We start from the raw sequence: 57671 nt of genomic DNA, 5'->3' as shown, positions 1-57671 counted from the left end.
CCTTTAATAAGATAAACATTGCCTAAAAAAATAAGTGCGTAGGAGGCGGACAGCACCCACGATTTTTTGCGATTTTCTTCTGTATAAATATCGTAAAGCAGCGTTAGTATGTATAGAGGGAAGATCAAGTTTATATGACCTATGTAATGTAAGAAGCCAATGATCAGTAGTCGAAGCCATGGCATTCCTGCATGTTTGAATGGAATACGGAAGCTTATCAAGTACAGTAAAACGAGAAGGATTTGTAAAGGAGTGTTAATGGAAGTGTGGAGAACTGTCGTATATAGCATAAAAACAAATGCGTAAGCAAAAAGAATCCAATTGATTATCAAAGTATCATCTCCTGCAAATTACGATGTCCAGAATAACCACTCTTGTGACATGTTCTCTGTCTCTTACCCAAATCCTGCTTTCAGGCAAAAAGAATAGGAAATAAACACGGATTTTCGCGAAAAAAGAACCTTCAGGAGGTTGAATTCCTAAGGTTCCATGATGATAATTATTCTGGAAGATCAATAATTTCGTGCTGGGCGGCAAACCGCATATGGCCTGTTTTGCCAATGAAATCGCTCATATTGTCGGCATAATGCATGAGATAGATCCGCTGCTGAATATGTTCAGGTAACGTAAGCAATTCGTCAAGTGTAGCATGGATGAACCCTTGGCCGCTTAATTGACAATCATGAAAGATCGTATGACAGTTTCTTTTGGCGGCAACTTCGTGTATGAGCAGCTCTTCACTGAAGCGGACATCCGCACTATAGAAGATTCGGTCGTTAATAAACAGCGAGTAGCTGGGCTTACTGGAAATATGAAGTGTGGGCACAAGTTCAATGGTTAAACCAGGGCCTATGACAACAGGCACTTGTTCCTCAATCACAATGACGTCAAAATAATCCTCGAGGGAATGATAGCCGTCTTCCGGATTATACATGCCGCCTTTCAAAGTGTTTTCCCATAACGTATCTGCAATTGCTTGAGTCAGGTAGAGCTTTGTTTTTTTCTGATTGCTTTCATATAATAAGCGGAAAGCCATTTCTTCCAATCCGCCAACGTGATCGGCATGAATGTGTGAAATCACGATGCCATCGATTTGATCGGGCTGTAGCTGTATGTCGTAAAGCGATTTTGGCGTTGTTGAGCCACAGTCGATGAGTAGATTTCTTTCGTTTGAACGGATTAATGCGCTTGTATTATAAAATGTTTTGGCAAAAGCACTGCCGGTTCCCAACATTTGAATTTGCAAACTCATTCAGCCGCCCCCATTTTTCGACAAAAAACATCTTTTTCTAATGTAGCATGGGAGGTTGTACGATTTCAACCATAATATGTATGGCGTATAAGCTTAAAGTACGATGTATACATAAGTTTATTTCATTTAAGGTGATGATATTGGGATGATTTGGTATTTAATTGGAGCGCTGATCGTGACGATTGGCTTGATTTTGGTGGGTATTTCTACCTATGTCGGTTGGCAGTTAACACATCCGAAACGAAAAATCGTCGATGAGTTCCCTGAGCAATACGGCTTGCAGAAGCAGGATATTGTTTTTCCGAGCCAATCGCAGGACGTTGCATTGGATGGATGGTTTTTCAAATCGCCTTTCGCACCCCAAGGAGAGTTGGCAACGACAGTCATTATGTCACATGGATATGCGGGTACACGACTGGAAAAGGGGCTGCCGGCGCTTGCTTTAACGAAGGCGATCGTTGATGACGGCTATCATGTGCTTATGTTTGATTTTCGCAATTCGGGCAATTCGGAAGGCAGCTTGACGACTGTCGGATATTTGGAGAAGCAAGATGTGTTGGGGGCTATTCAGTGGGTGCAGGAGCATGTCCCGAGTAAAATTTGCTTGCTGGGCTTCTCGATGGGAGGAAGCACGTCACTTTTAGCTGCAGCGGAAGAATCCTCCGTTGCGGGGGTGATTACAGATAGTGCTTTTAGCCAGCTAAGCCCATACTTGCGAGATAACTTGCCGGTGTGGTCGAAGCTGCCAAGGTTTCCGTTCACGCCTTTGATTTTGGGCATTTTGCCAAGGCTGATAGGGATTAATCCCCGGCATGTAGATGCGCTTGCGGCAGTTGATCGCATTTATCCGAGACCGATTCTTTTTATACACAGCAAAGATGACGATGCGATTCCATGGTCCAATAGTGAAGGGATGTGGCGTCGGCATCCAGACGTTTTTGAGCTTTGGCTCACACAAAAAGCGGGGCATGTCGGGTCTTATAACATGCAGCCGGAGGCGTACAACCAACGCGTTCTATCATTTTTATCAAAATTATAAAATCATCGCAACTCTTTTTAACCTTCGGAGTATAAAGATGCAGACATAAAGTTTACTAACGAGAGCTGGAGGTTATTCAAAATGAAAGTTGTTCAGCGGATATTTACGTTGATGCTGGTGTTTTTTGTTCTAAGTACGGCTGCAGTGGTGGCCTCGTCGATATGGGGGGATTATAAGGGATTTAACATTGCCCGACTGGTCGTCAACGATACGACATCGGAGTTCGGGGATTCGGATGTTCCGCCTCTTATTGTTGATGGCAGCACCGTTTTACCTTTACGTGCGGTTAGCGATGCCTTGCAAGCGCTGGTGAAATGGGATAACACCAATAAGACGGCCTATTTGTACAAACCGAACGTGCACTTGTTCTTTACAACGGAAGTGCGGAAAGACTCGGCCATCGTTCCATTCGGCGTCGTTGAACGCGGGAAGCAAGCGGATTTTATTGTGTTTGCACAAGTGGATAATTTGAAAACAAGCATTAGTTCTGTCAAAGTTTCCATTGTATCGCCAAGCGGCAAAAGTGTGGTTACACCTGTAGTGAAAGCCATCACGGACTCCAAAGAGTCTTTCTGGCTGAAGGTGCCTTTGTATGGTGTTTCATTTGACGAAGCAGGCACTTATGTTGTTAAATTTGCGATGCAAGCTACAGGCTCTAGCGATTATTCCGTCGTATCCGAGAAGCAAATCCAATCCGAATAGGATAAGCTCGCAAGAAAGTGGTTTGACCTCTGAATATGAAAATGTTAGGATAATGACGTAACTAATTATTCGACGAAATGAGGTTCTGCCTGTGAGCGATGAGAAGCACGATCATGTACACGGCCCGGACTGTGACCACGATCACGAGCATGGGGAAGATGTTTTTATCGTAACGGACGAGAACGGTGAAGAGCATGAGATGGTCATGGTGTATACCTTCCAATCTCAAGAGCAAGCTTATGCGGTATTGCTTGATCGCAATGATCCTGAAGCGGACGGCGTTATTTTCCGTGTTGAGGAAGATGGCGACGATGCATTCCTAGTCAACATTGAGGATGAAGAAGAATGGGAACGCGTAGTGACCATTTACAATGAGATTGTAGCTCAAGAAGGCGAAGAATAAGAGCTATACATAAGAAAGGGCTGTCCAGTCAGTAGGCGATCTACTGAAGGGCAGCCCTTTCACTATTTATTATGAAACGGGGCTGTCCTAATGGTTTGAATCAACCATTTGGGACAGCCCCGTTCGTGTAAAATGTTATTTTCTAGGATTGAAATACATGATTCTGCCATTAAATAGATGAAGTTCAGCTTTCAACAGTTTACCAAGGTATTTGCAGAACTCATTGCCTTTGCTCTTATCGCCATGAGTGGCGTCGTCAGGCAAAACAACTTGAACATAATGCCGGTATTCCTCTTGAACCTTCTCGCTGCCGACACCAATCACGATATATTTGTATAAAGGATTGATACCTTTCAGATAGAACCATTTGCCTTCGCCTTCCGGCTTCGTCTCAATGGTATAAGGGAATCCGGCCTCGTCATATTCCCAGCCAAGCTGCTTGGCTGTCAGACTGAGCTGCTCACGGTAATGCAAAAGCCTGTCCTTGAGTTCATCCAAGGTGAGTGCGGGTACTTGGGAGCCTGTTACGAATTTAATATAAGCGCTTTGAGCCATTCCTTGTTCACCTCATTCGCTAAACATCACCAACATCATAGCATCATGTAAACGGTTTTACAATAACTACCTATCAGTTAAAGACTTAGAATATCGCTTGTGTCTCAACGATAACTTTGACGTTTTGAACGCTGCGGTCCTCAGGGCCTTTGACAGGAAGTCCAACCTCAACATGCTCGACGATGTAATCAATAAGCTCTTGCGTGATGACCTCACCTGGAAGCAAAATCGGAATCCCTGGTGGATAAACGTAGATGAACTCAGCGATGATCCGGTCGGCGGAATCTTTGAACGGCAAAATTTCGGTCTCTCCATAGAAAGCATCTCGCGGTGTCAACGTTAATTGAGGAATAGCAGGAACTTTAATGACAACCTCTTTAACTTCAACAACATCGTCATTCATATGCGAGAGTTTGCGCAGAGCTTCTAGTAGAGTCTCAATGTTCTCAGGCGTATCCCCCGGCGTAATGAGGCAGAGTATGTTGTACATATCGCTCATTTCGACTTCGATATTATAGTGCTCGCGCAGCCAGTTCTCGACTTCGAAGCCCGTGACGCCGAGTTTTCGCACGTGGACACATATTTTCGTCGGATCATAAGTGAATGTCGCTTCTTCGCCTAGAATTTCTTCCCCAAAACAGTAGAGGTTCTCAATTTCATTGATTTGTTTTCTTGCATACTGAGCAAGGGCAATTGTACGTTCCGCCATTTCATACCCGTTCAAGGCCAAGTGCCTGCGGGCTGTATCCAGCGAAGCTAATAAGATATAGGACGTAGAAGTCGTCGTAAGCATAGAGATAATCGTTTGAATCCGCTTCGGATTTACGCGATTTCCTTTTACGTTCAAGACGGAGCTTTGTGTCATGGAACCGCCAAGCTTATGAACGCTAGTCGCGGCCATATCAGCGCCTGCTTCCATAGCGGACATCGGCAGTTTGTCATGGAAGTGAATGAGCACGCCATGCGCTTCATCAACAAGGACCGGCATGTTATAGCTGTGTACGAGATCAACGATCTCTTTTAAATTCGTGCATACGCCATAGTAAGTCGGGTTGATGACCAAGACGGCTTTGGCATCGGGATGCTTCTCGAGCGCTCTGCGGACAGAACGAGTCGGAATACCGTGGTCGATTCCTAAGTTCTTGTCACGAGCTGGTTGGATAAACACCGGCTTAGCGCCTACGAAAATAATCGCGGCAAGTACGGATTTATGTACGTTTCGCGGAACGATAATTTTATCACCTTCGGAGCAGACGGTCATAATCATCGTCATGATGGCTCCGCTTGTTCCTTGTACGGAGAAAAACGTATGGTCGGCGCCATAGGCGTCCGCAGCCAGCTTCTGGGCTTCCTCAATGACACCCATCGGTTGATGGAGATCATCCAGCGGTGCTATATTGATGAGGTCGATGGACAGGGCGTTGTCTCCAATAAAGGAACGAAACTCCGGGTCCATGCCGACTCCTTTTTTGTGGCCAGGAATGTGAAATTGAATCGGATTTCTTTCAGCATGCTTGAGCAATGCATTGAACAGGGGGGTACGGGTATGATCCACCTGATTATCGCTTCCCTTCTATCGTGGATTGCTTGTCGAAAGTTGCAACAAACAAAATGAGTATATCAAACTAGAGATTTCATGCAAGCTAATTTTTTGAAAATAGTTTGTGCAAATTGGGGAAAAACTAACAACACTTGTTAAAATACGGCCAAATAAGGAGAAATCGCATGATTTTGAGGCAAAAATGGCGAAAAAACCAGCTGTTTTCCCCATTTGTGATCGAATTGTTAATTATTATGTTTATCGTCGAATTTGTGAAGGGTGCACTGCTCATTACCATATTGCCGGTATATATGAAAACAGGGCTTGGCGCATCCGCGTTTATTATCGGGTGGACGCTTGCGGCGCAATATATCGGTGATAATGTGCTGCGCACGCCCGTTGGCTGGATCATTGATAAGCTCGGTTACCGTACAACCATGCTCACAGGTGTGCTCTTGACCTTTATATCCGTAATCCTGATGGCGACAACGTCCCAATATATATGGATGATAGTCGGCTGTGCGCTGCTTGGCTTTGGTACAGCCCCGCTGTGGCCCTGTGTAATTACAGGTACGACAGAAGTGGCGGGAGAGGATGGCAAAGCGACGATTATGAGCGTCGTTTACATGGCATGGCTGTCAGGTGTCGGACTGGGGCCGGTGGCGATCAACTTCTTTGTAGGCGAAAATCACTACAGCACAGCATTCCGTTTATTAATTGCCTGCATGACGGTTGTAGTGCTGGTAGCGCTGATGCTGCCTAGGAAGAGTTCAACTACGGATGTGGGGACGGAAAAGGTCTTTACCCACGCTAAAATACAGAAAGCACCGCTTGCTCAGCGAATTTCAATCTATCTGAGTGAAGTAAAGCGATCGCTGTCTGTTAGTCCGCTGATGTTTCCCGCGATGTTCGCACAGACGTTTGCTCTTGGCATATTGACACCGATTTTGACCCTGTATGCCAAAGAGGTGTTAAAGCTTTCCTCCTTCGCATACAGCATGTTTTTGATTGCCGGAGGAGCCGTCACGGTCATTTGTTTAGTTCCGATGGGGAAATGGGTGGATCGCCGAGGCATACGTCCGTTTTTGATAGCGGGTTTTACGATAAGCGCAGCAGCGCTGCTGCTGTTTACATATGCCAAGTCTATGACCATACTGTATGTATTGGTAGCCCTGCTTGGAATCGGCTATGCGTTTATCATACCTTCCTGGAATGCATTGATTGCTTCAGCGATACCACCTGAGAAAAGAGGGGCGGTATGGGGGTTTTTCCTGACGATTGAAGGACTGGGTATGATCGTCGGCCCGATTGTTTCCGGCAAGCTTTGGGATGTATATGGCTATCATGCGCCTTTTTTGATGAGCGGTTCAGTCCTTGTACTGTTACTTGTTCTTCAAATGTTCATTTCCATCCCCAAAAAAGGTATGGTACGATAAGGAAAAATGTTTGGTTTGGAGGCTCATAAGCATCATGAATAAACAGATTGGAATCATCATGTTGTTGTTGATGACCATTTTCGTAGGGTTTGGCATTATCATTCCCATCCTGCCGGAAGTTGTCAAAGGAGCCGGCTCTGAGTATCATAACGCGTTATTGCTATCGGTCTACTCTGCGGCTTCCTTTCTGATGTCTCCAATATGGGGCGCGGTGTCGGACCGTATTGGACGCAGACCTATCATCTTGATTGGCTTGCTGGGTTTTAGTATCAGCTTTTTGATTTTCGGATTTGCAAATGGGCATCTGTGGGTCATGTACGTGTCACGTATCTTGGGGGGCTTATTCTCAGGTGCTGCCACAGCATGTGCTGTCGCTTACGTGGCGGACATTACAACGGCCGAGAATCGGACGAAAGGCATGGGCATGGTGGGCATGTCGATCGGCTTAGGTTTTATCTTCGGGCCGGCGCTAGGAGGTATTCTAAGCCGCTGGGGGACTTATGTGCCTTTCTTCGCAGCTTCCATCTTGGCGTTCGCCTCGTTTCTATTTGCTTTTGCGATCCTTTCGGAATCGCTGCCGGCAAATAAGCGCTCTTCGGTGAAGGAGAAAGCACCATCCCGATGGACTGCATTCTCCGGAGCGTCCAAGTATCTGTATGTGTTATCCTTTTTCGTCTCGTTTACACTAGCCGGCTTAGAAGCAACACTTCAGTATTATCAAATGGACAAGATCGGGGCAACGCCATTTGATATCGGCATGATGTTCCTTGCCAGCGGCATCGTCGGCGCGTTGATTCAAGGCGGCGTCGTTCGCCGCTTGGTCAAGCAGGGTGCCGAGCAGAAGGTGATCGGCATCGGCTTATTGCTCTCAGCAGCTGGCTTTTTCCTGCTGCTGTACTCCAGCAGCGTAGTCACCGCTGCAATTTACTTGTCCGTATTCGGCGCGGGGAACGCGCTGATACGGCCTTGTGTAACGTCGCTGATTACGCAGCGCACGAAAGTCGGTCAAGGCGTCGCGACGGGCCTCAGCTCCTCCATGGACAGCCTGGGCCGCATTGCCGGCCCGCTGCTTGGCGGAGCGGTGTTCGCCATCGCGCATTCCTTGCCGTTTATTATCGGCGGCGTGCTTTGTTTGGCGGCGATTCTGCTGCTGCAGCGCTTCGTGCTGGTTGACCGCCAGACGCGCGTCCAACAGCAAACGGCTTAGAGTAAATGAAAAGCTGTACACTAGCCTATCTCGGTAGAGATGGCGGGTGTACAGCTTTTTTTGATGCATGAGGGGCGTCAGCACCGCATTTCAGGGGCAAGACGCCCCCAATCGAACGCAGGGACACAGACATCATACCCAAGCTGAAAAAGCCTGAGAAGAACGCTTGGGGGGGCGATAAAGAGTCCTTGGTTGAATGGATCTGGATAAAAAAAGACTGCCCCAACGCCATCAAAGATGACAGAGAGCAGTCTTTTTTATGTGACTATTCCTTAGCTTTCTTCTCTTTCTTGTGATCAACCCATTTCTCAATGGAAGGGGTTAGTTGATCTTTAATGGACGCGACGAGCTTGTCCTTGGAAATGCCTTTCGACTGAGCGATTTCGGCGAGCGACTTGCCGGAGCGGAGCTGGGCGTGCAGTTCATCTTTGCTCAGTCCGAGCGTTTTGGCGAGCTTTTCCGTGTCAGGCTTCAGTCCGAAGCGGTGCCACTTGCTTCTGCCATGGCTGTCCAGCAGGTTCTTCTCGTTGAGGATGAACTTCAGATGCTCGCCAAGTTTTTGCTTCATGTGCTCGCCTTGGTCGGCTGTCAGCTTGCCATCCTTCACGGCCACTTCGATCTTCCCGGTACGGAGCTGCTCGAGTTTGGCCGTTAGGTCGGCTTCGCTGATTCCTTTGTCGGCGGCTGCCTCCACGATGCTTTTGCCGCTCTTGAGCGACTTCACGAGCACTTCTTTGTCAACGCCTATGACATGGGCGGCTTCTTCGATAATCGGCCATTTGCGGCTATGCCGCCCGTGCCCTTTCTCATCAGCTTGCTGCGAAGAGACGATCTCCTGCTGATTCTCGGAAGGAGCTTGCGCCGAAGCTGAAAGTGATGGGAGCATAGCTGCTCCCAAGACGAACGAGAGGGCCATCGTGCTCACCAGAAGCTTTTTTCTATAATGCTGACTCATGTGTGTACGCCTCCTTTCCCAAATAATAGGAATTACAGAACATAGTCTGTGCAGGAGGGATTAATTTTAGTTTAAAATAACCTTAGTTTTACATAAAAATTCCAAGATTCGAGTTATTTCGCGTCGACTGCCAGTTGATACAAGGGAACCAGCTTTTCAAACGTGTCTTTAATCAGGGATTCAAGTTCGTCAGGTTTGGTCAGCACAGGATCTTGGAAATGAAGGTTTTTGCCGATCAGCAGCTCAACTTTTTTGACATCGCGGAAACGGATCAAAGCATCATTCCAAGCATCGCGGTCCAGGTCAGCAAGCGTGGTGACATCCTTTTTCATATGATCGAAGGACAGGACGAAATCGGCGGGAATTTCTTTTTGAATGCGATCGATCTGATTCATATACGTGGTAGCGATGTTGCTTTTATTAGGCAGCTCATAGATGAGTGCCAGCCAGATAAACACACGGTCATCGAACAGGCCAACCTGGAAATGAGGGACTTGCTTATAGCCTCTTTTGTTTGGGCAGATCGCCATCCAGGTGTCCACCGGCGGATTAATTTTGCGTCTTAAATGCTTGGCAATATGTAAGAACATTTCGGTTCCGGCCAAAAGCGAGAGATCCTGTGCCAAAGAATCGCCTAACGCTTTGAATTTAGGTTGAATGCGCTCGCGAATGGCTTCCATTCGTCCATCTAGACCTTCTATAGCAAACGTATCAAAATCATGTTGTGTAAATCCAGTAAAGCTCATCGTCAGATGCCTCATTTCACTTACGTTTTTCAATTATTTTAAAATAAATGAGTGCGCTCTGCAATGTTTTACGAGTTTCGTAGAATGCAAGTAGGAAAAAGGTCCCAATTTGTCTAAAAAAGCAGGAAAATATAGGAGTTTGCCGAAATATGTGGAATAATCTATGGCTAAAGACAGGAGAATTCGGATATGAGAATGAAGAAATGGTCTGCGATTGCGCTTTTGGGCTCTTTGATGGGAACATGCTTTACGGCAGGCGTCTATGCGCAAGATGTGCTGCAACGTGTTGACGCGTATTTAAGAAATGATTTCAAGATCGTAGTGAATGGGCAGCAGGTGACGCTTATGAACCCGCCGTTAATTTATAACAATAGCAGCTACTTGCCAGTGAAAGAGTTGGGAAATTATTTGGGGGCAGTCGTTAATTGGCAGGAGAGTTCCAAAACGATTTATATTAACCCGCGTATCAATCAAGGACAACCCACAGAGGGAAATAATATCAATTACACAGAGATAGTGTTCCAATACCCTTATGTGCAGTACTTTGATTATCGAGGTGCCACTTATCCAATCCTCACGAACACGACTGAGTTGACGTACTATCGATTAAAGGATGTGGAACGAATGGGTGTTCCTACAGCCGGCTTGCGCAAAGCGAAGGAGAAATATTCGGAAGAGATCTATGTCGGAGAGGATGAATTGAAGAAGGTTTGGGGAAGCGAGCCTCCGCAATCATCGTATATGTATAATGAAGGTGTTACGGTCACAGGCGAGAATGACCCTATTAAAATTAAAGCACTCAAAGACTATGTAGAGAGCTTCCGATATTATGAAATCGATAAGATACCGTACATGTCAAGCCCGATTATTATTGATGCACTGCCTGAACCCAATACATACAGCTATTTACTTGTCGAGAACGGTCATTACTTCCGCACAACACTCAGGCTGACTCAGAGCAATAATACGAACCCTAACAATCAGCCTGAATATGTGGTGGGGAGTTCCTCCAAAGAGAATATCGAGGTCGTTAAAGTAAATAAATAGCTGCTCTAGCTGATGACTCCGGATTGTTTTTTTAAATAGAAGATAGCAATTTGCGTGCGATCGCGGAGATTCAGCTTGCTGAGAATTTCAGTGATATAATTTTTGACCGTACCTTCGCTCAGGAACAGCTCCTGGGCGATTTCTTTGTTCGATAAGCCTTCCGATATTTTCTCAACCACAGCTTGTTCACTGGCCGTTAGTCCGTATTCCCGGAGCATGGCAGGTAGAGGTGCGCTTGGTGTGGGAGCAGGGCTGATGAAGGTAGCTAATTTCTTGGCAATGTCAGGATGGATAAGCAAATTGCCTTGCTCAACCGTTTTAATTCCTTGAACGATACGGTCCGGAGAAATGTTCTTCAACAAATAGCCGCTAGCCCCATTGCGAAGCGCCTGAACGATAAATTCATCGTCGTCAAATGTTGTTAGAATCAGAATGGAAATCGCGGGATATGCTTGCTTAATTTTCAACGTTCCTTCCACGCCATCGCAGATGGGCATTCTAATATCCATAAGGACTACATCGACCTGAACACCGCTCTGAATAAAAGCCAATGCTTCATCGCCATGGTTGCACGTACCGACAACCGTAATGTCTGGGTCAAGTCCAATAATCAATTGCAAGCTTTCTCGAATAAACGGATCATCGTCAGTAATAAGAACATGTATCATCGTTGTTTCAATCCTTTCTTTCTTCGTTTGCATTAGTTCGTTTAACGAAATGTGGGCAAGACGGTTGTCACAGTAAAAACGGAGTCCATGGCGACATAAAGCTGACCTCCAATAAGCTTGCTGCGCTCTTCCATACCTGTCATTCCAAGCCCTTTCACGGTTTGAACGGCAGGGAGTCGCCCGTTATTCGAAACGCTCATTGTAATTTGCTTGGTTTCATAAATTAATTGAATCTGAACGGAAGTTGCTCCGCCATGGCGAATTGCATTCGTGATGGCTTCTTGGGCATTGCGGTATAAAATGAAGGCGAGGCTTGGATACAGGACATAAGGCATTCCCTGAATATCAACTTCAATAGCGATACTTTTGTCCTTGGTCAATCCTTCAATAAGCCGATTAAGTGTGAACGACTGCATGGAGTCGTCATCCGGTTTCAGCTTGCGCACCGTTGATCGAAGCAGTTCCATACTTTCAGTCAACTGGTCCCTGACGGAAGTTAACATCTCCATGCCTTTGTCCATTTGGGTTGGCAAAATCCGCAGGCCGGCTTCCATCATCATTTTGAGACGAATTAATTGATGCCCCAAATCATCGTGAATATCTCGGGAAATCCGGTTCCGTTCATCCAGTTGGGCTATATTTTCAACCTGTTTGGCATAGTCCAATAACTGCATGCGTGCTTCATCCAGCTCATAATGCTGCCGCCGCAGCTGATCATAGAGCAGTTCGATATCCACTTTGTTTTGTTCCACCTGGTTCATATGCAGCAATAGGAGCGCCAGGATAAAAAAGAGAAGATTGGCCAGCACATAAGAACTGCTCGATTGGCCTTGTAAACTCAGATTTAAAGCGATCAATTGAACACCTAAGAAAGAAATTCGGAGATGACGATGAAAGGAATGAAGATAAGTCAGCATTGTGGAGTAAAAAATCATGAATAATAAGCCGTCAAACGTATAGCTTAGCCATCCGCTGAATGCGATTTCGATCAGAAGCATCCACACAGCTCTCTTGAAAATCGTTCTTCGCAGCTCGGCGACCCAGAAGAATAGAAGAATAAAGAACACATACGTGCCGTTAGACGCGTAGCTTTCGAGATACATGGAGGCAATCGCTGGAATGAGAATGAGTGTGTAGCGGGTAATAAGCAATAAAGGTAACAAGCGATTCCCTTCCTTTGTAAGCGTGTAGGAAAATTATAGCATAATTGACATGTGAGTCTACAGGTTTTATGGCGTGCTTATGACTTTTGTCACCTTGTTAAATGACTTAATCTACCTGTAGATGCCATTTCCATGAGGTACAATAAGTGTAATTCAAGCCGTCGAGAAAAGGGAGAGGATCCTATGAGTTTTATTCAAATTAAAAATGTTGTAAAAAAATACAGCCAGCAAATATCCGTTGATCATTTGAATTTATCCATTCAGGAAGGCGAAATTTTCGGTCTGCTGGGGCCGAATGGAGCCGGGAAAAGCACGACGATCAAAATGCTGAGCGGCTTGCTCAAAATAGATGGGGGAGAAATGATTGTAGACGGCTTGTCCGTTGCCAAGGACCCGTTGGAGGTCAAACGCCTTATCGGTCTTGTTCCGCAGGAGCTTGCCATTTTCGAAAGTTTAAGCGCCAGGGAAAATGTTACGTTTTTCGCGAGACTTTATGGCTTAAGGGGCGCCCTCTTGCAGAGCCGTGTGAAAGAAGCACTTGAATTCGTTGGGTTATCGGATCGGGCTAACGATAAGCCGAACGCTTTTTCAGGCGGAATGAAGAGGAGATTAAATATTGCTTGCGCCATTATGCATCATCCTAAGCTGATTATTATGGATGAGCCGACCGTCGGCATCGATCCCCAATCGCGGAATCACATTCTGGAGTCGGTCAAAACCTTGAACCGCATGGGCTCTACGATTATTTACACATCGCATTACATGGAAGAAGTAGCTGCGATTTCGACGCGTGTCGGCATCATGGATCACGGACATCTGATCGCTTGCGGTACGCAAGAGGAGCTTCGTGGCAAAGTCGCGCAGGATAACAAGGTTGTGCTGCAGGTGGCGCATTTATCCGAAGAGGCGGTTAAGGAGCTGCGGGACCATCCCAAAATCAAGCAAGTCAACGCTCAGGAGCAAGCGCTTGAACTGCTGGTCGGTTCGTCGCAAGCCTATTTGCAAGATATTTTGTTCATTTTATCCAAACATAACGTCAAAATTCAATCGCTCGTGCAGGTAGAACCGGATCTTGAAGCATTATTCCTGTCGTTGACCGGCAGAACTTTACGGGATTAGGGGGAGAGCGCGATGCCGTTATGGATTATTGCAAAATATGAAGTTTTGCGAATGTTTCGCATGCGTTATGTCATGGCCATCCAGTTTGTTATGCCGCTTTTGCTCATATTCATCTTGGGTTCAGCGCTTTCAGGAGCGTTCAAAGTGGAGGACCGGACCATCAAACCGGTGAAAGTGGACGTTGTGCAGGGAGATTCAGGTGCCTTGAAATCAAGTATGGAAGGCTTTCTGCATTCTCCCGACCTCGGGAATTTGATTCAAACTTCAACAGTTCAGACACGCGACCAAGCTGTCAAAAGGCTTAAATCAGGCGTCTCTGAATTTGCGCTAATCATCCCTGATGATTTCAGTGCCCGTGTAATGGCGGGGAAGGAAGCCGAATGGGAAATGATTTATGGTAACAATTACGAGCAAAATTTGACCGCCGAAATGGTGCTTCGTTCCTTCTTGGATAACGTAAACCAAAGACAGGCAATCGCGATCGCGACTGGTTCTGAAGCAGCAGCTTCTACACAGAATCAGGGTTCGTCTGAGCATGTTGCTGCCCCGGCAGCTAGCCATGTCAAGCTAGGCAATCTTGCAACAAATAATTCCCAGTATTCTGCTATGCAATATTATGCGGCATCGATGCTGGTCATGTTTTTGTTATACTCCGGCCTTTCTACAGCGATGACACTGCAAGGCGAAAAGGATAAACATACACTATCTCGCCTTAATGCCATGCCAATTCATGAATCTACAATTTTACTTGGCAAGGTGCTCGGAAATGCCTTTATTGCGATTTGTCAGGCGGCGGTCATCGTTGGCACAACCGTTATTGTTTATCATGTCGATTGGGGAAAATCGTATGGGTTATTGGCGCTAATCTGTTTTTTCGTCGTCATAGCGTCCATGAGTCTCGCGGTATTAACAGCTCTCATTGTGAAATCGTCCAAGGGAATCTCAACCATTTTTCAGGTGGTTGTGTTGACGATGTCATTTCTAAGCGGGGGCTTTACACCTTTACCGGATGGATTTCTGCGGCAAATTGGTGATTTCACTCTGAATTACTGGGCGATGCAAAGCATGTATCGCATTATGCTAGGCAGTGAAGCCTCTGTTTTAGCTCATCATTTACTTGTCTTGGGCTGCATTAGCGGTGGATTACTGCTTGTTTCCTTCATCGTCTACCGAAAGGCGGGATACCATGAATAGTTTGTTTATCGCCTATAATATGCTTCGTCGCACGATTTTACAAAAAAGAGGTTTTCTGATGTATCTGCTCATTCCGGCGGGCGTAGTTTCCTTGATCATCGGTGTGATGGGACAGCAGCAGGAGCATCGGGTTGATATCGCTTATATCAATATGGATCGCGGGCCGCTCGGCGCCCATTTGGTGCAAGAGTTGAGTGGACTACCAGATTACCGGCTGAGGGAACAAGTTTCCGATGCGGACTTGAAGGAAGCGGTGACGAAGCAAAGTGTCGGTGGCGCGTTCGTCATTCCGGAGGGATTCAGTGAGACGTTGTTAAAGGGCTCCGCACTGCAAGTAGAGATGTATCAATTAAGTGTAAGTGAAGCGACGGTTACGTTGAAAATAACGCTGGATAGCATCCTTACCGGCTATCAAGGAACTGTTGATGCCCTGCTCGAGCAAGGACTTCAGGAGAAATCACTTCAGGATGCCGTAGATAAGACATTGATCCAGCTGGAAAAGCACCAAGTTAAGGCGCGTGTCACGGATCTGAACTTGTATGTTAATCCAAATATGCATCTTGTCATTGGCTTTATGCTGATGTTCATGATGGGGGTTATCAATAACACGATTTCCGTTATTATGGAGGACCGGAGAATGCGGACCATGGCAAGAACCTTCACGGCTCCAGTTCGCTCCATAGAAATTATGCTAGGCAATTTTATCGGCAGCTTTTTTGTAGGAACCTTGCAAGTGCTAGTGATTTTGATTATTACACGGTATGTGGCTTTGTATGATTATGGACTGCCGTTCTTCTCACAATTTGTTATGTTGGAGTTTTTCTTATTAGCAAGTATGGGCATTGCCAGCGCAGTTGCAGGTTTGGTGAAAAATGCCTCCAATATGGGCATGATCAACTCTTTAATCGTTACGCCCACTTGCATGCTAGGTGGCTGTTTTTGGCCGGTTTCACTGATGCCGGATTGGATGCAGAAAATTGCTGATTTCGTTCCCCAGAAATGGGTGATTGAAGCCATTCAGCTTATGGCTGCGGGGCAATCTTTGTCCCAGATGTGGATGCACATGGGGGTGCTGACCTTATTTGCTCTGATTCTTCTTGGTGTCGGCACTGTAATTCTGAGACCCGAGGATGCGGAAGTAGGATAATTTGCTCTCTAGCGGAAATATGAATAAAGGGCTGCTGGCGAAATGCCAGTCAGCCCTTTCGTATTTGAAGTGGATTAGATAACGAATGCACTAGAAATAATAACTAACAAAATAAAGAGAACCAAAATTGCTGCGGCAGAATTGTAACCACCAAAACCAGCTTCATAACCCATTCAAAATCACCCTTTCGTTGATTAATTCTGTGCGTTTGTCTTACAGGGATAGCATATGGTGATCTCTCTAGGAGTGAATGGGCGAATGGACCTGTAGGGGGATGATTGTGCTCCTGTACCTATCCATCGATAAATGTAAAGAAAATGTGTTACAATGGAGCGATAGATTCATCTTATTGGACAAGGTTCAATTCGAGATAATGAGTGATACGAAGGAGAGAGCGGGAATGGCCGTTACGGCGAACGAGGTTGCAGAATGGATGCTTGAACAGCTGAAATCCGCAGGGATTTTGCATCAGAAAGAAGCTGTTGACTATATTATTCGCCATTATGGAGAATCCTTTATTTATGTCAACGAGAATGGCAATCAAGCGATTTCCAAAGAAGTCAAAAAAATATTCAAGAAACTTCATGGCGGCAGAGCAGCTTGGGAGCGCGATGGATTTTTCTGGGGATGGCATTAAATCGGGCCACTCTGCATAACAAAACCAGCCTTCCATTTTTTGCTAGGCTGGCGCCGCGGTCATACAGGCATCGGCTTTTTTTGTACGTTTTTCCTTAAAAAAATGTCAATAATCCAAGTTGCTAAAACATAGAATTCATAATAAGATAAGGATAAGAAGATAAGTTGTCTGAATATTTAAATAAAATCAAACGCACCAATTATGGAGGGGATTGCCGTGAGTAAGAGTCATGAAGTGGAGTACTGCAACCTAGAGTTACGATTTGATCGCCGGCTAATCCGGAACTTCATTAAAGCACTCATTCAAGAAGGTTATTCTCTGTATTGGAACGAAAGTGAGCTGCAGTTCATCATTTCCATTCGTACAGGACGCAAGCTGATTAAGCTGAAGTTTGAACGAATTGGTGAAAAGTATAAAATCGTGGGTAATTATTCGTTCAAAGACGAGAAGCTCGCGGAAATGATGGAAAAATTGATTGGAGACACACGCGGTCATGCCGTAGTCAAAAGATTTAAGGATCGGCAAATTCTCATTGAGAATATTATGTTCGGGGAAATCATTCGCATGGTTGAAATTAGCGGCATCGAACATAAAGTGCTGTATCAGAAGGAGCCAGCCGTGACAGTAGAAGAAGTCATGCAAGCGCTGCGATCCAAGCGTACTGATGAGCGAATCCCTATTTTGCGCATGGAGCTCGATTATGAACTGGCCACCTTGCATGATGCGATCGCATCCGGGGATGCCAAAGCGATTATGGAGAGTAAAACCAAATTGCTTGAAATGCGTCAAGAAATGCTTTTATTGGAGATGTGAGAATGAATAGTGGATTTGAATAAGAAGAGAGCCTGTATTTATACATACGGACTCTCTTTTGTGTTTCTTAGGGTTTCTGAAAAAGAAGAAGCGTATTTACTAGGATTTTTGCTTAAACTAGGGGTATACCGCTCCCAGGAAAGGGAGCTTTTTTATTGAAAAGACTATTGTTAACGTGTGCATGAATGTGATATGCTTCTGATAGAGGTGAAGGAATGAGCGTAACGATTAAGGATATTGCCAAGCTTGCGGGTGTGTCCCATACGACGGTTTCCAGAGCGCTTAATAATAGTCCGCTTATTCAAGAGGAAACGAAAGAACGTATTCGCCTCATAGCCGAGCAACTGGATTATACGCCCAATTACAGTGCAAAGAGCTTAGTACTCGATCGATCGTATAATTTGGGGCTGTTCTTTACCACACTGAGTAAAGGAACTTCAGCAGGTTTTTTCTATGAAGCCATCCGCGGCGTCAATTCGGTCATTCAGGACCGATACCAACTGATTGTTAAGGGGATTGATGATTATTCGAGCTTTCAATCCATTACCCGCAAGAGCTTTGACGGAATTATCATTGTTTCTCAAAGCGATGACGATCAGGCCATTATTGAACATATCGTAAGTAAAGGCATCCCGCTCGTCGTTCTTAATCGGCCAGTCTCCACAGCCGGCGTGTTGAATATTCTGTCTGACGAAGAGCAGGGCGCTTTCCTGGCTTGTTCCTATTTGATCGAGCAAGGCCACACGCGCATTGCATTGATTGAGGGGCGCAAAGGATTTAAATCCGCCCAAAATCGGAAGGACGGCTTCGAACGGGCCATGAAGCATTATGGCATTAAGGTACCGCCGATTTACAGAATTCCTGGCTTGTATGATCTCGAAAGCGGTCATAAAGCTATGCAGCAATTTCTTGCCTTGGAAGAGCGGCCTACTGCCGTTTTTAGCTGCAATGATGAGATGGCGCTAGGTGCAATGAAAGCGATATCGGAAGCCGGCATGCAGGTACCGACGGACATTTCCGTTGTTGGATTCGATGATACGGTGTTTGCAGCTTATGTAACGCCCGCCTTGACAACCGTCCGCAGACCGATTGAACAAATTAGTAAAGAAGGCGCTGTACGGCTCCTTGGCAATATTGAGAATAAGCAGCACGAAACGGAGCAGGTGCTTTTGAAGACAGAGCTCGTCGTGCGGGAGTCCGTAAAGAAGCTGTCAACATAAAGAAAGAGGGAATAATCGATGAGCATTTTGAGAGAGCTGTTAAATGATATTCCGATCCCGCAAGTGGTTAAGATTCGTCAGAAGTTCGACCGTACGATTCTGGAAAATCCAGAGCAAGAGCTTGCCGATAAGCTTGCGAGCAGCGGCGTTATGGAGACCATTCTTCCAGGTCAGCAAGTTGCTGTTGCCGTAGGGAGCAGAGGGATTGCGAACATCGCCGGATTTACCAAAACGACGATTGATGCCATTAAGGCCAAAGGCGCGTTCCCGTTCATCGTGCCTTGCATGGGCAGCCATGGCGGTGCAACGGCAGAAGGACAAACGGAAGTGCTCCTTCACTTTGGGATCACGGAAGCGACAATGGGCGCTCCGATTCGTTCCTCTATGGAAGTTGTGAAAATTGACGAGCTTCCTAACGGTTTGCCGGTTTATGTGGACCGCATCGCCTCAGAAGCGGATGCTATCGTTGTCATTAACCGCGTGAAGCCGCATACGGCGTTCCGCGGACGTATTGAGAGCGGCATCATGAAGATGATCGCGATCGGGTTAGGGAAGCAAAAAGGGGCAGAAGCTTGCCACCAGCTGGGCTTTAAGTATATGGCGGAGAATGTGCCGGCCATGGCGAATCTGATGATTCAGAAGCTGCCGATCGTGTTCGGTGTAGCCCTCGTCGAGAATGCCTACGATGAGACTTGCCGGGTAGAAGTTCTTCCTGCAGCCGAGATTGAAGAGCGCGAAGAGCAGCTGCTGATTGAAGCGAAAGCACGGCTTCCGAAGATTTTATTCGATGAAATTGACGTGTTGGTCATTGATTATATCGGTAAAAATATTAGCGGCGACGGCATGGATCCGAACGTAACCGGCCGTTACCCGACGCCTTATGCCCACGGTGGCCCGGACGTTGCCAAAATGGTTGTTTTGGATTTGACACCAGAAACGAAAGGTAATGCAAACGGGGTAGGAACGGCTGATTTTACGACTCAACGCTTAGTTGATAAAACGAATCTGGAGTTCACATATGCTAACGGACTGACCTCCACTGTATGTGCGCCAACGAAGATCGCAACAACGCTGGAGAATGATTTCTATGCGATCAAAGCGGCTGTCAAAACTTGTAACATCCTGGACTACACAAAGTGTAAGCTGGTTCGGATTCAAGATACGCTGCACCTTGGCGAAATTGAAATCTCCGTGAATTTGCTCGACGCTGCGCGCGTGCATCCCGATATTGAGATTTTAACTGAGCCTTATGAGCTTTCATTCAACGCAGAGGGGAATATTAGCAAATGACTGACCAATTAAGTACCCTCAAGCCCTACATCATTGCGGCTGATATTGGTACGACAAGTACGAAAACGCTTGTTATTTCACGCGAGGGGAAAGTTCTGGGGTCACATTCCATTGAGTACCCCCTTTTCACCCCGACAGCTGATCGCGCCGAGCAAGACCCGGATCAAATCTTTGATGCTGTCGTGCAAGGGATAGGCGAAGTTGTTCGGAAGGTGGGCGTCAAGCAGGAGCAAGTGCTTTGCGTCTCCTTCAGTTCAGCTATGCATAGTCTCATTGCAGTTGATCAAAACACAAAACCGCTGACTGCTTGCATCACATGGGCGGACAATCGCAGTGCGATGTATGCGGCTGAATTGAAGCGCAGCGGGCTGGGGCAGCAGATATACTCGCGAACAGGCACGCCAATCCATCCGATGTCACCGCTGCTCAAGCTGATGTGGTTCCGAGATAATGAACCTGGGCTCATGAAAGAGACCTACAAGTTCATTGGTATCAAAGAATATGTCTTCGCGAAGCTTTTTGGCCGTTATGTGATTGATCATTCTCTTGCCAGTGCAACAGGCTTATTCAATCTGGAGAACTTGGATTGGGATGAAGAAGCCCTGGGACAAGCTGGCGTTACGCCAGATCAGCTCTCCGAACTAGTTCCTACAACGTATCGTGTAGAAGGCCTTAACGCTGAATACGCTTCTGCCATGGGATTGTCCCAGGACACGCCGTTTATTGTCGGAGCTTCCGACGGTGTGTTGGCCAATCTAGGCGTTGGCGCTTTTGAGCCTGGCGTTGTCGCTGTCACGATAGGCACTAGCGGCGCTGTGCGCAGCGTAGTGACCAAGCCGCAAACAGACCCGGAAGGCAAACTGTTCTGCTATGCGCTTACAGAGAAGTTCTGGGTCGTTGGCGGACCTATCAACAACGGCGGTATAGTCTTCCGCTGGGTACGAGATCAGATCGCTACCGCGGAGGCCGAAGAGGCTCGTCGTCAAGGGATCGATCCGTATGATTACTTGACCGAGCTAGCCTCCCAAGTGAAAGCGGGCTCTGACGGGCTGTTGTTCCTGCCGCTGCTTTCGGGTGAGCGCGCTCCGTACTGGAATGCGAATGCTCGCGGTGTTTACTTCGGGCTTTCCCTTAGCCATGAGAAGAAGCATATGATTCGTGCGGCTCTGGAAGGCGTCATGTTTTCCATTCAAGCTGTCGCAACGTCGCTTGAGCGAATTATGGGGCCAGCGGCAGTAATTCGAGCTTCAGGCGGTTTCGCCAGATCCGAATTTTGGCGCCAGATGATGACGGACATGCTAGGTACGTCCGTTACGGTGCCGGATTCCATCGAAAGCTCTGGCATCGGGGCAGCGCTGCTTGGTTTACTTGCAATGGGCGAGATTGATGATTTGGCTCATGCACACAATTGGATTCAGGTTGGAACGGCTCACGAGGTGAATGAAAGCAATTATCGCGTATATCAACAATTGACATCTATTTATACAAGCGTATATCATCAGTTAAAAGATCAATTCGACGCGATAACCGCCTTTCAAGGACAGCACCTTCGGAGCCCTCAATCATAAATAGCTTAAGCAAGCAAAATGCTAGAGGGGATGAAGACAAATGAATTTATTCGATCTTACAGGGAAAACAGCAGTAATTATCGGCGGTAACAGTACACTTGGAGGTTCCATGGCGATTGCTTTGGCGGGTCATGGCGCGAAAGTAGCGATTGTTGGACGCAACCAAGAGAAAAGCGATCAAGTTCGCCAGCAGATCGAAGCGATCGGCGGCGAAGCTCAAACTTTCCAAGCGGATGCAACGAAACGTGAAGATTTGGAGCTTGTGCTCAAAGAAGTTATCGCTTGGTCTGGCCGTGCTGACATTTTAATGAACTGCCCAGGGAAAAATAGTGCTACGCCTTTCTTTGACATTTCCATGGAAGAATGGGATTCTATTATGGAGGTAAACTTGAAAAGCGTCGTGCTGGCTTGCCAGGTGTTTGGGAAATATATGGTTGATCGCGGCGAAGGCGGAAGCATTATCAATATCTCGTCTGTATCTTCTGATCCGCCTCTTTCACGTGTATTCACTTACTCCGCTTCTAAAGCAGCTGTTAATAACATCACACAGAACTTGGCTCGTGAATTCGCTCCAAGCCGTGTGCGTGTGAATGCGATCATTCCTGGTTTCTTCCCAGCTGAGCAGAATCGTAAGATTTTGTCGCCTGAACGTATCGAGTCCATTATGCGTCATACGCCAATGAACCGATTCGGTGAGGCATCTGAGCTACAGGGTGCTGCTGTATTCCTTGCTTCGGAACAAGCTTCCAGCTTTGTTACGGGCTCTGTTTTAAGAGTAGACGGCGGTTTTGGCTCGATGACGATTTAAATATTTTTATATCGGAAGGGTGTATGAGAGACGTGTCTAAACAACAAATTGGTGTAGTTGGATTAGCGGTAATGGGGAAAAACTTAGCGTTAAACATCGAGAGCAGAGGTTTCACTGTATCCGTATTTAACCGTTCTGCCGAAAAAACAAAAGAGCTTCTTCAAGAAGCAGAAGGCAAACAACTCGTTGGTACATACTCTATCGAAGAATTCGTGCAATCCTTGGAAGTTCCGCGCAAAATTTTGATCATGGTCAAAGCGGGCGGACCAACAGACGATACGATTAATCAATTGCTGCCTCACCTTGAAAAAGGAGATATCTTGATCGATGGGGGCAACGCATTCTTCCCAGATACGCAGCGCCGTAACAAAGAACTTGAAGCACATGGTATTCGTTTTGTTGGTACTGGTGTTTCTGGCGGTGAAGAAGGCGCGCTTAAAGGCCCATCGATTATGCCAGGCGGTCAAGAATCCGCGTATAAATTGGTTGAGCCTATTCTTACAGCCATCTCTGCCAAAGTTGGCGATGACGCTTGCTGTACGTATATCGGACCAGACGGTGCCGGCCACTATGTAAAAATGGTGCACAACGGGATCGAGTATGGCGACATGCAGCTGATTTGTGAAGCTTACCAACTCTTGAAAGATGTTCTGAATGTAAGCACTGAAGAACTTCATGAGATCTTCACAGAGTGGAACAACGGCGAGCTTGACAGCTACCTGATCGAAATTACACGTGATATCTTCACGAAATACGACCCTGAAACCGGCAAACCGATGGTTGACGTTATCCTCGATTCCGCTGGTCAAAAAGGAACAGGAAAATGGACCAGTCAGAGTGCTCTGGATCTTGGCGTACCGCTTTCCATCATTACGGAATCCGTATTCTCCCGTTTCATCTCCGCGATGAAGGAAGAACGCGTAGCGGCTAGCAAAGTGCTCAAAGGACCTGATGCTCCAGCTTTCACAGGCGATCGTAAAGCATTTATTGAAGCTGTGCGTCAAGCTCTGTATGCAAGTAAAATTTGCTCCTATGCACAAGGCTTTGCTCAAATGAGAGCAGCTTCCGATGAATACAAATGGGATCTGAAGTATGGCAACATCGCGATGATTTTCCGCGGCGGCTGCATTATTCGCGCTAGATTCCTTCAAAATATCAAGGATGCGTACGACCGCAATCCGGAACTGAAAAACCTGCTGCTTGATTCTTACTTCACAGATGTGGTTGAGAACTATCAACAATCGTGGAGACAAGTTGTTGCAGAAGCTGTAACTCGCGGTATCGCGGTTCCTTCTTTCGCATCGGCACTTGCTTACTACGACAGCTACCGTACAGAAAGACTGCCGGCTAACCTGCTGCAAGCGCAGCGTGACTACTTCGGCGCTCACACGTTCCAACGTGTGGACAAAGAAGGTTCCTTCCACTTCAACTGGATGGAAAACTAAGAGGGCAGGGGCGCTACGCCTCTCCCTGTAAACCGTAAGCCGCTTCGCGCAGCCACATTTTCAAACGATCGGCTTCTTGATCGAAGCCGTTCCGTCTGTGAATGAGCATCAAGGAGACTTCGGCAAAATAACGGAAATTTTTTAACAATCGTGGTTGAGCAAGACCTTGCATGCGCGGGTCTTCTTCAGCCACTTTTTTCTTAATAAACTCCAAAATCCAAACAACATCCTCTTTGCACAAAACATAGCTCGGGTGTAAGATTTGCTCCAGTTTGCCTTGCGTGTGGTTGGAATAGGCAACAATTGGGTTCAAAACTTCATCTCTCCTTGTCGGCATTAGGTTTCTCTTAAAATCTTAACTGTTTGTGTTGGAATTTATTCACACTACTATATGTTTTTCAAATGGATTGTATTCATGACTATGCGGCTATGGTATGATGTTGGGAAAGTTTGTATGAACAGCATATGAGAAAAGGGGATTAACGTGACAACAAGCAATCTTGTACTTGTAGGTTTCATGGGGACAGGCAAATCAACCGTCGGAAAAAAGCTCGCTGAGCGTCTGGGATGGCAATTTCAAGACTCGGATGCTGTACTTGAAGATGAGCAGCAGACGAGCATTGGGGATTTGTTTCGTCAATATGGGGAAGCGCATTTTCGCACATTAGAGAGTAAAACGCTAGAAAGCTTATTAGCTCAAAGAGGGCAAATTGTGGCAACAGGCGGGGGCGCTGTGTTAGCAGAGGAAAATAGAGCGTGTATGCTTCGTAATGGTTTTGTCGTGGCGCTGAAAGCTTCACCAGAGACAATCATTCATCGCGTGAGCGCGGATATAAATCGTCCGCTGCTGCAGGGCAATTTGGAAGAACGTGTTCATACACTGCTTGAACAGAGAAAGTCTGCGTACGATTTCGCACATGCCATGATCGACACGACGGAACTAACGACAGACCAAATTGTTGACTTGATTATTCAGCAAGCGAATCTTTGAGAGGAGGGACAAGCTGTAAGCTTATTCCTCCCACTCCAACATACCGCCAGTCATGTTTTTAAGGCCTTTATAGCCTTGCGCTTCCAAAAAGCCAAGCGCTCGCCCGCTGCGATTGCCGCTGCGGCAAACAAGAATGACCTCATCCGCCTGCGGGATTTCGCTTAGTCGCTCCGGCAATTGGCCTAGTGGAATATGGATTGCACCGGCAATCATACCTTCCGCCACTTCTTCGTCTTCTCGAACGTCGATGATTGCCAACTTCTCGCCACGGCTTAATCTATCTTTGACGTCGGATGGTAAAATCGTATCCATCGTAGGACCTCCTTGTTTTTAAATGCGGGGGATAAACCCCATCAGAAGTAATGATAGAAACATTAAGACGAGATGTCAAACCTCGTGTCGCACAAGCTCCGGCGATAAGCCCGTAGCTGCCTTGATCCCCATGCTACATCCTCAGGGCGGGCTCGGAAATTGCGCCACACGAGAACCTTACGGACCGAGAGGCCCTTATTTGGAGAAAATAGGCCCTTTTCAAATTCTAACGGACGCTACAGCTGCTATTTTCATGATAAGCATGAAAATTGACTGTCTTTTGATTAATTAACGGCTCTGGAGTCCGTTAGGTCAGCCAAAAGGGGCTATTTATTGAAAATAACGGCACTGGGGTCCGTTAGCTCCACAAGCGCTGCGGCAATGGTGGCCCCATATACGTTTCACGTTCCGCGGGCACTGCGATGCGCTAACGCGGCGCACAAGCTCCGGCGACAAGTCCCGAGCTACATCCTAAGGGGGAAGCTCGGAAATTGCGCCGCACGAAAACCTTACGGACCGAGCGGGCCTTATTTGAAGAAAATAGGCCGTTTTCATAAGCAGCATGAAGTTTGGCCACGTGGCACATACATGTCGAGTAGGTTCCCAAGTTCTATTCCGTATGGTACACTGACAATAAATCTTTTGGCCTGTTTTTTACTGGGAATTCTGATGAAATATCCAACGTTTGATAATTGGAAACTATTGATTGGTAACGGTTTTATGAGAGCTTTCACTACAGTTATACCGGTGGAATTCTATTAACATTCATCGGATATTACATATAAACACATGCGAAGGAGATATTAACCACATGAAAGCCATTGTGAAACCTACTGCAAATCTACAAGGTGAAATTAACGCCCTTTCCTCCAAAAACTACACAACTCGTTATTTGCTAATCGGCGCACTTGCGAATGGGACAAGCACGATTTATTACCCGGCTCACAGTGAAGACAGTGATGCAATGAGACGTTGTGTACAAGATTTAGGCGCTGTCATTGAAGAAGATGATGAGAAGATTGTCATTACAGGTTTCGGCAAGAACCCTAAACACGTGTCTGAGTTAAACGTAGGAAATGCCGGTGCCGTTCTGCGGTTTTTAATGTCTACAGCAGCATTTTGCCCGGATGTAACGTTCGTGAATACGTACCCTGAATCCCTGGGCAAGCGTCCGCATGACGATTTAATCGAAACTTTGCAGCAAATGGGTGTGGAAGTACAACATTCTAACGGTCGTTTGCCGATAACAATTAAAGGGGGCAAACCCCGCGGTGGCAAACTTACGGTTTCCGGTAACGTCAGCTCGCAGTTCCTTAGCTCTCTCTTATTCATGACACCTCTGCTTGAAGAAGATAGCGAGATTGAAGTGCTTCATGATTTGAAATCCAAAATTATTGTAGGCCAAACGCTCGAAGTGCTTGAGCAAGCAGGCATTGTCGTTCATGCAAGCGAAGACTTGATGCACTACCGGATTCCTGGCAGACAATCGTACCAAGCCAAAGAGTATGTGATTCAAGGCGATTATCCGGGTTCTGCGGCCATTCTCGCAGCAGCGGCAGTGACGAACTCGGACGTACGAGTTCTTCGTTTGGAAGAAAACAGCAAGCAAGGTGAGAAAGCTTGTGTTGATGTTTTACGTGCAATGGGTGTTAATTTAACGCATGATAACGGAGTTGTACACGTTCGCGGCAATCAAAAACTGATCGCAGGGGAATTTGATGGCGATCACTTTACAGACGCAGTACTAGCTATGGTTGCGGCCGCTGTATTTGCAGAAGGTACATCGCGTTTCTACAATGTTGAAAATTTGCGTTACAAAGAGTGCGACCGAATCACCGATTACTTGAACGAGCTGCGCAAAGCAGGCGCTGATGTGGAAGAGCGTCAAAGTGAGATTATTGTCCACGGCAAGCCGGAAGGAGTTACTGGCGGTGTCGAGATCAACGCTCACTTCGATCATCGCGTCATTATGGCTTTGACCGTCGTTGGACTTCGTTCCGAGAAGGGTTTGACTATTCGTGATGCTCATCACGTGGCCAAATCGTATCCGCAATATTTTGACCATTTGCGTTCTATCGGTGCTCAGGTTGAACTTGTGAAGGAGTAACTTCATTCCAAAAACAAGGATCGGGTGAGTCAGCATGAGGATTATTTGGCAGGGGTTAAAGGTGACGTTTGGATTTTTCCTCGTTGCAGGACTTGTGTTTGCCAGCAGTGTTTTTGCTGTACTGCTGTATGCCAAAGCTACCGGGAAAGAGCCGCCATTATTTGCAGCCAATCCTGTAGTGGCCACGGTTAAGCCAAATGAGCCAGTTCAAGCAGCGGAGGTTTCTTCGCCACAACCGACAATCCAGACAAAAAAATCAGCAATGATTGATGCGCCTGTTTTTTCTCAACTGCCTGAACTGCCTGCAGGTTGTGAAATAACGAGTTTAACGATGCTTCTGCATTACTATGGAATAACCAAAAGTAAGATGGAACTTGCAGCTGAGATGCCCAAAGATAATACACCTATCAAGCTAAATGCAGATGGTTCACCTGCTTATTGGGGGAACCCGAACATAGGCTTTGTAGGTGATGTTACCCGAAAGCAAAGAGGCTTCGGCATTTACCATGCCGGTCTTTTCCCACAGCTAAAGTCCTACATTCCGGAAGCGATCGATATTACGGGTGAGTCCTTTGAGCTATTTGAACAGCAAGTGGCAAGCGGTATTCCGGTCATTACATGGACGACAATTGATTATAATCTGCCATACAAATGGGTGACATGGGACACGCCGCTTGGCCCGATTCAAACGACTTATGCGGAGCACGCTGTATTATTGGTCGGATTCGATGAGAATAATGTATACTTGAATGACCCGCTAAGCGGCAAAAAACAGCTGCAGGTAAACAAAGCTCAGTTTATTGAGAGTTGGACCGCTATGGGGAAGCAAGGCCTCACTTACTTGAAAAAATAGGAGGTACTACGCATGACTTTTGAAAATCCGTCCAGAGAGCACATTAAGGAAATTCTTGCGAATGCAGGCAATATTGCCGTCGTAGGTCTGTCCGACAAGCCTGATCGCACATCTTATATGGTAGCTGCTGCCATGCAGAGCAGGGGATACCGGATCATTCCCGTCAATCCGAATGCAACGGAAATTTTGGGTGAGAAGTGCTATGCTTCGTTATCCGACATTCCGGAGCCTGTCGATATCGTCAATGTTTTCCGCCGGGCGGATCAAGTCGTTCCCGTTGCGGAGGAAGCTGTGAAAATCAAAGCCAAAGTGTTCTGGCTGCAGCTTGAAATCGTGAATGAAGAAGCAGCCCGCATCGCAAGTGAGGGTGGCTTAGAAGTCATTATGGACCGTTGCATTAAAGTTGAGGATGCCATTCTCAATCCGCGAAACAACTAAGCTGCAACTCAAAAAACCGCTTTTCTCAGACCGTTACGGCGAGAGAGAAGCGGTTTTTTATTTACGTTAAGCCTAAGCCTAAGCTTTTAATACATCGTGATCCACATAACGCGCTCCATTCAATTCACTGATTACGTTAATGGCGACTTTGGCGCCATCTCCGGCAGTGACAATGGTATGCATGGAAACACCGGCGATGGTGCCGGCTGCCCATACACCTTTTAGGCTGGTGTTGCCTTGTGCGTCCGCATCGACAACCGTTTTGATACGAGGCTCAGTCCCTGGCTTCGTTTGAATACCGGAGGCTTCTGCGAGGTCAACGGATAAGCCTGTAGCTAAAATGACATACTTACCTTCATATGTACCGTTTTCTGTCGTTACTTGAAAGCCATCGCCAGCCTGATTCAACTGCGTAGCTTTGCCTTGCACGAATTCAGCACCGAATTTAGTAGCTTGTTTCTTCCCGATTTCGACTAAATCAGGACCAGTAATACCATCTACACCATAATGATTTTCAATCCACGCGCGTTTTGTCACGCTTTGATCACTGTCGATAACGAGCGTTGATTTGCCAGCTTTGGCTGAGAATAAGGCTGCACTTGCTCCAGCAGGTCCTGCTCCAATAATAATAATGTCATAGGCCATGTCCGTATTCCTCCTTGTAAAGAGTATGGGGTACTAAGAAATTATGGCATATTTATTTCCTAATAGTCAACTTACGTGTATAGAAAGTATGTTTTCTCATTTGAACCACTTTACATGGATCTTAAAATAAAAATAAATAAAAAACGGAGGAGCGGAGAGAATAAAAGAGGCTCCCAAAAGGTGCCCAAAAAATAGAAGTATGTAGGAGGATTTACACACATGTATAACAACTTCAACAACAACGGTATCTCATCGTTCGGTAACTCTTCGCAAGGTATGCAAGCATCCCACAGCAACCAAGCGTCACAAGGCTATCAGAGCAACACCTCTCAATATCAAGGTTACCAAAAGCAGTATCAACCTGTAGGTTATGTCCAGTCCTTTTACACGCAACCGGTATCGAGCAGCACTACTCAAAGTTTTAATCAAGGCTATAGTCAAGGCAGCAATCAAAATCAGGGCTATAATCAAGGTCAAGCTTCCACGGAATCTTTTCACATGGCGAATTATCGAGGGAACCAGCCTGGCCATGACAATTATTCGCGCAGCGAGTCATCCATGTCATCGAATTACCAACCATCAAGCTTCCAAAGCGCTTATTCTACCTACAACGGGATGAATAACCAAAGCAATGCCATCACTTCAAATCAATCTCAACCATCGACCTATTCCTACAGCCAGCCATCGATCACAAGCCACTACACAAGCTCTTCACAAATGAGTCAGCAGCCTAGTGGGCAAACCTATGTTTCGCCTAATGCTTACCATACGGCTAATTACCGTGGAAACCAGCCAGGTCATGATGCTTATTTGCGCAGTGATTCATCTAATTCTTCTGCGCAATCCTACTCCTACCAACCGAACTATGCCTTTCAACAAAGCACGCAACAAGGATATCAACAGCAGGGGCAACAAGGGCAGCAAGGACAAGCGGGATATCAAAGTTACCAACAGCAAAACACACAACCGTATATCCAAAGTTTCAGCAGTACGGGCATGGGGCAGCAGTACGGAAATAATTCTTCGTATTAATTACCGTATGCTTTCCAACATGTATAAGCGGGTCGATCCTCGACCTGCTTATTTTGTTTTGACAAACGGGCAAACAAGCTATACGATTTGATAAGAGAGGCTTATGCTTACCATGTAAGTTTTTTCGAGAACACTAGGCTTTGGCTTACGATGTTGGTTTTGTTAAAGCAAAACTTTTAGGAGGTAGCATACGTTTGAACTGGATGGGGAACTTACAACAGCTTGGCCGCTCATTAATGCTGCCCACCATTGCGCTTCCTATTGCTGCTGTGCTGCTTAGTCTGGGGAATCTACCTTGGGATGGGATTCATGCATCCGGCTTTGGGGATATGCTGCTGTTAGCAGGGAATACGGTCTTTGACTATATACCCATCATATTCGCTGTTGGCGTGGCGCTCGGTCTTACAGAAAGTGCCGGAATCGCCGGACTGTCTGCCATGCTGGGCTATTTTATGTTTACGAGGCTCATCGAACATTCACTGGGGTCCCATTTTCAATTGGGTGTACCGGGCGGGATCTTAATCGGCTTGCTTGCAGCCATTATTTATCATCGCTGCAAAGAGATTAAGCTGCCTGAATACATACAGTTTTTCGGTGGTCCCCGCATGGTGCCGCTCATCATGGGGATGTGCACGCTCATTGTATCCTATATCATGATTGTGATAGGACCGTTTTTGGAAGATGTGATGGGTAAGCTTTCGACTTGGCTGCTCGGCCTTGGCGGGTTTGGTGCATTTATTTACGGTATAGCGCATCGATTGTTAGTGCCGTCAGGTCTGCACCATATTTTGAATAACTTTTTTTGGTTTCAAGTGGGAGCTTACAAAACACCATCAGGGCAGATGGCTTACGGGGATTTGCCACGTTTTTTTGCCGGTGATCCTACGGCTGGGATGTACATGGCCGGTCTATACCCCATCATGATGTTTGCGCTTCCTGCCATTGCATTTGCCATCATTGGGGAAGCGCGTGAGGATTTGAAGCCGAAGATTAAGGCGACATTTCTGACAGCGGCGCTAGCCTCTTTTTTGACAGGTGTCACGGAGCCAATTGAGTTTGCTTTCCTGTTTGTTGCACCTTATTTGTTCATTATTCACGCTATTTTATCAGGTGTAGCCATGTGGTTGGCTTATGAGCTGCATATTCAACATGGTTTTTCCTACTCGGCAGGCGCCATAGACTACGTTATTAATTTGCATTTATCGCATAACGGTCTATTGCTAATCCCGATTGGAATCGTGTATGGACTGGTGTATTACTTCATGTTTCGCTGGGCGATCAGACGGTTCCAAATCCCGACGCCAGGCAGGGAAGAAGGTTCTTCACTTGAAGAATGGGCTGGCGATATTCCGTATCGCTCACCTTTAATTTTGCAAGCCTTGGGTGGGAAAGACAATATTAAGAAGATTGAAGCCTGCATTACCAGATTGCGCCTTACGCTTGTTAATGATCGATTGATTGACATCACGGCATTACGACATTTAGGAGCTGCAGGCGTCATCCGTCTTGGAGGAGGCAATGTTCAGGTCGTGTTCGGGACATTCTCAGAGCTAATTCGTGAAGAGATTATGAAAGTACTGCGCAAGGATATTCATGTAGTATTGTTTACCTCGCCGATGCAGGGGCGCATGATTCCTATTGAGGAAGTGCCCGACCGCATTTTCGCCTCGCGATTGGTGGGTAACGGTGTTGCGTTTATTCCTGAAAAAGGGGAGCTGGTCTCGCCTGTTGCAGGTACCATTATGCATATTTATCCGACCATGCATGCCCTGGGCATTTTGACGGATGAAGGATTAGAGGTCTTGCTGCACATTGGTATCGATACGTCTAGCTTACCAGGCAAGTGCTTTAATGCTGTGGTAAAAGAAGGCGATCGTGTAGAAGCGGGGCAATTGTTAGTTAAATTTAATTATAATAAAGTTAAAAAGTTTGCTTCATCTTTGGCGACACCGATGATTATTACAAATCCGGATCTTGTTAAGTCTTGGAGCTTTGCTCCGTTCAAATCTGTTAAAAAAGGCCAAGGTTCTGTGATGTCCGTCGTCTTAAAGCCTACTAAATCTACGGGGGGGATGAACGGATGATCAGAGGGATAGGCGCGTCTTCAGGCATAGCAATGGGTCAGGCTTTTGTCATTCCTACGTGGGAGTGGGATTTTCCTGAGAAAATGATTGATGTGACAGATTTGGCTTATGAATTTGAGCGGTTGTATGACGGCATCCGCTCTTCTAAAGATGAATTAGAGTTAATCAAGCAGGAAATTAAGGAAGTTGTCGGGCAAGATCAGGCGTACATTTTTGATGCCCACTTGGCGATTTTGGAAGATCCCATTTTTATGAATGAAATTCAGGGGATCATTGAGCTTCAGTACAAAGCCGCCGAAGTTGCGGTGAAAGAAGTAATCGATAAATTCGTCGGTATGTTCAACATGATCGATGATGAGTACATGAAGGAACGCGCGCTGGATATTAAAGATGTGGGCAACCGGCTTCTGAAGCATTTGCTTGGGGATACCAGTTCAACCGTTCCGCCTATCGATCATCCGTATATTTTGGTTGCAAAAGAGCTTACACCTTCGCAATTGGCTCATCTGGATCCGACTAAAGTGCTAGGGCTTCTAACCATTCTGGGAGGCACGCACTCGCATGTATCGATCATGGCCAGAGCCATGTCGGTTCCTTATGTTTTAGGCTTGGAAGGGAAGCTCCTGCGTCCGATTCAAAACGGCGATTTCTTGATTATTGACGGTCAAGAGGGCACCTTGTATATCAATCCGGATAAGATCACGATAGAGCGTTACCAGGCTCGCAAAAAGAATTGGCTGGAATTCAAAGAGAGTCTACAGGAAATCGCAGATGTTGCGCCTGTCACTGTGGACAATAGCTATGTGAATCTGCATGCCAACATTAACTCGGTTATGGAGATCGATCAGGTTCTACGCAACGGGGCATCTGGAGTCGGTTTGTTCCGTACGGAGTATCTATATATGGACCGCGATTCGCTGCCTGGCGAGGATGAACAGTTTGAGGTCTATCTTCACGCTGCCAAACAATTAAAAGGTCGTCCTATTGTTATCCGGACCCTGGATATTGGCGGAGACAAAAAGCTGGATTACATGCCTCTTGCCAAAGAAGATAATCCGTTCCTTGGATACAGGGCCATTCGAATCTCATTGGATCGTAAAGATCTTTTTATGACACAGTTAAAAGCTATTCTTAGAGCAAGTCATTATGGGAACGTGAAAATCATGTATCCAATGGTCACTTCGCTGGGTGAAGTGCGTCAAGCCAAAGCCCTTCTGGAGAAGGCGAAAGCTGAACTCAGTGCCCAAGGGGTTCCTTACAATGCCCAAATTGAAGTAGGATTAACCATTGAAGTACCAGCAGCGGCTCTTATTGCAGACGTCCTTGCCAGTGAAGTGAATTTTATGAGTATCGGCACCAACGATCTCGTTCAATATGTACTTGCTGTAGACAGGATGAACGAAAATATTGCGCACTTATATAATCCTTATCATCCGGCTGTTATCAGACTTCTTAAACACGTGATTGATGCTGGCAAAAGTGTTGGCATTCCTGTCGGCGTCTGCGGAGAAATGGCGGGAGACGTCCGCGCGCTTCCTATCTGGTTAGGTCTAGGCATTGAGGAACTGAGCATATCTGTGCAAACGATCTTGCAAGTCAAACACCGCTTATTGAGCAGTGACGCTAAGAAATGCAAGCAGTTGGTAAATGAAATTTTAGTTTGCAAAACCAGCGATGAAATCATAGAGCTGTTAGCACAAACCGAACAGACAGAATCCATTGTGGGAGGTACTTAGTATGGAATTGAAGGGTACGAAAGTATTGGCATTTGTTGATGAAGAGTTCGAAGATTTGGAGATGTGGTATCCCGTTTTACGTTTGCGCGAGGCGGGTGTTATCGTAGATATCGTCGGGCCAAAAGCGAAAACGGTTTATCATGGCAAATATGGCGTCCCGATCACAACGGATTTTGCCTTTGATGAAGTTCAGTCCTCGGATTATATCGGTCTTTATGTGCCAGGAGGCTGGGCTCCTGATAAATTACGCCGTTATCCGGATGTGCTCCGCCTTACACAGGAGTTTCATGCCGCGGTGAAGCCAATTGCTCAAATCTGCCATGCCGGTTGGGTACTTATTTCAGCGAAAATCGTAAATGGCTATACTATGACCTCCACGCCAGGCATTCGCGATGACCTCGAAAATGCTGGAGCTACTTGGGTCGATGAAGAAGTCGTGGTCGACCGCAATATCATCTCAGGGCGTCGCCCGCCAGATCTACCGGCATTTTCCAAGCGTTTTGTGGACGAGCTGGTGCAATTCCATAAACATCAGGAAAAGTAACTTGACACTTCCATTCGTGGCAAAAACTACTACTCTCCTTTCGGCAGGAAATCGTATAGAATCGTAGAATATCTTTATTACAAGAAATTCATGTTCATGCCGCCTGCCAGTGAAGGAGTGTTAGAATGCAAAAGTTTTGTAAGTGCGGACGCACGATGAACCTTCGTCTGCGTACGGTTATTTATCAAAGTAAAGTCGATATTGAAAATGTACCTATTTATTCATGTGAGGCTTGTGGACGCAGTGAAGTTGTTCCTCATGTTAAACCCGAGCTTACCGGTTTAATCGGCAAGCTGGGGAGTAAGCCTGAGAAGCAGCAGCTGTTTTTTCATGAGCTATCGGAAGTAGCTTTCTTACTGCTCAAGGTAACTGAGAAAGAACATATGAATGATTCCATGGAAAAGATTGTTGAAGAACGTATAAATGAGCTTCTGGACATCTTACTGCTGGCACAATCGCTTGGTGACGAGCCGTGGACCGAAGAAATTCGCAAACGGTTATCTCAAATCACACAGAGCGCAATTTCGACATAAGCAACATGCGGCCAATCCCTTATGGATTGGCTTTTGTACATATTTGTGTACCTTTTGAAAACAAAATGAAATTATTTTCAAAGTATTTTCATTTTTCATTGCAAGATGGATTAATTTGTCGTATCATAACGGTAATATACTAGGCTCGCAGAATACTTTTGAAAATGGAGAGAGTAACCGTGACCGTAACCATTTATGATGTAGCAAGAGAAGCAGGCGTATCCATGGCAACCGTTTCCCGGGTTGTAAACAACAATCCGAACGTAAAGCCGCAAACACGTAAGAAAGTTTTTGAAGCCATTGAACGACTCGGTTACCGCCCTAATGCGGTGGCAAGAGGTTTGGCAAGTAAGAAAACGACAACCGTTGGTGTCGTCATTCCCGATATTTCAAACTCAATCTTCGCAGAAGTAGCGCGCGGAATTGAAGATATTGCGAATATGTATCACTACAATATTATTTTGTGTAATGCCGACAAGAAGAAGGAAAAAGAAATTCGCGTCATCAATACACTTTTGGAAAAACAAGTCGATGGCTTGCTTTTCATGGGTGGTGTCGTGACTGAAGATCACATTCAAGCTTTCCGCACGTCTTCCGTACCTGTTGTCTTATGTGGAACGAAGGATGAGGCACAAACGATGCCTTCCGTCGATATTGACCACGAGAAAGCTGCGTTCGATGCCGTTAATGTGTTAATCGCAGCGGGACACCGCGACATTGCGATGATTTCCGGAACTTTGCAAGATCCGGCTAATGGATTCGCCCGTTATCAAGGGTACAAGAAAGCACTCGATGCAGCAGGAATTGAGCTGCGCGATGAGTATGTTCGTATCGGGAACTATCGATATGAATCCAGCGTCGACGCTGTCAAATATTTCTTGGAGCTTTCCCCACGTCCAACGGCCATTTTCTCGGCAACAGATGAGATGGCGATTGGCGCCATTCACACGATTCAAGATAGCGGACTTAAAGTACCGCAAGATATCGCTGTAATCAGTGTGGATAACATTCGCATGGCTTCCATGGTAAGACCGACGCTTACGACAGTCGCTCAACCGATGTATGATATCGGAGCGGTATCCATGCGTCTTCTGACGAAGTTGATGAACAAGGAATCAACGGATAATATGCAGGTCATTTTGCCGCATGAAGTGATTTACCGTAACTCTGTTACACAATCCTAGTGAACTTAAGCCTCTAAGTGAGCTCTTCCTTTCGAGGATGACGCCGCTTAGAGGTTTTCTCCTTTATACATAATGGAAATGAGGATCGATGATATGACATGGAATAAACTTGCACTGATCGGTGCAATGAATGAAGAAATTGAACTGCTTGTAGCGCATATGTCGGATGTGCGTGAAACCGTGAAAGCGGGAATTACCTTCAGAGAAGGGACGTATTTTGGCAAGGAAGTCGTCGTATGCCGCACTGGCGTAGGCAAGGTTAACGCTGCTGTAACCACGCAAATTTTAATCGATAAATTCGGTGTTGAAGCCATTATTTTCACAGGTGTTGCTGGCGCTTTGGATCCGGCACTGAATATCGGTGATCTTGTTGTTTCCAGCGAGTGCATGCAGCACGACATGGATGTTACACCGCTTGGTTTCGCCCGAGGCATCATTCCTTATGAAGCGAAATCTGTATTTGAAGCGGATAGCAAGCTGGTGGATTTGGCCGTTGCTTCAGGCGAGAAACTTTTTGCAGGTAAAGTAAAAAAGGGGAGAGTGCTCTCCGGTGATCAGTTCATTGCTAGCCGTGAAGTAGTAGCTGGTCTTAATACAGAGCTTGGTGGCGTTTGTGTGGAAATGGAGGGAGCATCCGTTGCGCAGGTTTGTTCCATGAATGGTATTCCATACGTCGTGCTTCGCTCGATGTCTGATAAAGCAGATGGCTCCGCTCATGTGAACTTTGCGGAATTCACGGTTCAAGCATCTGAGAATTCTTATAAAATGGTTGAGGAAATTGTGAAGCAGCTGTAAATGGGAGCATATAAAAAGAGTTAAGCATGTACAACATGCTTAACTCTTTTTTTGTAGGCCGCCTACTTCAAATACATCATCGAGAGATCCTTCGTTTGCCGGTTCTTTTCCGTAATGACCTGGCGCCTCGGAATCGGCGCCCAAGCATCCACAGGGTCCAGCCACGTATCCACGAGCTGGACCGGGCTCTTGCTCTGCCAGGCGTCCAGCCACGCCTGGGGGAGCCTCAGCTGCTGCTGCACCGCCAGCTGGGGGATAACCGCCTGCTCGCTCATCACGAGCCAGAGCAGGCTCCAAGCCCGTGGTACGACACGCCAGATGTCGTACCCGCCGCCCCCGAGCGCCACCCACCGCCCTTCGCACCATTGGTGCGCAAGGGAGTGGATCAGCTCGGGCATGGCCTTGTACACGCGCATGGAGCAATGCACATGCGCGAGCGGGTCGAAAGCATGGGCATCGCACCCATGCTGCGAGATAATGACGTCCGGCTGGAAGCGGGCGATCGTCTCGGTCAGCACCTCGCCGAAGCATTCCAGCCACGATTCATCCTCGGTGTAAGGTTCCACCGGGACGTTAATGCTTGTTCCGAACGCGTCGCCTTCTCCGCGTTCGTTCACGGCTCCTGTGCCGGGGAACAGAAATTTCCCCGTCTCATGAATGGACAACGTGCATACCTGGGGATCGGCGTAGAAGCTCCATTGCACGCCATCCCCATGATGCACGTCTGTGTCGACGTACAGCACCTTCGCGCCGTACGTCTCTTTGGCGTGCGCAATCGCCGCTGAAGCGTCGTTGTAGACGCAGAAGCCCGCGCCCTTGCTCTGCAGCGCGTGATGCAGCCCGCCGCCCAGATGCAGCGCGTGCGGGGCTTGGCCGGACATCACCAGCTCCGCTGCGGTAATGGAACCGCCAACAATTTTCGCCGTGACGTCGTGCATGCCCGGGAAAAATGGCGTGTCATCGGTATCGAGTCCGAAGCGTGCCGCTTCTTTGACCCATCGTTCCTCCGGCACGGGAGCGCTAAGCGCTTTCACAGCTTCGATGTAAGCCGGCGCATGAACCCGCAACAGCTCGCTGTCTGTAGCGAAGCGAGGCGCCCACAGCGCGTTGTCTGGGAGCGCACCGGCTTTGCGCAGCAGATCGACCGTCATCACGAGACGGTCTTGATTAAAGGGATGATCTTCATTAAATTTATAGTGAATCTCTTCGTCATCATAGATAAAGACAGGATTTGATGCCTTCTTGTTCATATCCCACATTCCCCCGAATGAGCTAACATGCTTGCTTGAAGTCCTAGAAATCCAAAAGACAGATTTACCTTTGTTTTTGACTTTAGTACATGAAACGCTGTTGAAAACGAATACGATCAAACTGTTCCACAGAAGAGATAGGCACTTGCTTGCCTATACGTACCATTAGACAGTTGGCAGGGTGCGAACAGATCTCAGGATCATCCGTAGCGAACCAGATCATATCGACGCTTTTCATCAACTTCTCCATCATTTGCCTGTACTCCCAGACGGTGAGTTTGCTATTTTCCAAGTCCCAATGCCAATAATACTCCGTGGTGAAGCATATGACATTCTCCATTTGCTCATCTTCGAAAGCAAGGCGAATCATACGTTTGCCGAGCCCCATGGTGCGATAGTCATCCGCAACTTCTATTGCACCGAGCTCTATTAGATCCTGCATATTTCCTTGTGACCACCGCTCGATTTCGTCTGGATAATGGAAGGTAACGTAACCGACAATGGTAGCGCCATCTCTGGCAATGATGATCCGGCCTTCCGGTAATCCGGCAATTTCAATTAGTGCTTCCAGTTGTTCCTTGGGTCTGCGGAAGGCATCTAATTTGCTATGCATCGTGAGATTTTGCAGGCTGTCAGCTGAAACAGGACCTTCTATCATAATTTCTGGTTGATCGGGAGCTGTTCGCAAGCGAAATGAGTGATATATTTTGGTATGCTGCATAACCTTAGCTCTCCTTTTGAAAAACAGCATGATATGAGTGATTCCTTCTCGGTTAGGTCATAGTCCCTTTATACCAAATTTTATTTGCAAATAAAAGCTGAACTTAGGCGTAGGCGAAAAATTCTCCGTGTGATATAATAGAATATGTCAAAAATCGATCACATTTTGCTCGAAAACATCAGTAAAATGAAAGCGGTTTATCTCGTGAGGAGGGTTTTACGTACATGGATCAAATGAAAGTTGAACTCGTTGAAGCGGTAGCTACTAATCCTAACATGAAAAATTATGAGGAAACACACGCCAATTTTGACTGGAAAGAGATCGAAAAGAGCTTTTCCTGGAGCGAAACAGGCAAAGTGAATATGGCTTATGAAGCTATTGACCGCCATGCTGAATCGTCAAAGAAGGATAAAGTTGCTCTCTATTACAGCGACAACCAAAGAGAAGAGGCCGTAACATTTGGACAGATGAAAGACAGATCCAATCAGTTCGGTAATGTGCTTCGTGGTCTTGGTATCGGCAAAGGTGAGCGCGTATTTATTTTCATGCCACGTACGCCTGAGCTGTACTATGCGTTGCTAGGAACGTTGAAAGTAGGGGCTGTTGTAGGGCCTTTGTTTGAAGCTTTTATGGAAACAGCGGTGAAAGATCGTCTGGAAGACAGTGAAGCTGTTGCAATTGTGACGACGCCAAGCTTGCTTTCCCGGGTTCCTTCGAGCGAACTTTCTCATCTGAAGCATATCATCGTTGTTGGTGAAAATGTGGAGCCTGCTGAAGGCCATGTTGACTTCTACAAAGAGATGGAAACGGCTTCTTCTGAGCTTGAAATCGAGTGGTTGGATCGTGAGGATGGCCTCATTATTCATTATACATCGGGTTCAACTGGCAAACCGAAAGGTGTTTTCCATGTACAGAATGCCATGATTCAACATTACTATACAGGTAAAATCGTTCTGGATCTCCAAGAAGACGACATTTACTGGTGTACAGCCGATCCAGGTTGGGTTACAGGAACTTCCTACGGCATTTTTGCTCCATGGCTGAATGGGGCTACGAATGTCATCCGTGGTGGACGCTTCAGTCCTCAGGATTGGTACAACACGCTGCAAAAATATAAAGTAACCGTTTGGTACAGCGCACCGACAGCTTTCCGTATGTTAATGGGAGCAGGCGATGATGTTGTTTCCGGATTCGATCTTTCGTCGCTTCGCCATGTGTTGAGCGTTGGTGAGCCGTTAAACCCTGAAGTTGTTCGTTGGGGACTGAAAGTGTACAACCAACGTATTCATGATACATGGTGGATGACGGAAACAGGCGGACAGCTTATTTGTAACTATCCGTCCATGACGATTAAACCTGGCTCCATGGGACGTCCGATTCCGGGCGTAGAAGCGGCTATTATCGACGATGCGGGGAACGTCTTGCCTCCGAACCGGATGGGCAACCTGGCGATCAAGACACCTTGGCCGTCCATGATGCGCAAAATTTGGAATAATCCAGCCAAATATGAAGAATACTTCCGCTTAACAGGCTGGTACGTTTCCGGTGATTCGGCTTATCAAGATGAAGAAGGGTACTTCTGGTTCCAAGGGCGCGTTGATGATGTTATCAACACAGCTGGAGAGCGGGTAGGTCCATTCGAGGTTGAAAGTAAGCTTGTTGAGCATCCTGCGGTTGCAGAAGCAGGGGTCATTGGCAAGCCTGATCCGATGCGCGGCGAAATCATTAAAGCGTTTATCGCGCTGCGTGAAGGCTTCACACCTTCCGATGAGCTGAAAGCGGACATTTCCAAATTTGTCAAAGAAGGGCTTTCCGCCCATGCTGCTCCTCGTGAAATTGAATTCAAAGACAAGCTGCCGAAGACGCGCAGCGGTAAAATTATGCGCCGTGTCCTCAAAGCTTGGGAGCTCAATCTCCCAACAGGCGACTTATCCACGATTGAAGATTAGAATGAATTGAACGACGAACAGAAAAAGAACCTAGTGATGATCATCATCACTAGGTTCTTTTTTTAGTCATTATAGGCAATGGAGGCAGATGCTTTGGACTCGCCTGAGTCACTGACAGCCGTTACTTTGTAGAAGCCATTGTAAGCTGCTGCATAATAATGAAACTCTGTTCCGCCTTCTACCGTGCCAAGTTTGGAGTAGGTGCCTTTTTCCTTGTTGCTATAGTAGACGTTATATTTTTTGACTTTTTCTTTCGCAGCATTTGCTTTCCAAGTGAGCACAATGCCTGCTCCGTCTGCTTTGGCTTTAAGTCCGGTCGGAGCGCCTGGTGAATCCTTCGTTGTCGTGTTTGGCGGTTCAGTTGCTCCAGTAGGCGGAGTGGATGCACCTGGGGCACCTGGAATCTGTGTGCCATCATCGGATGGGACAAATAGCGAATCAAGTGAGCTTCCGTCGGTATAGGCCGAACGACTTGGTGCTGATTCTTTACCAACAACATCGACAGCCGTCACATAGTAGCCCATTAGGCTTGATGCAGGGATCGTATCCACAAATTTCGAATCTGCACCGGCTAAAACAACTTTGCCGCCTAGTAGTTGGAACTTGCCGCGGTTATCCGAACGATAAATGCGATAACCGACTATATCCGGGTTCGGGCTTGGTTGGAATGTGATGGAGACCGTTTCTCCGGACTTTGTTGCTGTTATATTCGATGGAGCAGTCGGCTCTTTGCCGTCATCAACCCTTGGATCAGTTTCAGAAGGCGCATCGTCATCATAATCCGTCGGTTTGTAATTATCGATAGGCTTTCTGCTCTTCTCAGGAAGCTTGCTCATCGCGTCTTGGACTTCTTTGAGCAACTGAGAAATCGATTTCTGGCGTTTAATAACCGTTTTTTCTTGAACGAAATCGATCGGCGTTTGATCCTGCGCAATGTAGTTCAAGCCGTTATAGGAGCTGATTTTCATCCTCACCATGACATTGTCGACTTCCGTAGGCACGAATTTCTTGTTGAAAATATCGGTCACTTGAAGATTCGAGCTTGTTGTTAATTCGCTTGGCAGCTTACCGGATAAGCTGGATACAGTTGCCGATACGATACCATCAGGTTTGGCGAACGTTTTGGTAGGGAAGAGCTCCGGCTTCTGTTCGATCGTTTTATTCATGATTAAGGCCCAGACGTCTTTGGCGTGATTCGTTTGCAGCGTTTTGGAAGAGAGCTTATTGATGGGTTGATCATAGCCGATCCAAACGCCGACCGTAATATCCGGTGTAAAGCCCATGAACCATGCATCAGCATCATCTTGTGTAGAGCCTGTTTTACCTGAAATCTCAATTTTGCCGTAAGATTTATACTTTTTCATTAGATCGGTAGCGGTACCCTGGCTAATCACCGTTTTCATCATATCCGTAATCAGATACGCACTTTGTGGGGAGTAGACCTGTGTCGGCTTCTGATCATGAGAGTAAATCGTTTGACCGTTCGAATCTTTGATTTCGCGAATCATGAATGTTTCATTGTATTGTCCTTTGTTCGGGATAGAAGCGTAGGCTCCAGTCAGCTCTCTGACGGAAGTACCGCGGCTTAATCCGCCAATTACCCCGGTTTGGGCGTAATAATCTTCTTTTTGAATAGAGGTAATCCCCAGCTTTTTCGCAAAATCCCAGGCGTCGTTAATACCGACTTTATTCAAAAAGATATCAATGGCAGGGATATTGTAAGACTGGTTCAATGCTTTTCTGGCTGTCATCAACCCGTGGAACTTGTGATCCCAGTTCTCTGGCAGATGGAAACCTTTGACGCCGTCTTTGAGAATAATCGGAATGTCATCCACAATACTTGCCGGTTGAATGGCTCCTTTTTCTAAAGCCGGAATGTAGGCGGCGATGGGCTTCATCGTTGAACCAGGCTGTCTATACGCTTGTGTAGCGTGATTCAGCTGTTCGTCGAAGAAGTTCCGGCCTTCAATCATTCCCTTGATGGCGCCTGACTTGGAATCGATCATGATCGCGCCGACTTGCTCAATGCCTTTTTTCTCATCGTTTGGTGCAAAGTTCTTATCGTTGCTTGAGATTTCGTGCATGGAATCATAAATCGTTTTGTCAATCGTGGTGTAAATTTGATAACCACCGCGGAGCAGCTGAGTATGTATGCCTTTTAAAGCTTCATTATAAGCGGCTTGATTTTTGGTAGGATCAAGGTCTGGCTTTTGAATTTTCAGCAAAATCTCGGCAGCTTCCTGTTCCGTCTCAATCATCAGATACGGATAAGTCGTGTATGCTTTTTGAGCGGCAGATGGCATGGATCCTTTCAGATCAAACTTGAGAGCGGCTTGATATTGCTCGTTCGTTATTTTCTTTTCTTCGAGCATCCGTTTCAGTACAAGTTGTTGCCTGGTAACAGCCTTTTTAAAGCCATCTTCATCAAACTCCGGTTTACTTGTGAATGCCGAATACTGAGAAGGGGATTGCGGAAGTCCAGCCAGATAGGCGGCTTGGGCTACGTTAAGCTTGCTCAGATCATCAATGTCGAACAGACCTTTGGCAGCGGCTTTAATCCCGTATAGGTTGTAACCGGTTGAGCCGTTTCCGTAAGGGATTTTGTTCAGATAGGCGAGCAAAATCTCATCTTTGGACATCAGGCGTTCCATCCGCAGAGCGAGCAGCAATTCTCTTGCTTTACGGCCATCATCTCGATCCAACGTTAAAAATACCCGTCTGGCGAGCTGCTGCGTAATCGTACTTCCTCCGGTTTGGACCTCTTCATTCAACAGTTTCTGGGTCACTGCCCGGTAAAGTCCCCGGAAATCAATTCCGTGATGTTCGTTGAAGTCTTTGTCTTCAATGGAAAGGACAGCATCTAACAATACTTGCGGAATATCATCCAATTTAGCAAGACGCCTGTCTTCTTCGGTTCGCAATTGTCCAATGACCGTGTCGTCATTGAAGTAAGCAAAGCCGGTTATTGCGTTTTCCTGCATCTGCTGGCGAATTTCTTCCTCGCTGCGGACAGGATCTTTTTTGACCAGTGCACTGACATATCCAAATGCCGCGGAGCCGCCCACGATTCCTGCTAAAAAGGCAGAAATGAGCGTCCATTTTAACGTAATTCCGATTACTTTGAATGTCGTTCTTACCCAAGGGCGATTGATTTTGGCGAAAAAATTGCGCATAAGTTCCAATATCCTCCTTACATGAACCCTAATAGTATACCATAATTGCCCTCCCAGCGGTAATGATGTGTCGAAGAAAGGTGGATGCATCGTTTGACAATTGCCGGAAATCTATGATATAAATTGTATCAAATGCGTAGATAGATCAGCAGTAGGTAGCTTGTGGATGCTTTCAGAGAGCCGGTGGAGGGTGCGAACCGGTACCTGCAGGTTAGTGAATTACGGTCTGGAGCAGTGAATGGGAACTTGCAGCAACAGAAGCTGCATTAGTAGTGTTTGCCGATTAAACCCCGTTACAGGTTCTTGAGTGAAAATAGTTAGCCGTACACGGGCGTTGTTCCTATAGATGTACGTAACTGCTGTTTTAATTAGGGTGGTACCGCGAGTCAAGTCTTCTCGTCCCTTGTGGATAAGAAGGCTTTTTTGTATGCCCACATAACAAAGGAGATGGATGAACATGTCGATTTTGAAGGATTTGGAGTTTCGTGGATTGCTTCATCAAATTACAGACCGCGAGGGCTTGGACAAGAAGTTAAGCGAAGAGCGAGTCGTTTTGTATTGCGGGTTTGACCCGACAGCGGATAGCCTGCACATCGGCAGTTTGCTGCCTATTTTGACATTGCGCCGCTTTCAATTAGCGGGTCACATTCCTCTAGCACTCGTAGGCGGAGGCACTGGCTTGATTGGAGACCCTAGTGGTAAAGCGAATGAGAGAACCCTGAACGGGCCGGAAACGGTAGAAGCATGGTCTCAAAGCATTAAAGGTCAGCTATCTAGATTTTTGGACTTTTCATCGGATATCGAAAATAGCGCGGAGCTAGTCAACAACTATGATTGGCTTGGGTCCTTGAATGTGATTGAATTTTTGCGCGATGTAGGTAAAAACTTCACAGTGAACTACATGCTGGCGAAGGATTCCGTTGATTCCCGGATCACAAAAGGTATTTCTTTTACGGAATTCAGTTACATGATTCTGCAATCCTACGACTTCTTGAAACTGAACGAAACGAAAAATTGTTCCTTGCAAATCGGTGGAAGTGACCAGTGGGGCAATATCACAGCCGGTCTTGAGCTTATTGGCAAAACAACGGAGAGCAGAGCTTACGGCGTAACCTTGCCGCTTGTGACCAAAAGTGATGGACAAAAGTTCGGTAAAACAGAAGGCGGAGCGATTTGGCTGGATGCAAGCAAAACGTCCCCTTACCAGTTCTACCAGTTCTGGTTGGGTACAGCGGACAACGATGTTATTCGCTTCCTGAAGTATTTCACGTTTATCAGCCACGAGGAAATTGAGCAATTGGAAGTCGAAGTCCAAACGCAGCCTGAGAAGAGAGAAGCGCAGAAATTGCTTGCTCGTGAAGTTACGAAGCTTGTGCACGGGGGAGACGCCCTGGAGAGCGCGCTTAATATTACAGCGGCATTATTCAGTGGCAATATCCAGGATCTATCTCGTACAGAGATCGAGGAAGCCTTTAAGGATGTTCCGTCTTCGACACTAGAACAAGAGGATATGCCTTTGGTGGATCTGCTTATCGCTGTAGGGGCTGCACCGTCCAAACGCCAAGCTCGTCAAGACATTGAAAGCGGAGCTGTGACGGTTAACGGGGTCAAAATAACAGAGCTTGATGCGGTTGCCAAGGACTTGGGCAGACTCGGAGAGTCTTACATCGTTATTCGCCGCGGCAAAAAGAACTACTATCTGGCGCAGTTTAAATAAAATAAACCCCTTAGGGAATTCCCTAAGGGGTTTGCTTTTATTAACGGCTGTAGAACTCGACGATTTGTTTCTCGTCAATTTCTTGAGGAAGCTCAGCGCGCTCTGGCAAACGGGTGTATTTGCCTTCTACTGCTGCATCGTTGAACTCAAGGTAAGTTGGCAGGTGGTTACGGTTAGCAAGAGCTTCTTTCACAGCGGAAAGGCCTTTGCTTCTTTCGCGAAGGGCGATAACGTCACCAGTGGATACGATGTAAGAAGCGATATCTACTTTTTTGCCATTTACAGTTACGTGACCGTGAGAAACGAGTTGACGCGCTCCTGCACGGGAGTTGGAAAGACCAAGACGGTAAACCAAGTTGTCCAAACGGCTCTCAAGCAAGATCATGAAGTTCTCACCGGCGATACCTTTAAGTTTGGAAGCTTTGTCGAACAAGTTGCGGAATTGCTTCTCGTTCAAGCCGTACATGTGACGAAGTTTTTGTTTTTCATTTAATTGAACGCCGTAGCCGCTCATTTTTTTACGTTGTCCTGGGCCGTGTTGACCTGGAGGGAATGGGCGTTTCATGTCTTTGCCGTTACCACTTAAAGAGATACCAACGCGGCGGCTTAATTTGAACTTAGGTCCTGTATAACGTGACATTTAGGAAAAACTCCTTCTTTTTAACAAATAGTTTAGTAGATAGCATCTAGATGTCAGGGTGAAGACAAGTGCCTGGTTTTGCTTACGAATCATAATGTGATTCCCTGACAAGAGTAGTTCAGCCGCTGTCTTGGCAGGAGCAAAAGCAGTGAGGGTGATCACAAATGGCATTCACCGAAATCATGTTGTTACTCGACTTCTAATTTTATTAAAAACCGGGGCAAGTGTCAAGTCTCAATCCGTCAAAACAAATCGAAAATATCGTGCAATAACAGTCGAAAAATAGTATGATAAATGAGGTAACGTGTTAGCCTGGATCAAAAGAACTATAGTTTGTTAGTGAGGAGAGCCTATGAGTGAACCGCTTCGTAGTATGAAACAACATAGTTCGGCAGAGCACTTCGAAGAGTTTCTTCGGCAAGGACTTGTTCTTCCTAGCAACTTTTCCTATGGAGAATTCAATACGGATCAAGCGCTGCAAGATGCATTTGAGTATTGGGTTTATCAATTTGGACAAGCGATGCTACCGCATCAAACCGCATTGTTGTGCGTAAATAGAGATCTTCGTGTCATTAACGCTTGTTTAAATAACGCCCCGTTTATGGAGGAATACTCGCAGACAGGAGTGTCTTGGAACTTTGCTGAACGAGAGGAAAATCCTCTAGCCAAGTGTTTAGCCATTCCTCGATTACATGTGATGTCTGGCGAAGAACTGGATGTTTCAAGGCAGAGTTCGATGTATGCTGCCGCCATTCCGGTCTTGGACTCACAAAAACAACCCATTGCCTATCTGGGACTATTCTCCCATTTTCTTACAGAGACTAGCGGGCTAATTCAATTGCTTTACACCTTGTCGATATCCTTTCATAGCTGTGTACAAAGCATTGAGGATCGTCGCCGATATGACCATCTGTTGCTTCAAAATCAGCAAAGAGAGCTTGATTTTAAAAAGCATGACATCTTGTTTGAAGCCTCTAAAAAGCTGCATGCCAAAATTGATGTTGACTCGGTACTGACGGAGGCAATTGAATGCATGTACCGCGTGTACCCGCATATTCAAGTCGATCTGCTGCTCTCGCAAGATAACGATTCAACGAATCTGTCCGTTAAGCCCTTGAACTTTCAAAGTATTGAGAATGACATTTGTACGCGCGCCTTTATGGAAAGCACTGTGGTCTTTGAGCCGACGAAGGGCAGCGAAGGGCCAAGTACGGGGAAAGTAGCGGCGCCATTATCCGGTAAGCAGGGCGTGTATGGCGTTTTATATATGCAATTTGAGCATGATCTGATTCATGCCACCGATTTGCAATTTATTTCAATGCTCGCCGATACGGCAGGTTCGGCATTTGAGAATGCGAAGCTGTACGAGCAGTCGAATGTCATGATTAATGAGCTTCGCTTAATTAATGAAATTACCAAGCAACTTAACCAGAGCTTGCGGTTGAACGAAATTTTCAGCTCGGCTTCCAGTGAGATTTTAGGCATCTTTGGCGCCGATTTTTGCTGCATTTTGCAAACGGATCAAGATTCGGACAAATTAATTCTGCAAGCCACGAACTTGCCTGCGTTGTTCCATGAGACTTTTACGATGGACCAGGGCTTCTCCGGGCAAATTTGGAGGACGAAAGAAGCTGTTATCATTTCGGATTATCTGGCAACCCATAAGGTGAAGTCGAAATTCATGCAGGTAAGCAATGCCAGATCGCTCATCGGATCGCCTATTTTAGTGAACGGCCGTGTAGAGGGTGTCATTCTCGTGGCGCATAACAAGCCGAATTTCTTTTCCTACGATAACTACAAATTATTGCAAGTGCTTTCCGGGCATATCGGTTTAGCCATGACGAATGCCTCTTTGCATGCGGAAGTGAAACGGATGGTTATCACGGACAATCTAACCGGCCTTTATGCGCGTCACTATTTGGATGAGCAAGCGAATTTGCTGCAAAAGAAGGACTTCTGCGGTTCGCTAATCGTTGTAGATATCGATAATTTCAAACGGATTAATGATACACATGGCCATCAAATTGGCGACAAAATATTGATTCAGGTGAGTCAAATTATTAAAACCTGTATTCGCGAGAGCGACATCGCGGCCAGATGGGGCGGTGAAGAGCTCGCCGTATACTTGCCTCAAGTCGCCAAAGATCAGACGATTCGCATTGCAGAGCGCATTCGTACAAGAGTTCTTAAGGAAACCAGTCCGCAAGTGACTGTTTCCTGCGGGGTATCCGATTGGAACTGGGAAGAGGATAAAATTAGTGTTGAATCCTTGTTCTATCGGGCGGATATGGCGCTGTATCAAGCCAAAAACAGTGGGCGTAACCAAATTAAAGTCGGCTAGCTTTCCACAAAAACCACTTATCTATAGATAGGTGGTTTTTGCTTTTCATAACGTTGCAAAAAAAGGGCAGACTAGCTTCAGGCACGCATGCTTTTACCCTACTTTTCTCTTCCTGAACTAACGCTAACATGATACAATGGTTTGGTTAAGGGAAGGATGGTCGAAATTTGTCAGTGGCTAACAGAAAGCGGATACTTTCAATTCTACTTATTATCATTTTAGTCGGTTTTTTGGTTTATTTTTTCTTCTTTAACCACATAGGCATTAAACTTGCTCACAGCAATATGAGGCAGCTGTCAGATCATTTGAATGATCTTGGTTGGCCCGGCAAAATCATTGGCATGGCTTTGATATTTGCTCAAACTTTTTTTCCGTTTATTCCTTTTGTGCTGGTAGCCGGGACGAATGTTGCGCTTTTTGGGATTAAAGTAGGGTTTTTGGTCAACTATATTATGTCTTGTCTAGGAGCAATTGCCTCTTTTTATTTTGCTCGTTATTATGGACATGCCTGGGTAGAGAAGAAATTAGAACGATTTCCGCTTGTTACTCAGTTCAGCCGCCGCATGGAGCAGCGTGGATTTGTCTATGTACTTTTAGGGAGATTGATTCCGATTTTACCGTCATCGGCAATTAACTTTGCTGCAGGACTCACTCGAGTACGATTCACTCAATTTCTATGGGGCACTGTCATTGGGAAACTTCCCATCGTTTTTTTAGAATCCATGATTGCACACGATTTATTTCATTTTCACAAATATAAAGGAAGACTTCTCCTTCTGCTCGGTATCTTTGTCGTCTTAATTCTTGTTGGTAATGGTGTGAAGAAGGTGCTGGCACCCAAATCGAAATAAAATTGTTGGAGAATGCAGGAAATTTTCTAGTTGCGCTTTGTCACCTATCCAAGTTATCATATAGAAAGCAAGGCGACCAACTCATATGCAAATAAATGGAGGAATGAAATATGCCAAGTGCTAATAACGCCGCAATTGTTGAAATTTCACAAACAGCTAATAAATTTAGATCATCCATCGTTCTCCAATATGATAATAAGTATATCGATGTGAAAAGTATTTTGGGGTTGTTCACAACTCTGCTTAGCTCCAGCAAATATGATTTACACGTTCACGGTCCAGATGAGCAAGAAGCGAAAGTCGCTATGGCCGAAGTTTTCGCTAAGCATGATCTAGGGGTTAATGTTGTAGAAGACTAGATTAATGCCTGATGAAGGTACTCTCAGAATCTCTGAGGGTACCTTCTCTTGTATATTGGAGCAATTTCGCTTAATATAGATACATATAAGGACGGATGACTATGCGTATAGGGGGAAGTGGAATGTCTTCATCTGATCTGTTGTTGGACATGAATCAAAAAGCGCTTAATCTTCTTCAAGAAGATGCAGATAAAATCGAAAAGCTGATCGAAGTACAAATGGAAAATTTGACAACACGTCAATGCCCGTTGTATGAAGAGGTTCTAGATACGCAAATGTACGGTCTGTCTAGAGAAATTGATTTTGCCATCCGTGCGGGACTTATTTCCGAGATGCCAGGCAAGCAAATTCTCAGCAAGCTTGAACGTAACCTTGCTCAGCTATATGAAGCGCTGAATAACAAAAAGTAACCCATCATTCGGGTTACTTTTTTTGTTTGGCGTATGTACAGATGATACACGAACGTTAGACGAGGAAGAATACGACGCCCAGGATGATGTAGACAAAGAGCAGGAGGAGACCTTCATACCAATTGGTTGAACCATCCTGTGTGATGGATTTGGTGATGAAGACGGCGACCCCGATGGCGGCGATCTCATAGGTTGTGAAGACGATATTCATTGGCGTGCCGCTCATGAAGAAGCTGACTAACACTAGCACTGGAGCTACGAATAGCGCAATTTGCAAGGAGCTGCCGATGGCAATTTCAACGGCTGCACCCATTTTATTTTTCAGCGCCATCATGACGGCTGCGCTGTGTTCAGCTGCGTTCCCGATAATCGCTACGAGGAAGGCCCCGACAAAGAGCTCCGAGAATCCGAATTTATGGGTAACTTCCTCCAAGGTGCCAACCAGCCATTCACTCGTGAAAGCAACCATGACGGTGGATAGAACGAGGAAGAGAATCGATGTTGTTTTGGACCAAGCAGCCTCGCCGTGCTCAATGGATGCATCGGAAAGTATGCTTTTGTGGGTAACCATGGAGAACAACAGCCAGAGCAAGTAGGCGACTATGAGTAAAATCGCGACGATCATGCTCATCGTCGATGTTTCTTTAGACGTTAATCCTCCCGTAAAAATCGCAGGAATGAAAAGCGCTACGACGCCGAGAATCATCAAAGACGAGTTGTGGGAAGCCAGCTTTACGTTAAACGACTGCTCTTTGAACTTAAGTCCTCCTGCAAAAATACTAAGCCCGAGCACCAGCAGGAGATTCCCGATGATAGCCCCGGTAAGGCTGGCCTTCACGATATCGTACAAGCCGTCCTTCACAAGGAAGATGGCGATGATTAGCTCTGCTGCGTTGCCAAACGTGGCGTTAAGAAATCCGCCTACCCGTTCGCCAGCATAATGGGCCACACTTTCAGTCGCTTTGCCCAGGAATCCGGCGACAAAAATAATCGCGATACAGGCAATGACGAATTGCAGGGTTGTATCCATATGCATGTAGTGTGCAATCCCTGTCAATACAAAAGAAATGATTAAACCCGCATAAAACAATTTACCTTTCAATGTACACCCTCCGACTCTTCAAATATTGGAACTTTTTTACTTCTTTTTACTATACCCACTTTGCCTGATAAAGTAAATTCGATTTGGACATTTGCGGCAGTTCTTGCTTTCATCTATTGAACTTATTACAATAGATTTATACCAGAGTGGAGAAGTTTGGCATTCCATTCAAAGAACCCTATATTAGGAGTTGATCCATATGTCCGAAGACAATCAAACCGGTTTAATTCGTATTTCTGATGATGTAGTATCCACAATAGCAGGTCTAGCAGCTCTTGAAACGGCTGGCATAGCAGGAATGTCTGGCGGCATTTCAGAAGGCTTAGCTAAGCGCTTGAGCGGTAAAAACGTGCAACGAGGCGTATCAGTAGAGGTAGGTCAAGTGGAAGCTGCCATCGATTTACGCGTTATCGTCAATTACGGTTCCCGTATTCAGGATGTATGCAGGGATCTCCAAGAGAACGTTCGGGAAGCTGTCGAGAATATGACAGGTTTAAATGTGGTTGAAGTGAACGTTAAAGTAGAAGGCGTTGCTTTCAGAGAAGAAGAACTTGCAGACGATCCTCTTCGTGTAAAATAAAAAAAAGACCCAATCGAATTTCGTGTCGATTAGGGTCTTTTTTTGGTAGCTGGTTCTTCTTTGCGTATTTGTTCCCGAGATATGCTAAGTATAATGCCCATACTAATCAGAGAGACCATCATGGAAGATCCTCCGGCTGATATAAAGGGGAGGGTTACCCCGGTTAGGGGAATGGTTCCTGTGACGCCTCCAATATTAACAAAGGCTTGAAAGCCGAACATCACCATGATTCCTACCCCTGCAAGCATGCCGAACATATCCGGACTGCGAACAGCAATAAGGATACCCCGCCAAATGAAGAAAATGAAAATAAGAATAAATAGAGAGCTTCCTATAAATCCTAATTCCTCACCAATAATGGCAAAAATAAAATCGTTATGAGCCTCAGGCAAGTAGTGCAGCTTCTGGATGCCTTGTCCGAAGCCAGCCCCGCGCAAGCCGCCGTGTCCAAATGCGTATAAGGACTGGACAACCTGATGTCCGGCACCTTGGGGATCCGAGAATGGGTCCATAAACGAAGTTATACGGTCAATTCGATAGTTGTTGCCATCGGAGCCGCCTTTTAACATATAAAGGGCTACGCCGATTGCACCAAGGGTAAGCAAGCTTGTCCCCAGCATGAAGATGTGCTTCAAATTGGAGCCGCCAACCATAATCACGATGGCCGAGCAAACAAAAAGAATCATGCATGAACCAAGATCCGGCTGGAGCATGATCAGGAAACAGACGAATCCGACAACAATCAAGGCGGGGAGAAGCCCCTTTTTGAAATTGCGGAAATTCTCGTCCTTATTGCTAATTAACGAAGCCAAATACAGAATGACAATCAACTTGGCGAATTCTGTTGGCTGAATGCCGAATTTACCAAGCGTGTACCAACTGCTGGCTCCGTTTGCTTTGGTCGTGAAGATTACGAAGATTAGGGCAATCACGATAAAGAAGAACGCTGGGATGACAAGCTTTTTGAGCTTCGTGTAATGGAGATTCATGCAAAAGAGCATGCCGATGGTTCCAATCCCGACTGCGATTAACTGTTTTTTCGTGAATGCCCAGGGATCTCCATAATAAGCGCTTGTCATCGAGCTTGCACTGAAAACCATGGCCAGACCGAAGCATACAAGCACAAAGGTTAATAGAAGCAGCAGAAAATCCGGCGTTCCTCTTCGAGGTGGATTCATGCTGTATCCTCGCCTAGTCCGCTAATGCTTGCTTCAGCTGATCCAATTTTTGCTTGGAAAGTTTGAGCACGGATTCAGGAATTGGTGAATCGTAGTCCAAACCATGCGGGAATGTTTCTCTGCCTATGTATGCATCCTCTAAAAACAAAATGGCGTAAGGGGATTCCAGTTTGCCCGATTCTACACGTGCGTTCACGCGCAAGAAGTATACGGATTTGCTTGCTTTATCTTCCATTTTGAAATCATATGTAGCACGAGTGTATTCCCACTGCCAGCGCACGAAACCTAGCTTCGTCGTTACTTCATCCAGGTGAGCCAGATCGCTTTTTAAGCCTTTTAAGCCAGTTGCTTCAATAATCACTTATAACGCCTCCATATTGTACGTATGCATTCTTTATTCATGATAGTATGTTTCCAATGGTTCTGCAAGTCGATAGCTTTGTCTAATTTCTAATATTTGATGGCACTTTGGAGATGAAACTGGCGCATTAATTTGGTAGAATAGGTTCAATCACTTAGGCAAAATATGAAATACCTACATATAAGGATGAACGGAGGAGTTATCTATGATTGATTTTCAAGCGGACTTACAAGCCATTTATGAAGAAATGGTTGGCTGGAGGCGCTATCTGCATCAAAACCCTGAACTCTCCTTCCATGAGTACCGGACGGCTGATTTCGTAGCAACCCACCTTCGCAGTTGGGACATTGAAGTCCGTCAAGGCGTTGGCGGCAATGGCATTGTCGGGCTTCTTCGCGGCGGCGAAGACGGACCAACCGTTGCTCTGCGAGCCGATATGGATGCTCTTCCTATTCAAGATGAGAAAAACTGCACATATGCATCGCTGACCAAAGGAGTTATGCATGCATGCGGCCATGATGCCCACACATCTACTCTACTCGGGATCGCCAAGGTTGCAAGTAAACGCCGGGCTGAGCTGAAGGGCAACTTGGTTTTCCTATTCCAGCACGCTGAAGAAATCACCCCTGGCGGGGCGGATGCCATGATCCAAGATGGAGCGCTTGAAGGTGTTGATGCTGTGTTTGGCGTACATCTGTGGACACCATTCCCAGTCGGCAGTGTTTACTCCAAAGCGGGTCCATTAATGGCAGCTCCCGATGAATTTACCATCCAGATTCAAGGGAAAGGCGGCCACGGCGGCTTGCCGCACCAAACCATTGACAGCATCTATGTGGCTTCTCAATTAGTTGTGAACCTGCAATCGATTGTTAGCCGTCAAGTAGATCCGATTGAACCATGCGTTGTAAGCATCGGCTCCTTTCACGGAGGGACGAGCTTCAATGTCATTGCAGAAACAAGCGCGTTAAGCGGGACTGTCAGGACTTTTAACGCAGAGCTTAGACAAGATGTCAAGCAGCGCATCGAACGGATCGTACAGTCCACTTGTGAAATGTATGGAGCTGCTTACGAAATTGATTATAAGCTGGGCTATCCAACGGTAGTGAATGATGCGAATGAAGCTAATCGATTCTTTAAGGTAGGTGCTGCATTATTTGGGGCAGAAGCTACACAGGAATCTCCACTTATTATGGCCGGAGAAGACTTCTCTTATTATTTGCATCATCGCCCGGGCTGTTACATGTTTGTTGGGGCGGGTAATGTCGAAGCGGGGATTATCCATCCGCATCACCATCCCAAATTTGATATTGATGAGAAGTCCATGCTGAATTCGGCTAATTTGCTGCTTGGAATGGCTTTGGATTATATGGCATGAATGCCGTCTATCCTTTGGAGAATGCTATGTCTGTAAGACAACTCTAAGGGAGGGATCGTGGACATGGCTGGGAAAACAGTTCGGGATATTATGAGTAAAGATTGCGTGACAGTGACTTTGCAGGATAATGTATATGAAATTGCTTTGAAAATGAAACAACACGATATCGGATTTGTTGCCGTTGTTGACGGTAAGAAGCTCATTGGTGTTGTGACCGACCGTGATTTGGTCGTCCGCGGATATGCGGAGAAACATTCAGGTTCTACAGCCGTTGAGAAAGTAATTACGAAGGATATTGCAACGATAGATCCGAATACTTCTATTGAGGAAGCCGCCAAGATTATGGCGAAAAATCAAATCCGGCGGCTGCCGGTTGTTGAGAACGGCGAGCTCGTTGGCATCGTAGCCATCGGAGATCTGGCAGTGCGCGGCAGCTTCGAAGATGAAGCCGGCCAAGCACTCGGCAAAATCTCTTCCGACAAAACGCCGGTTGGAGCAAGATAAAGGATTAACAAGATAGAGGACTAATCTTAGTATTTTGGACCGGGCATCCGGTCCTTTTTACTTGGCGAAAGCTCGGAACTGTCAAAGTTCGCAATAAGGTAGTCAATCTGCGACAAGATGCGAACTGCTGAAATATGCTACATTGGTAACGTGTTCAATTAATTGTGAATCTGACAAGAAAAAGGTGAGTACATATGGAGAAAGTTAGAATTGGTATTATCGGTCTGGGCAACATGGGAACTGGACATGCCAAATATTTGGTGAAAAACGAAGTAAAAGGCGCTGAATTGACAGCTATATGTGAATTCAGAGCGGATCGCTTGGAATGGGCGAAAGAAAACCTAGGTCAGGACATCCAATTATTCGACAATCTTGACGCATTTCTAAACTCAGGCGCTATTGATAGCGTACTGATTGCGACTCCACACTATGATCATCCCGAAGTAGCGATAAAAGCTTTTAAAGCTGGACTTCATGTTCTGTGTGAGAAACCGGCAGGCGTATATACGAAACAAGTGCGCCAAATGAATGAAGCAGCTAAAGAGTCAGGCAAAATCTTCAGCATGATGTACAACCAACGTACAAATCCTTTATATAAAAAGCTCAAAGATCTGGTGGAATCCGGTGAACTCGGCGAAATCCGCAGAACCAACTGGATCATTACGAACTGGTACAGATCCCAAAGCTATTACGATTCAGGCGGCTGGCGTGCAACATGGGCTGGTGAAGGCGGCGGTGTTCTGATTAACCAGGATCCGCATCAGCTTGATTTGTGGCAGTGGACAATTGATATGATGCCGAAGCGTGTTCGCGCGTTCTGTTACTTCGGGAAACACCGCAATATCGAGGTAGAAGACGATGTAACAGCATTCGTTGAGTACGAGAACGGCGCGACAGGGTTGTTCGTTACGACAACAGGGGAAGCTCCGGGAACAAATCGTTTTGAAATTTCCGGCGATCGCGGCAAAATTGTTATTGAAGACGGCAAGCTGACATTCTGGCGTTTGCGCGTTTCCGAAAGAGAATTTAACGAAACATTCAAAGGCGGATTCGGTCAACCTGAATGCTGGAAAATCGATATCCCAATCGAAGGCAAAGAAACAAGCCACATGGGAATTACTCAAAACTTCGTTGATGCGATTCTTCACGGCACACCGCTTGTTGCTCCAGGGGAAGAAGGCATCAAAGGCTTAATGCTTTCCAATGCAATGCTGTTGTCCACGTGGACAGACAACTGGGTGGATCTGCCGATTGACGAAGACCTGTTCGAGCAACATTTGCAGGACAAAATCAAAAATTCCACCGTTAACAAAGAAGCTGGCTATAAGACTTTCGATGTTTCCGCTTCAAGATAAATAAGACTAACCATTTGACCCTATCGATACATGGGTAAGATCGTGGAGGAATTCGGATATGCAAAAAAGCGATGGAATGAATTATGCACCAAAAGGTAAACCGAACATCGTCGTGCAAAAAGGTGAGTTCGTCTTCGCAGCAATTGCCTTAGATCATGGTCATATCTATGGGATGTGTAATGGTTTACTGGAAGCTGGAGCAGAATTGAAATGGGTCTACGACCAAGATCCTGCGAAAGTAGCAGCTTTCATTGCGAAATACCCGCAAGCCAAAGCAGCTTCTTCGGAGCAAGAAATTTTCGATGACGCGGAAGTTAAACTGATTGCTGCGGCTGCAGTTCCATCCGAGCGTGGACCGTTAGGTATCCGGGCGATGGAGAATGGCAAAGACTACTTTACAGACAAAACGCCATTCACTTCATTGGATCAACTTGCCGCTGCCAAAGCTAAGGTAGAAGAGACTGGCCGTAAGTATGCGGTTTACTTCAGCGAACGTCTGCATGTAGAAAGCGCTGTGTTTGCCGGCCAATTGATCGAAGAAGGCGCTATTGGACGCGTTGTTCAGGTCATCGGGCTTGGGCCGCACCGATTGGGTGC

General features: G+C 46.2%; 58 protein-coding genes and 1 other annotated feature (2 of these 59 running past the window's edge). Of the genes, 39 read left to right on the top strand and 19 right to left on the bottom strand.

Annotated features, from left to right (window positions below; translation table 11 throughout):
* Both GON05_RS20835 and GON05_RS20830 read right to left on the bottom strand, forming a co-directional pair.
* A protein-coding gene (locus tag GON05_RS20835; RefSeq protein ID WP_246239273.1) for a sensor histidine kinase crosses the window boundary here: on the bottom strand, nucleotides 1–332 show its 5' portion. The gene continues 1246 nt to the left of window position 1, outside the view; 332 of the gene's 1578 nt are visible here — the first part of the coding sequence; the start codon lies at nucleotides 330–332; its stop codon lies off the left edge, out of view.
* A 167-nt stretch (nucleotides 333–499) separates the two neighbouring features.
* Nucleotides 500–1252, bottom strand: coding sequence for an MBL fold metallo-hydrolase (locus GON05_RS20830; protein ID WP_157321467.1), 753 nt, complete (start codon nucleotides 1250–1252; stop codon nucleotides 500–502).
* Nucleotides 1253–1397: 145 nt separating this feature from the next.
* On the opposite strand from GON05_RS20830, the gene GON05_RS20825 reads away from it, so the two are divergent.
* From GON05_RS20825 to GON05_RS39770, 3 genes are all read left to right on the top strand, one after another.
* Nucleotides 1398–2291, top strand: coding sequence for an alpha/beta hydrolase (locus GON05_RS20825; RefSeq protein WP_157321465.1), 894 nt, complete (start codon nucleotides 1398–1400; stop codon nucleotides 2289–2291).
* A gap of 81 nt (nucleotides 2292–2372) precedes the next feature.
* Nucleotides 2373–2993, top strand: coding sequence for a stalk domain-containing protein (locus GON05_RS20820; RefSeq protein ID WP_127452089.1), 621 nt, complete (start codon nucleotides 2373–2375; stop codon nucleotides 2991–2993).
* A 91-nt stretch (nucleotides 2994–3084) separates the two neighbouring features.
* Nucleotides 3085–3396, top strand: a complete 312-nt coding sequence (locus GON05_RS39770) for a DUF1292 domain-containing protein (protein WP_127452090.1) — start codon at nucleotides 3085–3087, stop codon at nucleotides 3394–3396.
* A 135-nt stretch (nucleotides 3397–3531) separates the two neighbouring features.
* Here GON05_RS39770 and GON05_RS20810 read toward each other — a convergent pair whose 3' ends face one another.
* Together GON05_RS20810 and GON05_RS20805 are read right to left on the bottom strand one after the other, a co-directional pair.
* Nucleotides 3532–3951, bottom strand: a complete 420-nt coding sequence (locus GON05_RS20810; RefSeq protein ID WP_157321463.1) for a DUF1885 family protein — start codon at nucleotides 3949–3951, stop codon at nucleotides 3532–3534.
* An 85-nt stretch (nucleotides 3952–4036) separates the two neighbouring features.
* Complete coding sequence (locus tag GON05_RS20805; protein WP_127452094.1) at nucleotides 4037–5506, bottom strand: aminotransferase class I/II-fold pyridoxal phosphate-dependent enzyme; 1470 nt, start codon at nucleotides 5504–5506, stop codon at nucleotides 4037–4039.
* A gap of 170 nt (nucleotides 5507–5676) precedes the next feature.
* Here GON05_RS20805 and GON05_RS20800 point away from each other — a divergent pair, with 170 nt between their 5' ends.
* Nucleotides 5677–6927 carry an MFS transporter gene (locus tag GON05_RS20800; protein WP_157321461.1) on the top strand — a complete coding sequence of 417 codons (1251 nt, stop codon included), beginning with the start codon at nucleotides 5677–5679 and terminating at the stop codon, nucleotides 6925–6927.
* A gap of 34 nt (nucleotides 6928–6961) precedes the next feature.
* On the top strand, nucleotides 6962–8134 hold the full coding sequence (locus GON05_RS20795) for an MFS transporter (RefSeq protein ID WP_157321459.1): 1173 nt from the start codon (nucleotides 6962–6964) through the stop codon (nucleotides 8132–8134).
* Nucleotides 8135–8399: 265 nt separating this feature from the next.
* Here the strand turns inward: GON05_RS20795 and GON05_RS20790 are convergent, their stop codons facing one another.
* Entirely contained in the window at nucleotides 8400–9089 is a 690-nt protein-coding gene (locus tag GON05_RS20790) for a hypothetical protein (RefSeq protein ID WP_157321457.1), read from the bottom strand.
* A gap of 113 nt (nucleotides 9090–9202) precedes the next feature.
* Nucleotides 9203–9835 carry a YktB family protein gene (locus GON05_RS20785; RefSeq protein WP_157322266.1) on the bottom strand — a complete coding sequence of 211 codons (633 nt, stop codon included), beginning with the start codon at nucleotides 9833–9835 and terminating at the stop codon, nucleotides 9203–9205.
* A gap of 189 nt (nucleotides 9836–10024) precedes the next feature.
* On the opposite strand from GON05_RS20785, the gene GON05_RS20780 reads away from it, so the two are divergent.
* Entirely contained in the window at nucleotides 10025–10882 is an 858-nt protein-coding gene (locus GON05_RS20780; protein ID WP_157321454.1) for a stalk domain-containing protein, read from the top strand.
* Between the two features lie 5 nt (nucleotides 10883–10887).
* On the opposite strand, the gene GON05_RS20775 is transcribed toward GON05_RS20780, so the two are convergent.
* Both GON05_RS20775 and GON05_RS20770 read right to left on the bottom strand, forming a co-directional pair.
* Nucleotides 10888–11550 (bottom strand): response regulator transcription factor, encoded by a 663-nt coding sequence (locus GON05_RS20775; RefSeq protein WP_157322265.1) that lies wholly within the window; start codon nucleotides 11548–11550, stop codon nucleotides 10888–10890.
* Nucleotides 11551–11591: 41 nt separating this feature from the next.
* The gene (locus tag GON05_RS20770; RefSeq protein ID WP_157321452.1) at nucleotides 11592–12713 is read right to left on the bottom strand and encodes a sensor histidine kinase; all 1122 of its coding nucleotides are present in this window, start codon (nucleotides 12711–12713) and stop codon (nucleotides 11592–11594) included.
* 183 nt (nucleotides 12714–12896) lie between these two features.
* On the opposite strand from GON05_RS20770, the gene GON05_RS20765 reads away from it, so the two are divergent.
* From GON05_RS20765 to GON05_RS20755, 3 genes are read left to right on the top strand one after another with little or no spacing between them, the layout of a single operon-like run.
* Nucleotides 12897–13832: an ABC transporter ATP-binding protein gene (locus GON05_RS20765; RefSeq protein WP_157321449.1), complete on the top strand. Its 936-nt coding sequence runs from the start codon at nucleotides 12897–12899 to the stop codon at nucleotides 13830–13832.
* Nucleotides 13833–13844: 12 nt separating this feature from the next.
* Entirely contained in the window at nucleotides 13845–15026 is a 1182-nt protein-coding gene (locus GON05_RS20760; RefSeq protein WP_157321447.1) for an ABC transporter permease, read from the top strand.
* Complete coding sequence (locus tag GON05_RS20755) at nucleotides 15019–16173, top strand: ABC transporter permease (protein WP_157321445.1); 1155 nt, start codon at nucleotides 15019–15021, stop codon at nucleotides 16171–16173. Before GON05_RS20760 ends, GON05_RS20755 begins: the two co-directional genes overlap by 8 nt.
* Nucleotides 16174–16247: 74 nt before the next feature.
* Here the strand turns inward: GON05_RS20755 and GON05_RS20750 are convergent, their stop codons facing one another.
* Complete coding sequence (locus GON05_RS20750; RefSeq protein WP_127452113.1) at nucleotides 16248–16346, bottom strand: YjcZ family sporulation protein; 99 nt, start codon at nucleotides 16344–16346, stop codon at nucleotides 16248–16250.
* A 227-nt stretch (nucleotides 16347–16573) separates the two neighbouring features.
* Between GON05_RS20750 and GON05_RS20745 the strand changes: the two genes are divergently transcribed.
* The 7 genes from GON05_RS20745 to gndA all read left to right on the top strand — a co-directional run bounded on the left by GON05_RS20745 (nucleotide 16574) and on the right by gndA (nucleotide 23954).
* Nucleotides 16574–16810: a DUF6953 family protein gene (locus GON05_RS20745; RefSeq protein WP_127452406.1), complete on the top strand. Its 237-nt coding sequence runs from the start codon at nucleotides 16574–16576 to the stop codon at nucleotides 16808–16810.
* Nucleotides 16811–17026: 216 nt separating this feature from the next.
* On the top strand, nucleotides 17027–17623 hold the full coding sequence (locus GON05_RS20740; RefSeq protein ID WP_127452115.1) for a hypothetical protein: 597 nt from the start codon (nucleotides 17027–17029) through the stop codon (nucleotides 17621–17623).
* A gap of 215 nt (nucleotides 17624–17838) precedes the next feature.
* Nucleotides 17839–18843, top strand: a complete 1005-nt coding sequence (locus GON05_RS20735) for a LacI family DNA-binding transcriptional regulator (RefSeq protein WP_157321441.1) — start codon at nucleotides 17839–17841, stop codon at nucleotides 18841–18843.
* A gap of 18 nt (nucleotides 18844–18861) precedes the next feature.
* A complete protein-coding gene (locus tag GON05_RS20730) occupies nucleotides 18862–20133 on the top strand; it encodes a nickel pincer cofactor-dependent isomerase, group 22 (protein WP_127452119.1) in 1272 nt (423 codons plus the stop codon).
* Complete coding sequence (gntK, locus tag GON05_RS20725) at nucleotides 20130–21701, top strand: gluconokinase (RefSeq protein WP_157321439.1); 1572 nt, start codon at nucleotides 20130–20132, stop codon at nucleotides 21699–21701. The genes GON05_RS20730 and gntK overlap by 4 nt, the downstream gene beginning before the upstream one ends.
* A 40-nt stretch (nucleotides 21702–21741) precedes the next feature.
* Nucleotides 21742–22509, top strand: coding sequence for an SDR family oxidoreductase (locus GON05_RS20720; RefSeq protein ID WP_157321437.1), 768 nt, complete (start codon nucleotides 21742–21744; stop codon nucleotides 22507–22509).
* A gap of 32 nt (nucleotides 22510–22541) precedes the next feature.
* On the top strand, nucleotides 22542–23954 hold the full coding sequence (gndA, locus tag GON05_RS20715; RefSeq protein WP_181646161.1) for an NADP-dependent phosphogluconate dehydrogenase: 1413 nt from the start codon (nucleotides 22542–22544) through the stop codon (nucleotides 23952–23954).
* 13 nt (nucleotides 23955–23967) lie between these two features.
* Here gndA and GON05_RS20710 read toward each other — a convergent pair whose 3' ends face one another.
* Nucleotides 23968–24267, bottom strand: coding sequence for a hypothetical protein (locus tag GON05_RS20710; protein ID WP_157321432.1), 300 nt, complete (start codon nucleotides 24265–24267; stop codon nucleotides 23968–23970).
* A gap of 171 nt (nucleotides 24268–24438) precedes the next feature.
* On the opposite strand from GON05_RS20710, the gene GON05_RS20705 reads away from it, so the two are divergent.
* On the top strand, nucleotides 24439–24945 hold the full coding sequence (locus tag GON05_RS20705) for a shikimate kinase (protein ID WP_309491759.1): 507 nt from the start codon (nucleotides 24439–24441) through the stop codon (nucleotides 24943–24945).
* A 21-nt stretch (nucleotides 24946–24966) separates the two neighbouring features.
* On the opposite strand, the gene GON05_RS20700 is transcribed toward GON05_RS20705, so the two are convergent.
* On the bottom strand, nucleotides 24967–25257 hold the full coding sequence (locus tag GON05_RS20700) for a rhodanese-like domain-containing protein (RefSeq protein ID WP_157321430.1): 291 nt from the start codon (nucleotides 25255–25257) through the stop codon (nucleotides 24967–24969).
* Between the two features lie 381 nt (nucleotides 25258–25638).
* On the opposite strand from GON05_RS20700, the gene GON05_RS40115 reads away from it, so the two are divergent.
* The 4 genes from GON05_RS40115 to GON05_RS20685 are packed head-to-tail and all read left to right on the top strand — an operon-like array spanning nucleotide 25639 to nucleotide 28655.
* The gene (locus tag GON05_RS40115; protein WP_397369249.1) at nucleotides 25639–26019 is read left to right on the top strand and encodes a fluoride efflux transporter FluC; all 381 of its coding nucleotides are present in this window, start codon (nucleotides 25639–25641) and stop codon (nucleotides 26017–26019) included.
* A 49-nt stretch (nucleotides 26020–26068) separates the two neighbouring features.
* Complete coding sequence (aroA, locus tag GON05_RS20695) at nucleotides 26069–27364, top strand: 3-phosphoshikimate 1-carboxyvinyltransferase (RefSeq protein WP_157321428.1); 1296 nt, start codon at nucleotides 26069–26071, stop codon at nucleotides 27362–27364.
* A 34-nt stretch (nucleotides 27365–27398) separates the two neighbouring features.
* Nucleotides 27399–28217: a C39 family peptidase gene (locus GON05_RS20690; protein WP_157321426.1), complete on the top strand. Its 819-nt coding sequence runs from the start codon at nucleotides 27399–27401 to the stop codon at nucleotides 28215–28217.
* Between the two features lie 12 nt (nucleotides 28218–28229).
* Nucleotides 28230–28655: a CoA-binding protein gene (locus GON05_RS20685; RefSeq protein WP_127452134.1), complete on the top strand. Its 426-nt coding sequence runs from the start codon at nucleotides 28230–28232 to the stop codon at nucleotides 28653–28655.
* A gap of 78 nt (nucleotides 28656–28733) precedes the next feature.
* On the opposite strand, the gene GON05_RS20680 is transcribed toward GON05_RS20685, so the two are convergent.
* A complete protein-coding gene (locus GON05_RS20680; protein WP_157321425.1) occupies nucleotides 28734–29300 on the bottom strand; it encodes an FAD-dependent oxidoreductase in 567 nt (188 codons plus the stop codon).
* Between the two features lie 219 nt (nucleotides 29301–29519).
* Here GON05_RS20680 and GON05_RS20675 point away from each other — a divergent pair, with 219 nt between their 5' ends.
* From GON05_RS20675 to GON05_RS20645, 7 genes are all read left to right on the top strand, one after another.
* The gene (locus GON05_RS20675) at nucleotides 29520–30332 is read left to right on the top strand and encodes a hypothetical protein (RefSeq protein ID WP_157321424.1); all 813 of its coding nucleotides are present in this window, start codon (nucleotides 29520–29522) and stop codon (nucleotides 30330–30332) included.
* Between the two features lie 194 nt (nucleotides 30333–30526).
* A complete protein-coding gene (locus tag GON05_RS20670) occupies nucleotides 30527–32416 on the top strand; it encodes a glucose PTS transporter subunit IIA (protein ID WP_127452139.1) in 1890 nt (629 codons plus the stop codon).
* Nucleotides 32413–34152 (top strand): phosphoenolpyruvate--protein phosphotransferase, encoded by a 1740-nt coding sequence (ptsP, locus tag GON05_RS20665; protein ID WP_157321423.1) that lies wholly within the window; start codon nucleotides 32413–32415, stop codon nucleotides 34150–34152. The genes GON05_RS20670 and ptsP overlap by 4 nt, the downstream gene beginning before the upstream one ends.
* A gap of 1 nt (nucleotide 34153) precedes the next feature.
* Nucleotides 34154–34696 (top strand): type 1 glutamine amidotransferase domain-containing protein, encoded by a 543-nt coding sequence (locus GON05_RS20660; protein ID WP_157321422.1) that lies wholly within the window; start codon nucleotides 34154–34156, stop codon nucleotides 34694–34696.
* A 125-nt stretch (nucleotides 34697–34821) separates the two neighbouring features.
* Nucleotides 34822–35229 (top strand): hypothetical protein, encoded by a 408-nt coding sequence (locus GON05_RS20655; protein ID WP_127452144.1) that lies wholly within the window; start codon nucleotides 34822–34824, stop codon nucleotides 35227–35229.
* 179 nt (nucleotides 35230–35408) lie between these two features.
* Nucleotides 35409–36413 (top strand): catabolite control protein A, encoded by a 1005-nt coding sequence (gene ccpA / locus GON05_RS20650; RefSeq protein ID WP_127452146.1) that lies wholly within the window; start codon nucleotides 35409–35411, stop codon nucleotides 36411–36413.
* Nucleotides 36414–36506: 93 nt separating this feature from the next.
* Complete coding sequence (locus tag GON05_RS20645) at nucleotides 36507–37208, top strand: 5'-methylthioadenosine/adenosylhomocysteine nucleosidase (RefSeq protein WP_157321420.1); 702 nt, start codon at nucleotides 36507–36509, stop codon at nucleotides 37206–37208.
* 62 nt (nucleotides 37209–37270) lie between these two features.
* On the opposite strand, the gene GON05_RS20640 is transcribed toward GON05_RS20645, so the two are convergent.
* Nucleotides 37271–38458, bottom strand: a complete 1188-nt coding sequence (locus GON05_RS20640; protein WP_157321419.1) for an acetoin utilization protein AcuC — start codon at nucleotides 38456–38458, stop codon at nucleotides 37271–37273.
* Between the two features lie 82 nt (nucleotides 38459–38540).
* Nucleotides 38541–39179 (bottom strand): GNAT family N-acetyltransferase, encoded by a 639-nt coding sequence (locus tag GON05_RS20635; protein ID WP_157321418.1) that lies wholly within the window; start codon nucleotides 39177–39179, stop codon nucleotides 38541–38543.
* Nucleotides 39180–39403: 224 nt separating this feature from the next.
* On the opposite strand from GON05_RS20635, the gene acsA reads away from it, so the two are divergent.
* A complete protein-coding gene (gene acsA, locus GON05_RS20630) occupies nucleotides 39404–41128 on the top strand; it encodes an acetate--CoA ligase (protein ID WP_157321417.1) in 1725 nt (574 codons plus the stop codon).
* 62 nt (nucleotides 41129–41190) lie between these two features.
* Here acsA and GON05_RS20625 read toward each other — a convergent pair whose 3' ends face one another.
* Nucleotides 41191–44301, bottom strand: a complete 3111-nt coding sequence (locus tag GON05_RS20625) for a transglycosylase domain-containing protein (protein WP_157321416.1) — start codon at nucleotides 44299–44301, stop codon at nucleotides 41191–41193.
* Between the two features lie 128 nt (nucleotides 44302–44429).
* Nucleotides 44430–44708 (top strand) — a binding site (T-box leader).
* A 50-nt stretch (nucleotides 44709–44758) separates the two neighbouring features.
* On the opposite strand from GON05_RS20625, the gene tyrS reads away from it, so the two are divergent.
* On the top strand, nucleotides 44759–46018 hold the full coding sequence (gene tyrS / locus GON05_RS20620; RefSeq protein ID WP_157321415.1) for a tyrosine--tRNA ligase: 1260 nt from the start codon (nucleotides 44759–44761) through the stop codon (nucleotides 46016–46018).
* A 40-nt stretch (nucleotides 46019–46058) separates the two neighbouring features.
* Here tyrS and rpsD read toward each other — a convergent pair whose 3' ends face one another.
* Nucleotides 46059–46658 carry a 30S ribosomal protein S4 gene (gene rpsD / locus GON05_RS20615; RefSeq protein ID WP_157321414.1) on the bottom strand — a complete coding sequence of 200 codons (600 nt, stop codon included), beginning with the start codon at nucleotides 46656–46658 and terminating at the stop codon, nucleotides 46059–46061.
* Nucleotides 46659–47031: 373 nt separating this feature from the next.
* Here rpsD and GON05_RS20610 point away from each other — a divergent pair, with 373 nt between their 5' ends.
* The 4 genes from GON05_RS20610 (at nucleotide 47032) to GON05_RS20595 (ending at nucleotide 50619) form a co-directional block, all read left to right on the top strand.
* On the top strand, nucleotides 47032–48999 hold the full coding sequence (locus GON05_RS20610; RefSeq protein ID WP_157321406.1) for a sensor domain-containing diguanylate cyclase: 1968 nt from the start codon (nucleotides 47032–47034) through the stop codon (nucleotides 48997–48999).
* A 173-nt stretch (nucleotides 49000–49172) separates the two neighbouring features.
* A complete protein-coding gene (locus GON05_RS20605; RefSeq protein WP_246069010.1) occupies nucleotides 49173–49850 on the top strand; it encodes a TVP38/TMEM64 family protein in 678 nt (225 codons plus the stop codon).
* A gap of 110 nt (nucleotides 49851–49960) precedes the next feature.
* Nucleotides 49961–50209, top strand: coding sequence for an HPr family phosphocarrier protein (locus GON05_RS20600; protein WP_127452161.1), 249 nt, complete (start codon nucleotides 49961–49963; stop codon nucleotides 50207–50209).
* 122 nt (nucleotides 50210–50331) lie between these two features.
* A complete protein-coding gene (locus GON05_RS20595) occupies nucleotides 50332–50619 on the top strand; it encodes an Fpa/YlaN family protein (RefSeq protein WP_056833125.1) in 288 nt (95 codons plus the stop codon).
* A gap of 55 nt (nucleotides 50620–50674) precedes the next feature.
* Here GON05_RS20595 and cax read toward each other — a convergent pair whose 3' ends face one another.
* Nucleotides 50675–51721 (bottom strand): calcium/proton exchanger, encoded by a 1047-nt coding sequence (gene cax, locus GON05_RS20590; protein WP_157321403.1) that lies wholly within the window; start codon nucleotides 51719–51721, stop codon nucleotides 50675–50677.
* A gap of 199 nt (nucleotides 51722–51920) precedes the next feature.
* On the opposite strand from cax, the gene GON05_RS20585 reads away from it, so the two are divergent.
* Complete coding sequence (locus GON05_RS20585; RefSeq protein ID WP_127452164.1) at nucleotides 51921–52301, top strand: Asp23/Gls24 family envelope stress response protein; 381 nt, start codon at nucleotides 51921–51923, stop codon at nucleotides 52299–52301.
* Between the two features lie 29 nt (nucleotides 52302–52330).
* On the opposite strand, the gene ftsW is transcribed toward GON05_RS20585, so the two are convergent.
* Both ftsW and GON05_RS20575 read right to left on the bottom strand, forming a co-directional pair.
* A complete protein-coding gene (ftsW, locus tag GON05_RS20580; protein ID WP_157321401.1) occupies nucleotides 52331–53479 on the bottom strand; it encodes a putative lipid II flippase FtsW in 1149 nt (382 codons plus the stop codon).
* A 13-nt stretch (nucleotides 53480–53492) separates the two neighbouring features.
* The gene (locus GON05_RS20575; protein WP_181646160.1) at nucleotides 53493–53840 is read right to left on the bottom strand and encodes a YugN family protein; all 348 of its coding nucleotides are present in this window, start codon (nucleotides 53838–53840) and stop codon (nucleotides 53493–53495) included.
* 205 nt (nucleotides 53841–54045) lie between these two features.
* Between GON05_RS20575 and GON05_RS20570 the strand changes: the two genes are divergently transcribed.
* The 4 genes from GON05_RS20570 to GON05_RS20555 form a co-directional block, all read left to right on the top strand.
* On the top strand, nucleotides 54046–55215 hold the full coding sequence (locus tag GON05_RS20570) for a M20 family metallopeptidase (protein WP_157321399.1): 1170 nt from the start codon (nucleotides 54046–54048) through the stop codon (nucleotides 55213–55215).
* Between the two features lie 63 nt (nucleotides 55216–55278).
* On the top strand, nucleotides 55279–55719 hold the full coding sequence (locus GON05_RS20565) for a CBS domain-containing protein (protein WP_157321397.1): 441 nt from the start codon (nucleotides 55279–55281) through the stop codon (nucleotides 55717–55719).
* A 194-nt stretch (nucleotides 55720–55913) separates the two neighbouring features.
* On the top strand, nucleotides 55914–57074 hold the full coding sequence (locus GON05_RS20560) for a Gfo/Idh/MocA family protein (protein WP_127452173.1): 1161 nt from the start codon (nucleotides 55914–55916) through the stop codon (nucleotides 57072–57074).
* Nucleotides 57075–57132: 58 nt separating this feature from the next.
* A protein-coding gene (locus GON05_RS20555; protein WP_157321395.1) for a Gfo/Idh/MocA family protein crosses the window boundary here: on the top strand, nucleotides 57133–57671 show its 5' portion. Its footprint extends 535 nt past the window's final position; 539 of the gene's 1074 nt are visible here — the first part of the coding sequence; its start codon is at nucleotides 57133–57135; the stop codon falls past the right edge of the window.

Source organism: Paenibacillus anseongensis, assembly GCF_009757995.1.
Taxonomy (GTDB): domain Bacteria; phylum Bacillota; class Bacilli; order Paenibacillales; family NBRC-103111; genus Paenibacillus_E; species Paenibacillus_E chondroitinus.
This window is presented reverse-complemented; position numbering and strand designations above follow the sequence as displayed.

Coding starts and splice junctions, on each gene's coding strand:
- GON05_RS20830 (WP_157321467.1), bottom strand. CDS start 1,252: ATGAGTTTGCAAATTCAAATGTTGGGAACCGGCAGTGCTTTTGCCAAA.
- GON05_RS20825 (WP_157321465.1), top strand. CDS start 1,398: ATGATTTGGTATTTAATTGGAGCGCTGATCGTGACGATTGGCTTGATT.
- GON05_RS20820 (WP_127452089.1), top strand. CDS start 2,373: ATGAAAGTTGTTCAGCGGATATTTACGTTGATGCTGGTGTTTTTTGTT.
- GON05_RS20810 (WP_157321463.1), bottom strand. CDS start 3,951: ATGGCTCAAAGCGCTTATATTAAATTCGTAACAGGCTCCCAAGTACCC.
- GON05_RS20800 (WP_157321461.1), top strand. CDS start 5,677: ATGATTTTGAGGCAAAAATGGCGAAAAAACCAGCTGTTTTCCCCATTT.
- GON05_RS20795 (WP_157321459.1), top strand. CDS start 6,962: ATGAATAAACAGATTGGAATCATCATGTTGTTGTTGATGACCATTTTC.
- GON05_RS20790 (WP_157321457.1), bottom strand. CDS start 9,089: ATGAGTCAGCATTATAGAAAAAAGCTTCTGGTGAGCACGATGGCCCTC.
- GON05_RS20785 (WP_157322266.1), bottom strand. CDS start 9,835: ATGAGCTTTACTGGATTTACACAACATGATTTTGATACGTTTGCTATA.
- GON05_RS20780 (WP_157321454.1), top strand. CDS start 10,025: ATGAGAATGAAGAAATGGTCTGCGATTGCGCTTTTGGGCTCTTTGATG.
- GON05_RS20775 (WP_157322265.1), bottom strand. CDS start 11,550: ATGATACATGTTCTTATTACTGACGATGATCCGTTTATTCGAGAAAGC.
- GON05_RS20765 (WP_157321449.1), top strand. CDS start 12,897: ATGAGTTTTATTCAAATTAAAAATGTTGTAAAAAAATACAGCCAGCAA.
- GON05_RS20760 (WP_157321447.1), top strand. CDS start 13,845: ATGCCGTTATGGATTATTGCAAAATATGAAGTTTTGCGAATGTTTCGC.
- GON05_RS20755 (WP_157321445.1), top strand. CDS start 15,019: ATGAATAGTTTGTTTATCGCCTATAATATGCTTCGTCGCACGATTTTA.
- GON05_RS20750 (WP_127452113.1), bottom strand. CDS start 16,346: ATGGGTTATGAAGCTGGTTTTGGTGGTTACAATTCTGCCGCAGCAATT.
- GON05_RS20745 (WP_127452406.1), top strand. CDS start 16,574: ATGGCCGTTACGGCGAACGAGGTTGCAGAATGGATGCTTGAACAGCTG.
- GON05_RS20735 (WP_157321441.1), top strand. CDS start 17,839: ATGAGCGTAACGATTAAGGATATTGCCAAGCTTGCGGGTGTGTCCCAT.
- GON05_RS20730 (WP_127452119.1), top strand. CDS start 18,862: ATGAGCATTTTGAGAGAGCTGTTAAATGATATTCCGATCCCGCAAGTG.
- gntK (WP_157321439.1), top strand. CDS start 20,130: ATGACTGACCAATTAAGTACCCTCAAGCCCTACATCATTGCGGCTGAT.
- GON05_RS20720 (WP_157321437.1), top strand. CDS start 21,742: ATGAATTTATTCGATCTTACAGGGAAAACAGCAGTAATTATCGGCGGT.
- GON05_RS20700 (WP_157321430.1), bottom strand. CDS start 25,257: ATGGATACGATTTTACCATCCGACGTCAAAGATAGATTAAGCCGTGGC.
- GON05_RS40115 (WP_397369249.1), top strand. CDS start 25,639: ATGGTGGCCCCATATACGTTTCACGTTCCGCGGGCACTGCGATGCGCT.
- aroA (WP_157321428.1), top strand. CDS start 26,069: ATGAAAGCCATTGTGAAACCTACTGCAAATCTACAAGGTGAAATTAAC.
- GON05_RS20690 (WP_157321426.1), top strand. CDS start 27,399: ATGAGGATTATTTGGCAGGGGTTAAAGGTGACGTTTGGATTTTTCCTC.
- GON05_RS20685 (WP_127452134.1), top strand. CDS start 28,230: ATGACTTTTGAAAATCCGTCCAGAGAGCACATTAAGGAAATTCTTGCG.
- GON05_RS20680 (WP_157321425.1), bottom strand. CDS start 29,300: ATGGCCTATGACATTATTATTATTGGAGCAGGACCTGCTGGAGCAAGT.
- GON05_RS20675 (WP_157321424.1), top strand. CDS start 29,520: ATGTATAACAACTTCAACAACAACGGTATCTCATCGTTCGGTAACTCT.
- ptsP (WP_157321423.1), top strand. CDS start 32,413: ATGATCAGAGGGATAGGCGCGTCTTCAGGCATAGCAATGGGTCAGGCT.
- GON05_RS20660 (WP_157321422.1), top strand. CDS start 34,154: ATGGAATTGAAGGGTACGAAAGTATTGGCATTTGTTGATGAAGAGTTC.
- GON05_RS20655 (WP_127452144.1), top strand. CDS start 34,822: ATGCAAAAGTTTTGTAAGTGCGGACGCACGATGAACCTTCGTCTGCGT.
- GON05_RS20645 (WP_157321420.1), top strand. CDS start 36,507: ATGACATGGAATAAACTTGCACTGATCGGTGCAATGAATGAAGAAATT.
- GON05_RS20640 (WP_157321419.1), bottom strand. CDS start 38,458: ATGAACAAGAAGGCATCAAATCCTGTCTTTATCTATGATGACGAAGAG.
- GON05_RS20635 (WP_157321418.1), bottom strand. CDS start 39,179: ATGCAGCATACCAAAATATATCACTCATTTCGCTTGCGAACAGCTCCC.
- acsA (WP_157321417.1), top strand. CDS start 39,404: ATGGATCAAATGAAAGTTGAACTCGTTGAAGCGGTAGCTACTAATCCT.
- GON05_RS20625 (WP_157321416.1), bottom strand. CDS start 44,301: ATGCGCAATTTTTTCGCCAAAATCAATCGCCCTTGGGTAAGAACGACA.
- tyrS (WP_157321415.1), top strand. CDS start 44,759: ATGTCGATTTTGAAGGATTTGGAGTTTCGTGGATTGCTTCATCAAATT.
- rpsD (WP_157321414.1), bottom strand. CDS start 46,658: ATGTCACGTTATACAGGACCTAAGTTCAAATTAAGCCGCCGCGTTGGT.
- GON05_RS20610 (WP_157321406.1), top strand. CDS start 47,032: ATGAAACAACATAGTTCGGCAGAGCACTTCGAAGAGTTTCTTCGGCAA.
- GON05_RS20600 (WP_127452161.1), top strand. CDS start 49,961: ATGCCAAGTGCTAATAACGCCGCAATTGTTGAAATTTCACAAACAGCT.
- GON05_RS20595 (WP_056833125.1), top strand. CDS start 50,332: ATGTCTTCATCTGATCTGTTGTTGGACATGAATCAAAAAGCGCTTAAT.
- GON05_RS20585 (WP_127452164.1), top strand. CDS start 51,921: ATGTCCGAAGACAATCAAACCGGTTTAATTCGTATTTCTGATGATGTA.
- ftsW (WP_157321401.1), bottom strand. CDS start 53,479: ATGAATCCACCTCGAAGAGGAACGCCGGATTTTCTGCTGCTTCTATTA.
- GON05_RS20570 (WP_157321399.1), top strand. CDS start 54,046: ATGATTGATTTTCAAGCGGACTTACAAGCCATTTATGAAGAAATGGTT.
- GON05_RS20565 (WP_157321397.1), top strand. CDS start 55,279: ATGGCTGGGAAAACAGTTCGGGATATTATGAGTAAAGATTGCGTGACA.
- GON05_RS20560 (WP_127452173.1), top strand. CDS start 55,914: ATGGAGAAAGTTAGAATTGGTATTATCGGTCTGGGCAACATGGGAACT.